The sequence below is a fragment of the Pseudomonas sp. V98_8 genome, from assembly GCF_029967975.1.
In the GTDB taxonomy this organism is placed as follows: Bacteria; Pseudomonadota; Gammaproteobacteria; order Pseudomonadales; family Pseudomonadaceae; genus Aquipseudomonas; species Aquipseudomonas umsongensis.
Map to the genome: position 1 here is coordinate 56,815 of NZ_JASCAE010000047.1, position 57,671 is coordinate 114,485.

Consider the following 57,671-nt stretch of genomic DNA (forward strand, 5'->3'; position numbering starts at 1 on the left):
GGTCATTTACCATTTCATGTTCGCCGACGGATGGGACGAGGGCTGTCCAGGTTGCTCCTTCCTGTCCGACCACATCGACGGGGCCAACCAGCATCTGGCGCACCACGATGTCTCTGTGGTGGCGGTATCCCACGCACCGTTCGCCCAGTTCCAGGCGTTCAAACGGCGCATGGGCTGGAAATTCGACTGGGTGTCGTCCGAAGGCTGTGATTTCAATTATGACTTCGGTGTGACGGCCCACCCCGAAGACGTCGCCGCCGGAAGGGCCACCTACAACTACGAAAAAACCGACGGTTCGGAAGAGGAGCTACCCGGCCTCAGTGTGTTTTATCGCAACGACGTCGGCGAGATTTTCCACACCTACTCCACTTATGCCCGAGGGCTGGACCTGCTGGTAGGGACCTACAACTACCTCGACCTGACGCCCAAGGGACGCAACGAAGATGAAATCATGGATTGGGTGCGACATCATGACCGGTATGAGGATAAGGCGCCCTCAAGCTGCTGCCATGGGGGATGAAGGTGAACTTTTTCCCTGCTGCAAGCCTCAACCGGTTAACCCGCCTTAACCGGAACCGAGGCCCGACAGATGAAAACCCTGCTGAAACTCACCCTCGCCACCACCCTCGCCTGCGCCCTGCCCGCCTGGGCCTGCACCCCGGAGGAGGCCACTCTCAAGCGCGAACAGCTGGCCAAGGAAGTCACCAAGCTCACCGAGCAGAACCCGGCCAAGGCCAAGGAGATCAACGACGAGTTGCAGAAGATGGACCTGGGCACTGCTTCCAAGGATTTACCGGATAAATGCCAATTGATCGATCAGCGGCTAAAGGAATTGGGTACCGCAGAGAAGAAAGCGGAAAGCTAAAGATCAAAAAATCAAAAGATCGCAGCCTGCGGCAGCTCCTACCGGTGATTTGGTGTAGGAGCTGCCGCAGGCTGCGATCTTTTGATGTAAAAAAACCCGGACATTGCCCGGGTTTTATTGAGCTAGCCGAAGCGCTTATTCAGCAGCCGGCGCTTCTGGCTTGCGACGCTTGAGCGGGGCCATGCCGTCTTTGCTGACCAGAGAGTCGCTCTTGGGCCGGTTGACGCTCTTGCGCTTGGTCGGGGTCTTGGCGGCGACTTTTTTCTTGTCGCTCTTGGCGTCGGTCTTTTTCTTCTTCACGCCGACAGCCTTGCCGGAGGCCTTGACCTTTTTCGGTCCGCCGTAAGCGCCTTTGACTTCCTTGATGGTGCGGCGCTCGAAGCTCTGCTTAAGGTAGCGCTCGATGCTCGACATCAGGTTCCAGTCGCCGTGGCAGATCAGCGAAATGGCCAGGCCATCGTTACCGGCACGACCGGTACGGCCAATGCGGTGCACGTATTCGTCACCACTGCGCGGCATGTCGAAGTTGATCACCAGGTCCAGGCCGTCCACATCCAGGCCGCGAGCGGCGACGTCGGTGGCCACCAGGATTTTCACCCCACCTTGCTTCAGACGGTCGATCGCCAGCTTGCGATCCTTTTGGTCCTTGTCGCCGTGCAGCACGAACGCCTTGTATTCCTGGGCCACCAGGCGGCCATAGATGCGATCGGCCATGGCCCGGGTGTTGGTGAAGACGATGGCCTTCTGGTAGGTCTCGTTGGCCAGCAGCCAGTTGACGATCTGTTCTTTGTGCTGGTTGTGGTCAGCGGTGATGATTTGCTGACGGGTGGTTTCGTTCAGCTGGCTGACTGCGTTGAGCTGCAGGTGCTCTGGGTTGTTCAACACCTTGGCGACCATCTCGCGCAGGCCCGAACCACCGGTGGTGGCGGAGAACAGCATGGTCTGCTGGCGGTTGGTGCACTCGTCCACCAAGCGCTGCACGTCTTCGGCGAAACCCATGTCGAGCATGCGGTCGGCCTCGTCGAGCACCAGCACCTCGACTTCCTTGAGATCAAGGTTGCCAGCGTTCAATTGCTCGATCATCCGGCCCGGTGTACCGATCAGGATGTCCGGCACCTTGCGCAGCATGGCGGCCTGGACCTTGAAGTCTTCACCGCCAGTGATCAGGCCGGACTTGATGAAGGTGAACTGCGCGAAGCGTTCTACTTCTTTCAAGGTTTGCTGGGCCAGCTCGCGGGTTGGCAACAGGATCAGGGTCTTGATGCTGACGCGGATCTTGGCCGGGCCGATCAAGCGGTTGAGGATCGGCAAGACAAATGCAGCGGTCTTGCCGCTACCGGTTTGCGCTGTCACCCGCAGGTCACGCCCTTGGAGCGCCAGCGGAATAGCCGCTGCTTGCACAGGCGTTGGCTCGACAAATTTAAGCTCGGCCACGGCTTTGAGCAGGCGTTCGTGCAAGGCGAATTCGGAAAACACGGGTGCTACCTCGAAGAAATACAAAAAAACAGCTGCATAGGTTACCGGTTTCGAGCGCGTAGGCCGAGTTTCTTTGTGCAAAAGGCGGTAAACAGTGGTTTTTTTATTGCCCGATTTGTCACCAACGGTCATACAAAACGTCTTAAGTGCTCTAATCGTCCCCCGTGTCCCATTAAAGAATCGTTTTTGCCCATGGATATAAAACAGCTCTGGCTCGATGCCCAAGACCTCTGGGGTGCCCTTGACCAGCACCCGCTCGTGCATGCCAGCCTGGCACTGGTGGTGTTGCTGGTCATCGCCCTGGTCCTCGGACGAGTGGCGCGCTACCTGATCCTGCACGCCAGCAAAATCCTCGGCCGCCAGCCGGCGCTGCACTGGATCAACGACTTGCGTCACAACAAGGTGTTCCAACGCCTGGCACAGATCACACCGTCGCTGGTCATCCAGTTCGGCCTGCACCTGGTACCGGAGCTGAGTAAAACCGCGATGGTTTTCCTCGGCAACGTGGCACTGGCGTTCACCATTCTGTTCCTGCTGCTGTCGATCACAGCCCTGCTCAATGCCCTGCTGGACATCTACGCCCGCACCGAACACGCCCGCACCCGCTCGATCAAGGGCTATGTGCAACTGGCGAAAATGGTGTTGTACGTGTTTGGCGCGATCATCATCGTCGCCACATTGATCGACCGTTCGCCGCTGTTGCTGTTGTCGGGCCTGGGCGCCATGTCGGCGGTGATCCTGTTGGTCTACAAGGACACCCTGCTGTCGTTCGTCGCCAGCGTGCAGCTGACCAGCAACGACATGCTGCGAGTCGGCGACTGGATCGAGATGCCACAGGTCGGTGCCGATGGCGATGTCGTGGACATCACGCTGCACACGGTCAAGGTGCAGAATTTCGACAAGACCATCGTTTCAATCCCGACCTGGCGCCTGATGTCCGAATCATTCAAGAACTGGCGCGGCATGCAACAGTCCGGCGGCCGGCGGATCAAGCGCAGCCTGTTCATCGACGCCAGTGGCGTGCGGTTCATCCGCGATGACGAGGAACTGAGGCTGTCCCAGGTGCACCTGCTGACCGACTACATCAGCCGTAAACAGGCCGAACTCAAGGCCTGGAACGAAGCCCAGGGCAATGTCGCGGCGATGTCGGCCAATCGCCGGCGCATGACCAATATCGGCACCTTTCGCGCTTATGCGCTGGCGTATCTGAAAAGTCACCCAGAGATTCAGCCGAACATGACCTGCATGGTTCGGCAAATGCAGACCACCGCGCAGGGCATCCCGCTGGAAATCTACTGCTTCACCCGCACCACGGCGTGGGCCGATTACGAGCGGATCCAGGGAGATATTTTCGATTACCTGTTGGCGGTGTTGCCGGAGTTTGGCTTGAACCTTTATCAGCAGCCGAGTGGCGGGGATTTGCGGGCCGGGCTGTTGCCGGCGGTGCTGGGCGCGAGCCAGATGCCGGAGGCCGAAAAACACGTTATGTAGCAAAGTAAACCCTGTTCAGATTGTCTCTTCCAGGTTGACAGTTAAACGCTTTTCACCGGCTTTTTCTGCCTCCTCGCCATCTCTAATCTGTGCTCATGTTGAACGACGCCACTCACCTACCTCGAAAGGATTTCACCATGAGCAACGCTACCTACAACCGCCTGAACAAAGACGACGCCGTAGTTTTGTTGATTGACCACCAGACTGGCCTGATTTCCCTGGTTCAAGACTTTTCGCCCAACGAGTTCAAGAACAACGTACTGGCCCTGGCTGACGTGGCAACGTTCTTCGAGCTGCCAACCATCCTCACCACCAGCTTTGAACAAGGCCCCAATGGCCCACTGGTACCCGAACTCAAGGAAATGTTCCCGGACGCGCCCTATATCGCCCGACCTGGCCAGATCAACGCCTGGGACAACGAAGACTTCGTCAAGGCCATCAAGGCGACCGGTCGCAAGCAATTGATCATCGCCGGTGTGGTGACTGACGTCTGCGTGACCTTCCCAACGTTGTCTGCCCTCGCAGAAGGGTTTGAAGTGTTCGTCGTCACGGATTCTTCCGGCACCTTCAACACCACCGTACAACAGGCAGCCTGGAACCGTATGACCCAGGCCGGGGCGCAAATGATGAACTGGTTCTCGGTCGCTTGCGAATTGCAGGGTGACTGGCGCAACGACATTGAAGGCCTGGGCAACCTGCTGTCCCAGCGCATCCCGAACTACCGCAACCTGATGAACAGCTACTCGGCGATGGCAGCGCGCCAGGCTTGATTGGCCATTGAGTTCAGACAACGCATATGCCAAAAGGGCCCTTGAAGGGCCCTTTTGTGCTCAAGCCTGAGTCACTGGGTCAGCCAGGATCTCGATGTTTCAGCCCGCGACCACCGATGCTGGCGATCAGGTAAACGAGCAAAATACCTCCTGCAATGCCCAGGGTCGCAGGCGCTCCATACCTTGCCGCGACCAACCCTGCCAGCATCCCGCCTACCGCTTCAAAGCCAAAGCGCATGGCGATGTAAAATGCAATGACACGACCGCGCATCGAACTCGGAGCGCCGCTCTGCAACTGCATGTTTGTGCTTACGTTGCTCATCGTGATGCCGAACCCCAGCAGCACCAATGCAAACAATGCCAACGGCAAGTCCGCGGCGATGAACACGCCCAACAACGCAAAGCCGCAGACAAGCGCACCGCCATCGGTGAAGTATCGCAAACGCGAGAGCGATCCACTGAAGGCCAGGATCAAGGTGGCCACGAATGCCCCGGCCCCGGCGGCGCCCCATAGCCAGCCAAGGATCCTTGCATCACCGGCATACACCGTCTTGGCGAGAATCGGCAAAAGCGCTGCATAACAGGACGCCAGCAAGTTCACCATGACCACGCTGATCATCAACTGCCGAACGCTCACTGTGTGCCAGAGATAAGCCACCCCTTCGCGAAACACCTGGGAAGTCGAACCGGTTGCTTTTGGCAATGCCGTCGCCTTGACCTTGAGCAACCCCGCCATAAGGCCCAGATAGGCAAATGCCGTCAGGAGGAAACAGCCCGCCTCGTTGGTTACCGCGATCAATGTTCCTGCCAGGGGTGGTCCGATGAACCGCGCGGCATTGATCAACATTGCGTTGAGCACCAAGGCATTGGGCAAGTCCGCCGGGTCGTCGACAAAGCTGCCGATAAGCGCCTGGCGCAGCGGTGTCTCCACGGCATTGAGCAGCCCTAGCAGGAGCGCCATAGCGGCAATGGACGTCCCATCGATCCAGCCGAATTGAGTGATGACCGCAAGCGTGAGTGACTGCAAAACCAGCACCACTTGCACACCGATCAGCAACCGGCGTTTGTCATGACGATCTATCCAGGCCCCCGCGAGCGGCCCGATGAGAAGCTGTGGAGCCAGGGAGAGAAATGTAATGAGGCCCAGGAGAATGGCTGAGCCGGTCAAGTGATAGGCCAGCCACGCCAAAGCCACCTGTTGAACCCATTTGCCCAGGGTAGAGATGCCTTGGCCGACGAAATAGATCTGGAAGTTTCTATTGGCGAGTGCCCGAACGGGTGCAGGCCAATGCGTAGTGCGTGGATTGGACAAGAATGAGGTTCCTTAAAAGGCTACACCATTGCTGGCCGATCCATTGCCTACCGCGCACCGTAAGCATTTGATGCGCGGTAGCCGGTGGATCAGAGCGACAGCAGGCAGCCTTTCTTCTTCAAAGACTCCAACACCCAGGTACGATCATTGTTGCCTTGGGCTATGAGTTCCATCTGTTTTTGCTCGGCAGCATATTTGGCCGTCGCACGATCATGGACTTCGGCGACATGGTCAAAGGGCACGCACAGAAAGCCATCTTCATCGCCAATGACCAGATCGCCCGGCTCAATAACCATACCATCAATGGCGATCGGCACGTTGATCTCACCAGGCCCGTCCTTGTAAGGGCCGCGGTGCGACACACCGGCGGCAAACAGCGGGAAGTCACCGGTGCCGATGTTAGCGGCATCACGAATGGCGCCATTGATGACGATCCCGGCCACACCGCGCTTCACGGCGTAAGCGACCATCATCTCGCCGATCAGGGCGTTGGTCAGATCACCACCCGCGTCCACGACAATGACGTCACCAGGCTCGGCGATGTCGATAGCGTAGTGCAGCATCAGGTTGTCACCCGGACGAGCCTTGACGGTCACTGCCGGGCCGACGAGCACACCTTCACGGTGCATGGGACGCAGGCGAGCGCCCCCTGCAGTCATGCGGTTCATGGAGTCGCTGACGTTGGCCACCGGCAGCTCTCGATAACGTGCAACCCACTCTGCGCTGACTTTGCGTTCGCGACCCAGCACCTGAAATCCAATGCTCATGTGACATACCTCTGTTTGGTTTTATTCGATCACATCGATCACCCTCGATGTCTATTTTTAGAATTGCATTTCATTTATCGCGACGCAATGGGGATTTTTGAAGCCAGGTTGCAATCCGACGAGCGCAAAAAATCGATCTATTGCAACGCCGTTTCATTATGATAGGGTTAGCCATCGCAACCGCTGCAGCGGCCAGCGTTTATCTCAACGATAAAAACAAGGTATCCAAGATGTCCCCTACCATTGTGCTAACCGGTCCTGAACTTGCCGCAGACGCCATGAAACTCGCCGCCGCAGAAGGCGTGAGAATCATTCCAACGACCCCCTATCTGCCCGCGGAGCAACTGGAAGCCATCATTCGTGCGGAACAACCCGACGCCATCATCGTTCGCCAGGGTCAATTGACCGGGTCAATGATCAAGGCCTCGAAGAAACTCAAGGCAATCGCCAAGCACGGGGTTGGCTACAACACCATTGACATCGAGGCCGCCGCCGCGTGTGGCGTTCCGGTGAGCATTGCAGTGGGTGCAAATGCCCAGTCCGTCGCGGAGCACGCCTTTGCCTTGATGTTCAGTGTTGCGAGACAGACCGCACTGCTGGATGCGCGCATGCGCGACGGGCATTGGGACAAGTCCGAGGCGAACGGCATTGAATTGTTCGGCAAGACGCTTGGCCTGGTGGGCCTGGGCTCGATCGGCAGCATCCTGATGGATCTGGTCGCCCCACTGCGGATGAAAGTGAAGGTCTACGACCCCTATCTCCAGCAGTTACCGGAGCGCGAACATGTAGAGCGTGAAGTTGACTTCAATCGTCTTCTGAGCGAAAGCGATATCATTAGCCTGCATTGCCCGCTGACCGAGGCCAATCACAACCTCATCGGCGCAGCGCAATTGGAATGCATGCGCCCGGGAAGCATCCTGATCAACACGGCTCGTGGAGAGCTTGTCGATACCCAGGCACTGGTAGAGGCACTGAGCGAACGGAAAATTGCCGGCGCGGGACTCGATACGTTCAATCCCGAGCCGCCACCCGCCGAAAGCCCGCTTTGGGGCCTGCCGACGCTCGTGGCGACGCCCCATGTCGGCGCCAACACCTCTGAGGCACGTGATCGCGTAGGGGTCATGGCATTACGCCAAGTCCTGGATGTCCTGGCGAACAGGGCGCTGGATCCGCGCAGCGTGGTTAACCGACACCTGCTCGACTGCTGATTGAATGCGTCCGCGCGCTCCGTTACCCCAGGGAGCGCCCTCTAAACGCGACACTCCAGAAAAAAAACAATTGGAGAGCCTCATGACTTCACCCACTTCCACCATAAGCGAACTTGAACGCGGCACGATGCACCGAGTCGCCTGGCGCTTACTGCCGTTCCTCATCCTGTGCTATCTGATCGCGATCATTGATCGGGGCAACATCGGCATGGCCTCGCTGCAGATGAACGCAGACCTGGGCCTGACCGCGAAGGTCTTTGGCTTTGCCAGCAGCCTGTTTTTCTTTGCTTACTTCCTTGTAGAAGTGCCCAGTAACCTGGCCATGCAAAAATTTGGTGCGCGGATCTGGATCGCCAGGATCATGATCACCTGGGGCATCATTTCGACGGGAACCGCCTTCGTCCAGGGGGCTAACTCCCTGTACGTGATGCGCTTCCTGCTGGGTGCCGCCGAGGCCGGTTTCTTCCCGGGCGTGCTCTTGTATCTCACCTACTGGCTACCCTCGGCCTATCGTGCCCGCATGGTCGCCATCTTCATGGTTGCCATCCCCGCCGCCAACTTCATTGGCTCGCCTTTGTCCGGGCTGCTGCTGAGCCTCGATGGCTGGATGGGCATGCGCGGCTGGCACTGGCTGTTCATCATTGAAGGCATTCCGGCAGTCCTCCTGGGCATTGCCTGCCTGTTTGTACTCACGGATCGTCCCGAGCATGCCAAGTGGCTTAGCGATGAACAGCGCAACTGGCTGACCCAGCGCTTGACCGAGGAAGCTTCGAAGAAAACCGCAATCGGCCATATCTCGTTGTGGAAGCTGCTGCGCCACAAGGATATCTGGGTCCTCGCCCTCATCTATTCCGGAGCATCCGCTGCCGGCAGCACCATGAGCGTCTGGGCCCCTCAGTTGCTCAAGACCTTTGGCCTGACCTCCATGGAGATTGGCCTGGTCAATGCCATTCCCTACGGCGTCGCTTCGGTATTGATGATTCTGTGGGGCCGCAGTTCCGATCGTACCGGTGAACGTCGCTGGCACACGGCAATGACCTTGCTGCTCATTGCTGCCGGTCTGCTCATGACCCTGTTCACCTCATCGTTGTCTGCCACGATCGTGATGCTGACCATGGTTCTGGTCGGGGCGTATTCGATGAAGGGGCCATTCTGGGCGCTGGTGTCTGGCTGGCTGTCTTCTTCCACTGCCGCAGCAGGACTGGCAGCGGTTGGCGCCATGGCCAACCTGATCGGTGGAGGCCTGATGGTGAATGCCTACGGCGCGATTCACGATGCAACCGGCAGCTATGCACTGGCATTGATGCCGCTGGCAGCACTCTGCACCGCTGCCGGGCTAATGGTTCTGGTCATCGGTCGCAAACGCCAGCTTGAACAAGCGGCGCTTGTCGAGACAGTCAGCGCCAAGTAGACACGGCCTCACCCAACGCTCGATGCCCATTTCCCCTTGGGGGAACATGGGCATCGTTGTTTCGATACTACAAAAAGCGAGGGTTCTGTTGCCTGGCGACAACCCGGTATCACTTTACGGTTTCCAGCTCGCTGTTGGCGGGCGTACTGTCCGTTGGCTTGAAACCCAGGCTTCGCATCAGGTCACGCGCGGTATCGAAAAAGATGGCCGAGATGCTGTCGGCAGCTTCTTCAGTCAATCGGCTTGCAGGCCCGGAAATGACCAGCGCGCCCATCAGTTCTTGCTGAGCGCCATAGATAGGCAGGGCCATCGAGGCCGCGTGAGGATCCGTTGCACCGCGCGAGTAATAAGGTTTTGCCAGTGCGATGCCTACCTGGAAAGGTGCACGCAGCGCCTGGGCACCGGCCGCTTCGTCCATGGGACGCATATCGCCTGGCTGCAGGTTGAGCCGCAGGCTGTGGAAGGAATTCACCCGGTACTGGCACATCCGGTACGCGCCATGACGGACGTAGAACGATGCGGTTTCGCCGGACTGTTCGCAAAGGTATTGCAGCCTTGGCATCACATGACGCTCAAGATCCAGGGCCTCCTGGTAAACAGCATTGAGCCTCATGACCTCACTGGCCAATTGGTAACGGCCATCGGCCATCCTATTGATCAGGCCATGATTCTCCAGCGAGACCATCAAGCGCATGACCGTGCTTTTTATCAGCCCGGTACGCTCGACCAGTTCCACCAGGCTCAACGCCGTATCGCCGACTCGAAAAGCCGTGAGCACGGTCAAGACCCGGTCAGCCGAAGCCACACCATTAACCGCTGGACGCGGCCGCGCATTCGCCATCAGAAAAACCTCACCTATTGAGCCCGTTAACAAATCATTGCAAGGGCCGGAACATCGATTATCCGACAAGGATGATATCCTCGCCATCCTCGTGGCCACTCCACTCGCTGGAAGCAGCCTTAAAAGCAAAAAAACCAGTGAGGTGCTATATCGCACCACACTGGCAGGGGTTAAAAACCTGGTTCTAGATCAAATGGCCGCGCTACGCTGGCGCAACTCCATGTTCAGGATGCGGTCGTTTTCGCTGTAATCGACAGGACAGTCGATCACATGCACACCAGGTGTCTTCACACAATGTTCCAGCAACGGCAGGAAACCCTCGGCGCTCTCCACGCGGTGGCCATTGGCGCCATAGGCCTCGGCGTACTTCACGAAATCGGGGTTACCGTAATCCAGGCCGAAATCGGTAAAGCCCATGTTCGCCTGCTTCCAGCGGATCATGCCGTAGCCGTCGTCCCGCAGGATCACCACGGTCAAATTCATGTTCAGGCGAACCGCTGTCTCCAACTCCTGGCTGTTCATCATGAAGCCGCCGTCCCCACACACGGAGATCACCGGACGATCCGGGTACACCAAATGCGCGGCCATGGCTGACGGTAGCCCTGCCCCCATGGTCGCCAGCGCGTTGTCCAGCAGCACGGTGTTGGGTTTGTGCGCCTTGTAGTTGCGGGCAAACCAGATCTTGTAGATGCCATTGTCCAGGGCAACGATGCCCTCGGACGGCAACACGCGACGAATGTCGGCAACCAGGCGCTGTGGGTAGACCGGGAACCTGTTGTCGTCCGCCCCTTCGATGATCTGGGCTTCGTTCGCATCACGAATCGCCATCAGCCGTGTGAAATCCCAATGGCTGGTATCGTTCAGCGCTTCGCCGATCTGCCAGACGGCGTTGGCGATATCGCCAATGACTTCAATCTGCGGGAAATACACGGCATCGACTTCAGCAGAGCGGAAGTTGATGTGGATGACTTCGGTGCCGCCACGCACCATGAAGAATGGCGGCTTCTCGATCACATCGTGCCCGATGTTGACAATCAGGTCGGCAGCCTCGACGGCGCGGTGCACGAAGTCTCCCGACGACAACGCGGCGTTGCCGAGGAAGCGCGGGTGGCGCTCATCAACCACGCCCTTGCCCATCTGGGTGGTGATAAAGGGAATGCCGGTATCGTCGATCAGTTGCTTCAAAACCTTGGCGGTCATTTTGCGGTTGGCACCTGCGCCAATCACCAGGATTGGACTGCGAGCGTTCTGCAACTTCTCGACAGCAGCCTCGACAGCCTTGTGCTCGGCCAATGGACGGCGATGCAAGCTCCGCGGCATCGGCATGCTATCGGTTTGCTCAGCGGCGATATCTTCCGGCAGTTCCAGATGGACGGCTCCGGGCTTTTCCTCTTCAGCGAGGCGAAACGCTTCACGCATCCGCGCCGGGATGTTGTCTGCCGAGGCGAACTGGTGGGTGTACTTGGTAATCGGCGCCATCATGCCGCACACATCAATGATCTGAAAACGGCCTTGCTTGGACTTCTTGATCGGCTTCTGGCCCGTAATCATCATCATGGGCATGCCGCCCAGGTAGGCGTACGCGCTGGCCGTCACCAGATTCGTTGCACCAGGGCCGAGGGTGGAAAGACTGACGCCGGTCTTACCCGTGAGACGGCCGTAGGTAGCGGCCATGAAGCCGGCGGATTGCTCGTGACGCGTGAGCACAAGCTTGATCGTCGACTTGCGTAGGGATTCAAGCAGGTCAAGGTTTTCCTCGCCGGGAATGCCGAATACATACTCGACGCCTTCACTTTCCAGGCATTGCACAACCACATCGGCAGCTTTGGCCATTTTCTTGTCTCACCTACGCTCGGCGGAAATCCGGTAATTTTTGAATAGGTATGCGCTCAACTCCAGGGAGCCGTTTGAATCGGTGTCAGCTCATGAATCAAGGACGGGGCGCGGCACATACAGTGCCTTTACAAAAAACAAAATGCAACGCCGTTCTATTTTTTCCATGTCTAGAACAGAGGCAATGTATAATTGACGATCAGGCGGTTCTGATCACCGTTGCGCGTCGCCTCGCTGCGTGACATTCCATTGCGCCAAGTGAAGCCCATATTCTTGAAGGTGCCACTCTGGATGACGTAATCCAGAGACAGGTCGCGCTCCCATTCCGTCTGCTCGATGCCACTCGATGTCTGGATGTGATCACCCTTCAGGTACATCACGGTAGCCTTGAGCCCAGGTACGCCAAGAGCGGTGAAATCATAGGCGTATTGCGCAAACCCTGTCCGCTCACCCGCACGGGTAAAGTTAAGCAGCATTTTGTCGGTCAATAGATAAAGACTGCTGCCACCGGCCCCCTTATCGATCGAGCCCTGGTTGATCTGCACAAAGTTGCTGTCGTCGGATACCTCTTGATGACCCAGGGTCAGCGCATGCCCGCCCAAGCGATAGGTGAAGGCAGCGCTCCACAGATTATTGTCGATCTCACCGTCGCCGCCCGAGGTGTATCCGCTCGCCACGTACCCCTGACTACGTCCGGAAGTGGTGCCATTGGCGCCATCGGAACGGGTTCTGAAATACCTGAGGTCGGTGGTTAAGGAGCCGTTATCGCCAAGATCCCAGTTGTGGTTGAGCCCCGCGAAATGTTGCGTGTAGTAATCCTCCAGCTGCCCCCCGTAATACTGAAGCAACAAGGAGCGGCTGACGCGGTAGTCGATGCCACCAAAGTAAAACCGGTTACTTTCCTGGGTTCCGCCGTTTACCGCCAAGCCCGTGCGATCGGTCGAGGCTCGCCCCTTCGCACGGTTCAGCGCACCACCTGTGAACGTGAAATTATCCAGATCCCTGGATTGCAGCTGCACGCCTTGGAACGTCTGCGGTAGCAACCGACCATCCGACGCTACCAGCACCGGAATCTTTGGCATTAATTGACCATATCGTAGCTCGGTCTGGCTCAGCTTTGCCTTTGCCGTAGCGCCGAAGCTACTCCACTCACTGGCCGCGCTGTCGCCATCGGAAGGAATCATCGTACTACCGAGGTGCCGGCCTTTTCCGCTGTCCAACGTTACGCCAAGCATACCCATGGCATCGACACCGACGCCGACAGGCCCGGATGTGTAACCAGAGCGGTAATCGAGAATGAAACCCTGGGCCCACTCCTCCGTTTTTGAAGGGTTGGCTGCACCGTCACGGTTGTCGCTGTTGAAGTACAAGTTGCGCATCGACAGATCGGCATGGCTGTCCTTCAGGAAATCAGCCTGGGCAACGGTGGCTGCAAACCCACAACCAGCGAATGTGGCAATGCGGCATATGGAAGGCAGGCGGGGGGTGTGCCATGGAAAGTTCAACATGCAAATCACTCCAATTTTATTGTTTTTTGAAACGACGTTCTTTTTATAGATACTCAAAAAACAATACGCCTCGTCAAGCCTTCGATGAAAATCAATAAAATCCTGCATTACCGGCTAAAAAACAGAGTCGCCTTTTTCCTTGTAATGATTTATTTTGAAACGCAATTGCATTTTACCGCGAGCGAACGCCCACGACCAACGGCGTGCGATCGACTCGCTTAAAGGCGGATGGGAATTGGTTTGTACTGACGGCGGGCCGAGCGGCCTGAAGATTTACCAGGACTGGCGAATCTTCATCAGGGACTACAAGCGGGGGAATCAGGGTGCTCGATAAGGAGAGTGGCGATATTCAGCCGTTTCTGGAATCAGCGGGTTTCAAGGGGGGGTGGGTTCATCCAGTCGCCGCTAGCACTGCCTGATGGTTGACAGTGCCATCGTCGAAATCAATCTCGCGGCCACTAATGCGCAATAGCTGGTTGGCGTACACCCAACCGGCTGATCCACACAGCCATCAAGATCACCGAACCACCGAGCAACAATCGTCCCAATTCTTCATGCTGATTCCAGATCAACAGATTGATCAGCAACCCCACCGGCACATGCAAGTTGTTCATCACCGCCAGGGTCCCGCCATTCACCAGGCACGCGCCCTTGTTCCACCAGTACAACCCCAACGCGGTCGATACCAGGCCGAGGAACAACAGCACCGCCCATTGCAGCGGTGCTTCAGGCAGGAAGTTCTGTTTGCCGAACAGCAGGAACGCCGGCAATGCCACCGCCAATGCGCCCAGGTAGAAATAGCCAAAGCGCCGGTAATGCGGCAAGTCGCTGGGATGACGTGCGACCAGATGTTTGTAGAGCACCTGCCCGGCGGCGTAGGTGAAGTTGGCCAGTTGCAGCAGCAGGAAACCCATGAAGAAATCCGGGTTGATCCGGTCGAAGCGAATCACCGCGGCCCCCGCCACCGCCACCAGTGCCGCGATCAGGGCCCAGGGGTTGAAGCGACGGTTCAACGCGTCTTCGATCAGGGTCACGTGCAGCGGCGTGAGGATGGTGAACAGCAGCACTTCCGGCACCGTCAGCACGCGAAAGCTCAGGTACAGGCAGACATACGTCACACCGAATTGCAGGGCGCCAATCAGCAGCATGCCGCGCATGAAGCCCGGTTCCACCGAGCGCCAGCGGGTCAGCGGGATAAACACCAGCCCCGCCAGCAACACGCGTATCAGCACCGCGAAGTAACTGTCGACATGACCGGCCAGGTACTCGCCGATCAGACTGAAGGAAAACGCCTGGATCAGCGTGACAAAAAGTAGATAGCCCATGCTCGCCTCGTTTTGAATGGCGGCGAAGATAGCGGTTTTTGCCTGTGATCGCACCCTGTAGGAGCCGGCTTGCTGGCGATGGTCATGTATCAGCAGATATCACTGCTGAATGAGACCCCGTCATCGCCAGCAAGCCGGCGCCTACAGAGGTGTGTGCATCCCAGATACCAGGCAAAAAAAAGCCCGATCTCGCTAAAGCGTTCAATCGGGCTAGAGCACTCAGGAGCAACAAGTGCAAAGGGAGGTTCGATGCGCGTGCAGGCTTGAAGGGTTACGCGCCAGGTCACTAGACCATCCAGTGATTATCTGGCGATTAACAACTCAGGCCACCTGGGAAAGCTTGGCGTTCGCCTGGTTCAGGCCTTTCTCCTGGAAGTCGCCGCCCAGGTTCATGCCTTCAGCGTGGATGAACGTCACGTCGTGGATGCCGATGAAGCCCATGACCTGGCGCAGGTAGGGTTCCTGGTGATCCGCGGTGCTGCCGGCGTAGATCCCGCCGCGCGCCGTCAGTACATAAGCGCGCTTGCCACTGAGCAAACCCTGCGGTCCGGTTTCGGTGTACTTGAAGGTGACGCCGGCACGCAGCACATGGTCAAGCCAGGCCTTGAGGGTGCTCGGGATGGCGAAGTTGTACATCGGCGCGGCCATTACCAGCACGTCGGCGGCGAGCAACTCGTCGGTCAGCTGGTTGGAGCGTTCAAGGGAAAGCTGTTCGATGTCGCTGCGTTGCTCGGCGGGCTTCATCCAGCCGCCCAACAAGTTGATGTCCAGATGCGGTACCGGATTGACAGCCAAGTCGCGAACGGTGATCTGGTCGCCGGGGTGCGCGGCTTGCCACTGGCTGATGAAGGTCTGGGTCAGTTGACGGGAAACCGAATCTTGCTGACGGGCACTGCTTTCGATGATCAGAACACGGGACATGGCTTGTAGGCTCCATCTGAGAATGCTGTAAGTCGATGGAGTGAAGGTTAAACAGAGTCATATCGATGAAAAAGCGCAAATAACTGCTATAACCAATCGATAATTTCGTTTATAAGCGGAGCATCAGCAATGGGCGTGCTCCGCTGGAGGTCATTTCGGCTTGCAGGTCATGCTGATGTACAGCTTGATGATCTTGCGATTGAACTTGGCGGAAAGATCCGCGCTTTTACCCGCGTCCAGGTTGACCCTGCGGGTCTTTGGCGATTCAGGACCGTTGCGAAACACCACCGAGCATTCGGCAGCGATGTCGCCGTAGTTGTTCACGGTGATCGAGCCCATGTCGTAATCGGAGGCATAGGTGGTGTAGTCGATCTTCAGTCCATTGAGCTCTTTCTGTACGTCGATCGGATAAGCAAACGCAGTCATTGGCAGCATCGCCAGCAACAAAGAACAGATTTTTTTCATTCAGCAGTCTCCAATAAGAACTGCGCAGCTTAGGACAACAGGAGCCCATCATGAAAGCGCCCCGCGTGACCCTTGATCAATGGCGAACGCTTCAAGCCGTGGTCGACCACGGCGGTTTCGCCCAGGCCGCCGAAGCGCTGCACCGCTCGCAATCGTCGGTCAGTTACACCGTGGCGCGCATGCAAGACCAGCTCGGCGTGCCGTTGTTGCGCATCGACGGGCGCAAGGCGGTACTCACCGAGGCTGGCGGGGTGTTGTTGCGCCGCTCCCGGCAACTGGTGAAACAGGCCAGTCAGCTCGAAGACCTGGCCCATCACATGGAGCAAGGCTGGGAAGCCGAAGTGCGCCTGGTGGTCGATGCCGCCTACCCGAGCGCCCGCCTGGTCCGCGCGCTGACCGCGTTCATGCCGCAAAGCCGCGGCTGTCGCGTGCGCCTGCGCGAAGAGGTGCTATCGGGTGTGGAGGAGGTCCTGCTCGAAGGCGTGGCCGACCTGGCCATCAGCAGTTTCAGCATTCCCGGTTACCTGGGCGCGGAATTGAGCGACGTCGAGTTCGTCGCGGTCGCGCATCCGGAACATCCCCTGCACCGCCTCAATCGCGAACTGAATTTCCAGGACCTGGAAAGCCAGCTGCAAGTGGTCATCCGCGACTCCGGGCGCCAGCAACCACGGGACGTCGGCTGGCTCGGTGCCGAACAACGCTGGACCGTCGGCAGCCTGGCCACCGCCGCCACTTTTGTCGGCAGCGGCCTGGGATTCGCCTGGTTGCCAAGGCACATGATCGAACGGGAACTCAAGGAAGGCACGCTCAAGGTGCTACCGTTGGACCAGGGCGGCAGCCGCAACCCGAGTTTTTACCTGTATTCGAACAAGGAAAAACCGCTCGGCCCGGCGACGCAGATTCTTGTCGAGCTGCTGCGCACGTTCGACACCGCCCCCCTGGACGCACCGTTCGCCGCCCCAGAACAAGCCTGACACGGAGGTAATGCATGGCCTATTTCGAACACGAAGGTTGCAACCTGCACTACGAGGAATATGGCCACGGCGCGCCGTTGCTGCTCGTCCACGGCCTGGGTTCCAGTACCCTCGACTGGGAAGAACAGATCCCCACGCTGGCCGCCCGCTACCGGGTGATCGTTCCGGATGTGCGCGGCCATGGGCGCTCCGACAAGCCCCGCGAGCGCTACAGCATCGCCGGGTTCAGCGCCGACCTGGTGGCGCTGATCGAGCACCTGAACCTGGAGCCCGTGCATTACGTAGGGTTGTCGATGGGGGGCATGATCGGCTTTCAGTTGGGCGTGGACCAGCCGCAATTGCTCAAGAGCCTGTGCATCGTCAATAGCGCACCCGAGGTCAAGTTGCGCAGCCGCGATGATTACTGGCAGTGGTTCAAGCGCTGGAGCCTGATGCGCTTACTCAGCCTTCACAGCATCGGCAAGGCCCTGGGCGGCAAACTGTTCCCCAAGCCAGAACAGGCTGATTTGCGACAAAAGATGGCCGAGCGCTGGGCAAAAAACGACAAACATGCTTATCTCGCCAGCTTCGATGCCATTGTTGGCTGGGGGGTGCAGGAACGACTTTCGAGGATTTCCTGTCCAACCCTCATCGTCAGTGCCGACCGCGACTACACGCCGGTCGCGCTGAAGGAAAACTACGTCAGGCTGCTGCCGAATGCGCGGCTGGCCGTGATCGCCGATTCGCGTCACGCCACCCCGCTGGACCAGCCCGAACGCTTCAACCAGACGCTGCTCGAGTTTCTCACCGCAGTCGACACCTCCACACTCAGGATCACTGACCCATGCTGAAAAAAATCGCCCTCGCCGCTGGCTCCGTACTGTTTGCCGCCAACCTGATGGCGGCAACGCCCGCCAAGGCGCCACACGTTCTTCTGGAAACCACCAACGGCCAGATCGAAATCGAACTGGACCCGGTCAAGGCCCCGATCAGTACCAAGAACTTCCTTGAGTACGTGGACAGCGGCTTCTACAACAACACGATCTTCCACCGTGTGATCCCGGGCTTCATGGTCCAGGGCGGCGGTTTCACCCAGCAAATGCAGCAAAAGGAAACCAAGGCGCCGATCAAGAACGAGCACAAGAACGGCCTGGTCAACGTTCGTGGCACCTTGTCCATGGCCCGTACTTCGGTACCTGACTCAGCCACCAGCCAGTTCTTCATCAACGTCAAGGACAACGATTTCCTCGACCAGGGTGATGGCTACGCGGTGTTCGGCAAAGTGGTCAAGGGCATGGACGTGGTGGACATCATCGTCAATTCGCCCACTACCGTGCGCAATGGCATGAAGGATGTGCCCGCCGACCCGGTGTTCATCAAGTCGGCCAAGCGCATCGACTAAGACTAAGCTGGACAAGGATGTCCGGGCCGTTGCCGGTGTTGCCGGCAACGCTCAAACCGTTGAAGGAGAGCCCGCTCGCGGGTGAATAACCGATGCTTTATCGCCGTTTCGAAAAACTGATCGACGTCTTCCGCGATGCCCCGACTGCCGCACCGCCGGATCGGGTCCTGCCCTTCTATACCTACTACCTCAAGCAGGTCTGGCCCAGTTTTGCCGCCCTGCTGATCGTCGGCCTGATCGGCGCACTGATTGAAGTGGCGCTGTTCAGCTACCTGAGCCGCATCATCGACCTGGCCCAGGGCACGCCCAACGCGGATTTTTTCAAGCAACACAGCCTCGAGTTGACCTGGATGGTGGTGGTAGCGCTGGTACTGCGCCCGGTATTCGTCGGCCTGCATGACCTGCTGGTGCACCAGACCCTCAGCCCCAGCATGACCAGCCTGATCCGCTGGCAGAACCACAGCTACGTGCTCAAGCAGAGCCTGAATTTTTTCCAGAACGACTTCGCCGGGCGCATCGCCCAGCGCATCATGCAAACCGGCAACTCCCTGCGCGATTCAGCGGTGCAGGCGGTGGATGCGCTGTGGCATGTGCTGATCTACGCCATCAGCTCGCTGGTGCTGTTCGCCGAAGCCGACTGGCGCCTGATGATCCCGCTGCTGACCTGGATCATCGCCTTCATCAGTGCGCTCTACTACTTCGTGCCACGGGTCAAGGATCGCTCGGTGGTGGCCTCCGATGCGCGCTCCAAGCTCATGGGGCGGATCGTCGACGGCTACACCAACATCACCACCCTGAAGCTGTTTGCCCACACCAACTTCGAGCAACAGTACGCCCGCGAAGCGATCAAGGAGCAAACCGAAAAAGCCCAACTGGCCGGCCGTGTCGTGACCAGCATGGACGTGGTCATCACCAGCATGAACGGCCTGTTGATCGTCAGCACCACCGGCCTGGCCCTGTGGCTGTGGACGCAGTCGCTGATCACCGTGGGCGCCATTGCACTCGCGACCGGGCTGGTGATCCGCATCGTCAACATGTCCGGCTGGATCATGTGGGTGGTTACCGGCATCTTCGAAAACATCGGCATGGTCCAGGATGGCTTGCAGAGCATTTCGCAACCGGTCAGCGTCACCGACCGCGACCAGGCCAAACCCCTTGCGGTAGCCCGAGGCGAAGTACGTTTCGAAAATGTGGATTTCCACTACGGCAAACAGAGTGGGATCATCGGCGGGCTCAACCTGACGATCAAACCCGGGGAGAAGATCGGCCTGATCGGTCCTTCCGGTGCGGGCAAGTCGACCCTGGTCAATCTGCTGTTGCGCCTGTATGACGTGGAAGGCGGGCGCATCCTCATCGACGGGCAGAACATCGCCGAGGTGAGCCAGGAAAGCCTGCGCGAACGCATTGGCATGATTACCCAGGACACCTCGCTGCTGCATCGCTCGATACGCGACAACCTGCTGTACGGCAAACCCGACGCCACCGATGCCGAACTCTGGGAAGCGGTGCACAAGGCCCGGGCCGACAGCTTCATCCCCACCTTGTCGGACGCCGAAGGCCGCACCGGCTTCGATGCCCATGTCGGGGAACGCGGGGTCAAGCTCTCTGGCGGTCAGCGCCAGCGCATTGCCATCGCCCGCGTCCTGCTCAAGGACGCGCCAATCCTGATCATGGACGAGGCCACGTCGGCATTGGATTCCGAGGTCGAGGCGGCCATCCAGGAAAGCCTGGAAACCCTGATGCAGGGCAAGACCGTCATCGCCATCGCCCACCGACTCTCGACCATCGCGCGGATGGACCGGCTGGTGGTGCTGGAGAATGGCAAGATCGCCGAAACCGGTAGCCATGCCGAATTACTGGCCCACGGCGGTTTGTATGCGCGGTTGTGGCAACACCAGACCGGGGGGTTTGTGGGGATCGACTAGGCGTTGTAACCGCCGCAAAAACAACTGCCACGCCCGCACCAAGGGTGTTGGCGGTTTTTTTATGCCCATTGGAACTTTATGAAAACGGTGCTGTACTGACACAGGGTTCTGGAGGTGGTTCTGCAGTCCATCAACTGGATGAAAGGCAGTAAAATCTCGAAAGGACATTCCCTCATGTCTCTGTTCAAACGTTCCGCTACGGAGTTGGTAGGTACCTTCTGGCTGGTGTTGGGTGGTTGCGGCAGCGCTGTACTGGCCGCTGCGTTCCCGGATGTCGGCATCGGTTTGCTGGGGGTATCCCTGGCGTTTGGCCTGACGGTACTGACCATGGCATTCGCCATTGGCCATATTTCCGGTTGTCATCTCAATCCGGCGGTATCGCTGGGACTGGTGGTCGGCGGGCGTTTCCCGGCCAAGGAACTGCCGGCCTATGTCATTGCCCAGGTGATTGGCGCGGTGATTGCGGCCGCCCTGTTGTACTTCATTGCCAGTGGCAAGCCCGGTTTCGAACTGGCGGGAGGCCTGGCGTCCAACGGCTTCGGCGAACATTCCCCTGGCGGCTACTCGATGGCGGCGGGGTTTGTCTGTGAGTTGGTGATGACGGCCATGTTCATCCTGATCATCCTCGGCGCCACCGATAACCGCGCGCCGGCGGGGCTTGCGCCGATTGCCATCGGCCTGGCCTTGACCCTCATCCACCTGATCTCGATCCCGGTCACCAACACCTCGGTCAATCCGGCACGCAGTACCGGCCCGGCACTGATCGTTGGTGGCTGGGCGATCCAGCAATTGTGGATGTTCTGGGTCGCGCCGCTGCTCGGCGCGGTGGTCGGCGGCGTACTGTATCGCTGGCTGGGCAAGGAAAAGCTCTGAGCGCCAGCACGGCGAAGATCAGCCTTGCCGGTAAGGCAAGGCGGTCTTTGCCTCATCCGCGTACGCCAACACACCGATCCGCTCCTGCTGCAAAAAGTCCTTCACGGCCGCTTTCAGGCCGGGATGACGCAAGTAATGCCAGGAGTGCGTAATGACCGGTTCAAAACCGCGAATCAGCTTGTGCTCACCCTGGGCACCGGCATCGAAACGCGCCAATCCATTGGCAATCGCGTAGTCCATGCCCTGGTAGAAACAGGTCTCGAAATGCAGGCGGTCGAACTCCGCCAGGCAGCCCCAGTAACGACCGTAGAAACTGTCGCCACCGACCAGGCTGAAGGCCATCGCCACCGGGCGTGAGCCCTGTTTGGCCAACACCACTCGTATCGCCTGCGGCATGCGCTCGGCCAACTGGCTGAAAAATTCCCGCGTCAGGTAAGGTCGTTGCCGGCGAACCGCGTAGGTGTTGGCGTAGCAGGCATAGACAAAATCCCATTGTGCCTCGGTCAGTTGCCGACCCTCGAGCCATTCGAATTCGATCCCCTGCCCGGCCACTTGCTCGCGTTCCTTGCGCATCTGCTTGCGTTTGCGCGAACTCAGGGCGTCGAGAAAATCCTGGAAATCCCGATAGCCACGGTTCTGCCAGTGGTACTGGCAACCGATGCGTTGCAGCCAGCCAGGTTGTTCGGCCAGTGCGGCGTCGGTGAACGGGTCGGTGAAGTTGATATGGGCACTGGAGAGCTGTTCGATCTCCAGGTAGCCCGGCAGGCTCTTGAGCAATTCGAAACCATCTTCGACCCTGGTCGCCAGCAAGCGTGGCCCGCTGACCGGGCTGAACGGTACGGCAGTCAAAAGCTTGGGGTAGTAATCGATGCCGGCGCGTTCGCAGGCATCGGCCCAGGCGTGATCGAACACGTACTCGCCGTAGGAATGCCATTTGCGGTAACTGGGCAACGCGGCGATCAGTCGATCGCCTTCGACGTGCAGCAAATGCTCGGGTTGCCAGCCGGAATGGGGTCCCACACTACCACTGTCTTCCAACGCGCCGAGAAACCCGTGGCGCAGAAATGGCTGGTTCTCGGGTACCAGTGCATCCCACGTTTGCGGGTCGATTTCCGACAGACTTTGCAGACGTTGCAACGGCATCACCGTCCTCACTCTTCATGGCGTGAAAGCTTGGCGAGTATCGCTTATCGCAGTGCATTGCACACGGGCAATTCGACGACAGCGCTCTGGATCAGTCGTTTGCAACGCTTGGGCACCGTCACAGACATGCCATCACTCTGCCACTGCACTGTCATAAAGCATCGCGATACTGGCGCCTGTTTTTAGAGCGCCGGGTTATATCCGGCCACTGTTTTCCGTCCACCCCATGGTCGGTTGTGCCCAGGATGGTCCAGCCATCCACTCTCATCTTCGGAGATTGATATGCGTCTTGCTTCCACGAAAACTGCGGCGGCCTTGTGTGGCGGCCTGCTGCTGGCCATGAGTGTGCCTGCCAGCGCCGCAGTCGACGCCAAACTGCTCGACATGCTCAAGGCTAACGGCTCGATTACCAACGCCCAGTACAGCGAACTGCAAGCCGAGCTGGCAAGGGATCAGAAAGACCAGCAAATCGCTCGCCAGGCCCAGCAAGAGACCAACGAGCAGATCGCGGCCACCGCGAAGAAAACCAATGAGCTGAGTACCTTCGACCAGAAGCTGGCGTGGGCTGCCAAGACCCAATTCAAGGGCGACGTGCGTTTCCGTCAGGAAAACGTGCACAACGATGGCGTTCCCAACAACAAAGACCAGGATCGCCAGCGCATTCGTGCCCGCCTGGGTGCGTTCAGCGAAATCAACCCGCAAGTGGACACCGGCATTCGTATTGCCACCGGCAGCAGCGACGACGCTCGCTCCACCAACCAGGACCTCAACAACTACTTCGACAAGAAGCAGATCTGGCTGGACCTGGGTTATGTCGACTACCACCCCGACGCCATCAAGAACCTGCACGTGATCGGCGGCAAGATGCTGCAGCCGTGGGTGAGCATGGGCGACATCATCTGGGACAGCGACATCAACCCCGAAGGCCTGGCCCTGACCTACAAATACCCGCTGGGCAACACCGAACTGTTCGGCAGCGCCGGTCACTACACTCTCAAGGACAACGTCGACGGCGAAGGGGTGCAGTTCAAGCACGACCTGCGCCTGTACGCTGGTCAATTGGGTGCGCGTTTCGCCATCACCGACAACCTGAAAATGACCGTGGGCGGCAGCCTCTACAACTACGACAACGACGAAGACAGCGCCTGCACCGCCAGCACCTCGCCATGCGCACTGGCCGTCAACGGTAACACCCCGGGCGAGCAGTTCCGTCTGTGGGAAGGGTTCAGCCAGATCGACATCGGCGGCCTGCCAATGCCGCTGTCGCTGTACGGCCAGTACGTGCACAACGCCGAAGCCAGCAACGACAAGGACACCGGCTGGCTGGCCGGCGTCAAGACCAAGATCTACGGCTTTGGCCTGGACTACAACTATCGCGACGTGCAACAGAACGCGGTGGTGGGTGCCTTCACCGATTCCGACTTCGCCAACGGCTTCACCGGTTCGCGTGGCAGCAAGCTGAAAGTCAGCTACGAGCTCGACAAGAACTTCACCCTGGGTGCGACGTATTTCATGGCGAACTCCGACTACACCAACGCCAGCGTCAACCTGAAAGACTCCGACATCAACACCCTGCAACTGGATGCCGAAGCGAAGTTCTGATTTCCCGCTACACGACTCCGGCACGGATGCCTGAGCCACTCTTGCAGCCTGGCGTTGATCTATCGGTCCCCATCATCCTCCGATAGGTCGACGCCGGGCTGTTTCTATGGCGTAAAAAAAGATCGCAGCCTGCGGCAGCTCCTACACGATCGGGTTCAACGCGATATCGCGATTGAACAGCGATCCATGTAGGAGCTGCCGCAGGCTGCGATCTTTTCAGCTACGGCGAAAAACTCAGCGTTTGCGCAGCAACACGCTACCGATCGAGTAACCGGCGCCGAACGAGCTGAGCACCGCCAGCGAGCCCGCGGCCAGATCGTCCTGGTGCTTGTGGAACGCAATCACCGAACCTGCCGAACTGGTGTTGGCATAGGTATCGAGAATCACCGGCGCTTCCTGCTCGGTAGCTTCACGGCCCAGCAGCTTCCTGACGATCAGGTGATTCATGCTGAGGTTGGCCTGGTGCAGCCAGAAACGCTTCACGTCATTGACGTTGAGCTGATTCTCTTCCAGGTGCGCAGCGATCAGCTCGGCGACCATCGGGCAGACTTCCTTGAACACCTTGCGCCCTTCCTGCACGAACAGTTTGTCCTTGGCGCCGATGCCCTCTTCCGCGGCGCGGTTGAGGAAGCCGAAGTTGTTGCGGATGTTGTTGGAAAACTTGGTCAGCAGCTTGGTGCTGACAATGTCGAACTGGTGACCAGAGGTGGCCAGGTCCGCACGCTCGATGATCACCGCGGTAGCGGCATCGCCGAAAATGAAGTGGCTGTCGCGGTCCCGGAAGTTCAGGTGGCCGGTGCAGACTTCCGGGTTGACCATCAGGATCGCCCGGGCCTGGCCCAGCTGGACGCTGTTGGCCGCGGCCTGGATGCCGAAAGTAGCCGAGGAGCACGCCACGTTCATGTCGAAACCGAAACCCTCGATACCCAGCGCTTCCTGGACTTCGATGGCGATGGCCGGGTAAGCGCGTTGCAGGTTGGAGCAGGCGACGATCACGCCGTCGATGTCCGCGGCGGTCTTGCCGGCACGTTGCAGGGCTTGTTCAGCTGCGCCGATGGCCATCTGGCAAAGCACCGACCATTCGTCGTTGGAGCGCTCCGGCAAGCGTGGCGCCATGCGCTGCGGGTCGAGAATGCCTTCCTTGTCCATGACAAAACGGCTTTTGATGCCGGAGGCTTTCTCGATGAACGCTGCGCTGGATTCGGTCAACGCCTCGACTTCGCCGCGGGCGATGGCTTCGGCGTTGTCGGTGTTGAATTGAGCGACATAAGCATTGAAAGACTGCACCAGCTCTTCGTTGGAGATGCTGTTGGCCGGGGTGTACAGGCCGGTGCCGCTGATGACGACGTTATGCATGGTCGTGTCTCTAATCTGTTCAGGCAGAAAGTATTGGTACAGTCGTACCAATACGCAAAGGGTCTATTCCCATCCCGGGGACGCAAACCTGGCATCGCTTGATCCGTCGCGCGAGCTGGCCGAAGGCTCTAGCCCGTGAAACTGGCGCTTATGGTCGCGAAGTTTGCCATAAACCTTGGATTTTCGCCCCTTTTGCAAGTAAGGCGGTACAACTCGATATCTGTAGGAGCGAGCATGCTCCGGGCGGCGTTCCGACGATGGGCTTGAGGACGCCGCGGGGTATCAGGCACCCAGCGTCATCGTTGAAGTCCATCGTCGGAACGCCGCCCGGAGCCTGCTCGCTCCTACAGGGGGGCCATGTCAGGGCTCGACCTGGCTCCATTGCTTGTTCAGGCGCTTGTCCGAGATCGGCACCTTGGTCCCCAGCTGTTGGGCGAACAGCGAAACCCGGTACTCCTCCAGCCACCAGCGATACAGCTCCAGCTGTGGATCGCGTTTGCCTTCCTGGGCGTGTTTGTTGGCGCGGGTCTGATATTGCGTCCAGAGGCCGGACAACTCGCCGCTCCAGACCCGATCCCGTTGCACCTGGGCGCCGATTTTTTCGAAACGCTGTTCGATGGCCTTGAGGTAGCGCGGCAATTCCTTGAGCCACTGCATCGGCGTTTCCCGGACAAACCCCGGATACACCAGATGGCTGAGCTGCTGCTTGATATCGTTCAGGGCCACGGCTTGCGCCAGGTCGATCTTGCCCTTGAAGCGCTTTTGCAGGCCGTGCCAGAGCTTGAGGATTTCCAGGGTCAGTTTCGCCACGCGTTCGGCATGTTCGGTCCAGGCACCGCGCTTGCGCTCAGCCAACGATGCCAACCCGGCGCCATCACGGGGCAAGGGGTCTTCACCGTCGAGGATGCAGCTGTCGAGGCTGGCCAACAGTATGTCTTCGACCAGTGCATCGACACGGCCCATGTCGCGATACAGCAGGCCCAGTTCGGTCAGGCCCGGCAACTTGCCGCGCAGGAACTTCGCCGGCTCGGCCAGCTGTTGCAGGAGCAAGCGCTGCAGGGCACGGCGATGCTGGAACTCGGCTTCGGCCGGGGTCGAGAATCGTCCTTCCTTGACCGTCCCCGCCTCTTCCACCAGCGCCGGATAGACCGTCATCGACAGGCCGGCGATCTTCTGCTGGGTTTTTTCGGCGACGGCGGCGAACACTTTCGGTTCGACCGGCTGCTGGCTTTTCGCGGTTTGTCGTACCGCCAGGGCAGCCTGGCTGGCTTCGGCGAAACGCGCCGTCAGTTCGGCCAGGTCGCGTCCTTCGCCGAGGAACTTGCCCTGGGCGTCGACGATTTCCAGGTTCATCCGCAGATGGCTTTCGACCTGCTGCGCCGCCTCGCTCCAGGCCTCATCGCTGACCCGGGCACCGGTCATGCGCAACAACTCGCGACCCAGGGCCTGGGGCAACGAGCCTTCAGTGAAGGTCATGCGCTGCAATGCGGCTTTGACGAAATCCGGCACCGGCACGAAATTCTTGCGCAAGGCCTTGGGCAAGTTACGCACCAGCGCAATGCACTTGGCTTCGATCACGCCCGGCACCAGCCACTCCAGGCGCTCCGGCGGCAGCATCGGCAACAGCGGTGCCGGTACCCGCAGGGTCACGCCGTCACGCGGGTGGTTCGGTTCGAAGTGGTAGCTCAGGGCCAGTTCCAGGTCGCCGATGTGCAGCGTGTCCGGATAGTGCTGGGCGGTGACTTCACTGGCTTCGCGGGCCAGCACGTCTTCCTCGCGCATGATCAGCAGTTGCGGGTCTTTCTGGCTGTTGATCCGATACCAGCTGTCGAAGGTCGCGGTCTGGTGGATCTCGGCCGGCAGGCGCGCATCGTAGAAGGCGTAGAGGGTTTCTTCGTCAGCCAGGATATCGCGGCGACGGGCCTTGGCTTCCAGTTCGTCGAGTTGTTCGAGCAATTGCTTGTTGGCGGTCAGGCATTTGGCTTTCGACTGGATCTCGCCGCGCACCAACGCTTCACGGATGAACAGTTCACGGGACACCACAGGATCGACCGGACCGTAATGCACCGGCCGGCGGCCGACCACGATCAGCCCGAACAGGGTGATCTGCTCGAAGGCCACGACCTGGCCACGCTTCTTCTCCCAATGGGGTTCGAAGTGGTTTTTCTTGATCAGGTGCCCGGCCAGCGGCTCGATCCAGTCAGCATCGATCTTGGCCACCATGCGTGCATACAGCTTGGTGGTTTCCACCAGTTCGGCGGTCATCAACCATTGCGGGCGCTTCTTGCCGATACCCGACGAGGGGTGAATCCAGAATCGTCGCTGACGCGCGCCGAGGTAATCGCCGTCTTCGGTTTTCTGGCCGATCTGGCTGAGCAACCCCACCAGTACCGCCTTGTGCAGTTTCGGGTAGTCCGCCGGCTCTTTATTGAGGCTCAACTGCATGTCGCGGCAGATCAGGCTCAATTGGCGATGGGAGTCGCGCCATTCACGCAGACGCAGGTAGTTCAGGAAATTCTTGCGACACCAGTTACGCAGCGGGCTCGCCGTCAGCGCCTGGCGCTGCTCTTCGAAACCGCGCCACAGGTTGACCAGCCCGGCGAAGTCCGAGTCGCTGTCTTTCCATTGCGCATGGGCCTGATCCGCCGCTTGCTGGCGTTCCGGCGGACGTTCGCGCGGGTCCTGGATCGACATGGCGCTGGCGACGATCAGCACTTCCTGCAGGCTGCCGAGCTTCGCCGCTTCCAGCAGCATGCGGCCCATGCGCGGGTCCACCGGCAGCCGCGCCAACTGGCGCCCGAGGGGGGTCAACTGGCTGTTGCGGTCTACTGCCGAGAGTTCTTGCAGCAGGTTGAAACCGTCGCTGATCGCCTTGCCATCTGGCGGTTCGATGAACGGGAACGCGGTGATCTCGCCGAGGCGCAGGTGCAGCATCTGCAAAATAACCGCGGCCAGGTTGGTGCGCAGAATCTCCGGATCGGTGAATTCCGGACGCCCGAGGAAATCCTCTTCGCTGTACAGGCGCACACAGATGCCCGGCTCGACCCGTCCGCATCGGCCCTTACGCTGGTTGGCGCTGGCCTGGGAAATGGCTTCGATCGGCAGGCGCTGGACCTTGGCGCGGTAGCTGTAGCGACTGATGCGCGCGGTGCCGCTGTCGATCACGTATCGGATGCCCGGCACGGTCAGCGAGGTTTCCGCAACGTTGGTCGCCAGCACCACGCGCCGGCCCGGGTGCGACTGGAAAATCCGCTGCTGCTCGGCCGGCGACAGGCGCGCGTACAACGGCAGGATCTCGGTGTGCTTGAGCTGGGCTTTGCGCAGCATGTCGGCGGCGTCGCGAATCTCGCGCTCGCCGGGCAGGAACACCAGCACGTCACCGGGGCTGCGGCGTTCGCTGCGCTCATAGGCGGCAATTTCATCGAGGGTGGCGAGGATCGCCTGATCCACTGTCAGGTCGTCTTCGACGCGGTTGCCCTCCTCGTCCTGTTCCAGGGTGAGCGGGCGATACCAGGTGTCCACCGGGAAGGTGCGACCGGAGACTTCGACAATCGGCGCATCGTCGAAATGCTTGGAGAAGCGCTCCAGGTCGATGGTCGCCGAAGTGATGATGACTTTCAGGTCCGGACGACGCGGCAGCAGGGTTTTCAGGTAACCGAGCAGGAAGTCGATGTTGAGGCTGCGTTCGTGGGCTTCGTCGACGATGATCGTGTCGTAGCGTTCCAGATAACGGTCGTTCTGGGTTTCCGCCAGCAGGATGCCGTCGGTCATCAGCTTGATCAACGTATTGGAATCGCTCTGGTCCTCGAACCGCACCTGATAGCCGACCAGGGCGCCCAACGGCGTGCCGAGTTCTTCGGCCACCCGGGCGGCCACGCTGCGCGCGGCGATCCGACGCGGTTGGGTGTGGCCGATCAGGCCATGTTGGCCGCGCCCTATTTCCAGGCAGATCTTCGGCAACTGGGTGGTTTTACCCGACCCCGTTTCGCCGGCAATGATCAGCACCTGATGCTGTTGCAGGGCCTTCTTGATTTCGTCGCGCTTGGCGGCGATCGGCAGGCTGTCGTCGTAACGAATCACCGGCAGGCTGGCACGGCGGGCCAGCACCTGGTCACAGGACGCCTGCATCCGCGCTACCCACTGGGCCAGTTTGGCCTCGTCGGGTTTCTTGCGCAGCTCAAGCAACTGCCGCCGCAGCCGGTGGCGGTCGGCGAGCATGGCGTGATCGAGGTTTTTCAGCAGTTTGTCGATGGAGGGCGATTCGTCGGTCATCAGGTACGCAATTCAGTCGTCTAGTGGCGCAGGGGGGCGATTGTCGCAGATTTGCGCTGCCATGTGATCGCTGGTTCCCTGATCGCTCCCACGCAGAGCGTGGGAACGATCTGTGTGGGGGGGTTACTCGTTATCGAGGCCCTTGCGGCGATACGGGAACACGTCGATTACCTTGCCGGCGCGGATGGCCTCTTGCAGGCTCTTCCAGTAATCGGCGTTGTACAACTCGCCGTGCAGTTGATCGAACAACTTGCGCTGGCCCGAATCGGCAAACAGGAACGGCGGGAATTCCTCTGGAAACACGTCCAGCGGCCCGATCGAATACCAAGGCTCGGACGCCATCTCATCTTCCGGCGTACGCGGTTGCGGAATGTGGCGGAAGTTGGCTTCGGTCAGGAAGCAAATCTCGTCATAGTCATAAAACACCACGCGCCCATGCCGCGTGACGCCGAAGTTCTTGAGCAACATGTCCCCGGGAAAGATGTTCGCCGCCGCCAGTTGCTTGATCGCCAGGCCATAATCCTCCAGGGCCTCGCGAACCTGCGCCGGGTTGGCGTTTTCCAGGTACAGGTTCAGCGGCGTCATGCGTCGCTCGGTCCAGCAGTGGCGGATCAACACCGTGTCGCCTTCCACCGACACCGTGGACGGCGCGACTTCCAGCAGTTCTTCGAGGCACGCAGGGTCGAACTTGCTCAGCGGGAAGCGGAAGTCGGCGAACTCCTGGGTATCGGCCATGCGCCCGACACGGTCGACGCTTTTCACCAGCCGGTACTTCTCGATCACCGTGGCGCGGTCGACGTTTTTCGACGGCGAGAAACGGTCCTTGATGATTTTGAACACCGTGTTGAAACCCGGCAGGGTGAACACGCTCATGACCATGCCGCGCACGCCCGGCGCCATGATGAACTGGTCGTCGGTGTTGGCCAGGTGGTTGATCAGCGCGCGGTAGAACTCGGACTTGCCATGCTTATAGAAGCCGATCGAGGTGTACAACTCGGCGACGTGCTTGCCCGGCAGGATGCGCTTGAGGAAGCCGATGAACTCCGCCGGCACCGGCACATCCACCATGAAATACGAACGGGTGAAGGAAAAGATGATCGACACGTCCGCCTCGTCGGTGATCAGTGCATCGATCTGGATGCCCCGCCCCTCGAGGTGCAGCAGCGGGATCGCCAATGGCCATTGCTCATCGGCGGTGTAGATGCGCCCCACCAGGTAGGCACCCTTGTTGCGGTAGAGCACCGAGGAAAACAGCTCGACGCTAAGCTCAGGGTCCTTGCACACCCAATCGGGCAGGTTCTCGCGCAGTTGCGCTTCAAGGCGGCGCAGGTCGCCGGGCAGGTCGGCGTAGTCCTCGCTGAAGCGATAATCGGCGAAGATGCTCGCCAGCATGCCCGCCAGCTGGCCCTGGGGCTTGTAGGTGCGGGTTTGCGCGGCGCGGGCCCGGCGCAGGCTCGGGCGTGTGGTGTGGATGAACATGCAGCCGTCGCTGATCAGGTCATGGCTGAACAGGCCGCAGAAAATCGAGTTGTACCAGGTCTCGGACAATTCATCGTCGAAGCGCAGGTCGATCAAGGTGATGTACGCGCTCTTGACCAGCGGCCAGCAACTGACGTCCAGCGTGTCGGTGTCGAAGGCGGTGTGCAGTCGGGCCACCGTTTCACTGACTTTTTCTTCGTAGAGATTGATCCGCGCCGCCGACGCCGACTGCGTCTCCTGCCACCTGGCTTGCTCGAAGCGGGCCCGGGCGCCGTCGGTGATCTGGCGAAAATGCTCGCGGTAATCGTCAAAGCCATCGAGGATCAGGCGGGCGATGTCGGCGGCTGGCCATTGCTGCGGCATGGTGAGACCTCTGCGGGAATTCGTGAGCCCTGAGCTTAGCCAGTGAAGCGGGTGCAGGAGAAGTGTAATTTTGCGCGCGGGTTATTTGCCCGTTTTCCGGTTGCCATGGATCAGCCGCTCGGCAACACTCTCGTCCCGATCAAGGAAGGAGAGCAGCGTGAACCCCGTCGATATAGTCCGTTTACTGTCACTGGCGGCCATCTGGGGTGCGAGCTTTCTATTCATGCGCATCATCGCCCCGGTGATTGGCACGATCCCTACGGCCTTTTTCCGCGTGTCGATTGCCGCTACCGGCTTGTTGCTGATCCTCGGGCTGATGCGCATCAGCTGGGATTTCAAAGGTAAGCTCAAGACTGTGATGCTGCTTGGGGTGATCAACTCCGGGATTCCGGCAACCCTGTATTCAGTGGCCGCCCAGGTGCTGCCGGCCGGGTACTCGGCGATTTTCAACGCCACCACACCACTGATGGGCGTGTTGATCGGTGGTCTGTTCTTTCATGAGAGACTCACCGCCGCCAAGCTCGGCGGGGTATTGCTTGGATTGCTTGGCGTTGGTGTGCTGACCCGCGCGGGCCCGGTCGCATTCGACCTGCAGTTGCTGATGGGCGCCCTCGCCTGCCTGCTCGCCACCACCTGTTATGGATTCGCCGGATTCCTCGCCCGCCGCTGGCTGGACCAGGCCGGCGGCCTCGACAGCCGTTTGTCTGCATTGGGCAGCATGCTCGGCGCCACGCTGTTCCTGTTGCCGTTGTTCGGCTACAGCGTGATCAGCCAACCGCCGGCAAGCTGGGGCGGCTGGAGTGTCTGGTTGTCGTTGCTGGGATTGGGGCTGGTGTGTACCGCGCTTGCGTACATCGTTTACTTCCGCTTGCTCAGTTCGGTCGGGCCGGTGAGGTCGATGACCACGACCTTCCTGATCCCGCCGTTCGGCGTGTTGTGGGGGGCGCTGTTACTGGATGAGCCATTGTCGATGGCGCATGTCTACGGCGGGGTGTTGATTGCGGCGGCATTGTGGCTGGTGTTGAAGCCTGCTGTGGTGAAGGTGGCAGGCCAGTAGGTTTGTGGTGCGGTTGATTAAGCCTTCGCGAGCAAGCCCGCTCCCACATTCGATCTGCGTCACGACGACGATCAACTGTGGGAGCGAGCCTGCTCGCGAAGGCGGTTGCCCAGACACTACAACGCCGACTGACTCACCTCCCCATCCACCAACCGCCGAATCCCCAGCGGATTAGCGTTCTGCAACGCCTCGGGCAGCAACGCGTCCGGGTAATTCTGGAAGCACACCGGGCGCAGGAAGCGGTCGATGGCCAGGCTGCCGACCGAGGTCCCACGCGAATCGGACGTCGCCGGATACGGCCCGCCATGTACCATCGCTTCGCACACCTCGACGCCGGTCGGATAGCCATTGAGCAGAATCCGCCCGACCTTTTCCTGCAACATCTCCGCCAGCCAGCGATACGCCAGCAACTCGCCAGGCTCGCCGATCAAGGTCGCCGTCAACTGCCCGCGCAGGCCCTGTAGCGCCGCCGCCAACTGCGCGCGGTCTTCGACTTCGATGACGATGGTGGCCGGCCCGAACACTTCCTCCTGAAGCAACTCATCGCCCTTGAGCAACAGGCTGACATCGGCCTTGAACACTTGCGGCTGCGCCTGCTTGCCCTGTTGCGGCTTGCCCGCCAGATGAGTCAGCCCCGGATGTTCGTGCAGCTCACCCAAACCTCGGCTGTAGCTGTCCAGCCCTGCGGCATTGAGCATGGTTTGCGCAGGTTGCTGGTTCATGCTCGCGCAAAAGGTTTCGAGAAAGCTGGTGAACTGTGGCGAACGCAGGCCGATGACCAGGCCCGGATTGGTACAGAACTGACCACAGCCCAGGGTTACAGAGCCTGCAAGTTGCGCCGCGATCTGCTCGCCGCGCACTGCCAGCGCCTCGGGCAGCAGGAACACCGGGTTGATGCTCGACATCTCGGCGAACACCGGAATCGGCTGTGGTCGGGTCGCGGCCATGTGGCTCAAGGCATTGCCACCTTTGAGCGAACCGGTGAAACCGACGGCCTGGATCGCCGGATGCTTGACCAGCCACTCACCGACACCACCGCCATAAATCATGTTGAAAACCCCGGCCGGCATTTGCGTGCGCTCGGCGGCGCGGATGATCGCGTCCGCCACCCATTCGGCGGTTGCCATGTGCCCGCTGTGGGCCTTGAACACCACCGGGCAACCGGCGGCCAGGGCCGAGGCGGTATCGCCACCGGCCGTGGAGAATGCCAACGGAAAGTTACTCGCGCCGAACACGGCCACCGGCCCCAGGGCGATGCGGTACTGACGCAGATCCGGGCGCGGCAATGGCTGGCGCTCCGGCAGCGCCCGATCGATGCGTGCGCCGTAGAAATCACCGCGACGCAACACCTTGGCGAACAAGCGCAACTGGCCGCTGGTGCGACCGCGTTCGCCCTGGATACGCCCGGCCGGCAACGCGGTTTCGCGGCAAACGGTGGCAACGAAATCCTCGCCCAGCGCATCGATTTCATCGGCGATGGCGTCGAGGAAGGTCGCGCGTTTTTCCGCGCTCAGGTTTCGGTAGATCGGGTACGCCGCCGCGGCGGCTTTGGCGGCGGCATCCACTTCGGCTTCGGACGCCTGAAAGAAGGTGCCGGACAATGGCTCGCCGGTGCTCGCATCGAGACTTTGCAGTTGCAAGGTGCCGTTGGCGCTGCGGCGGCCGCCGATGTAGTTGTGGCCAAGAAATTGAGTCATGTGAGTTCCTTGATCAATGGCAGACCTGTAGGAGCCGGCTTGCTGGCTCCTACAGGGGGTCAGAGCGTGCGCACCTGACCGATAGGCAACGGCTGGGCACTTTCGCCGATGCCGTTCACCAGTGGCGCACCGAACTCATCGAGGCTGATCTGGAAGCGATCGCCCGGCTGGGTCTTGATGCCGTCGGCAAACGACAGTGTGGCGGTGCCAAAGTAGTGCACATGAACGTCACCGGGCCGCAAGAACTGTGCGTACTTGAAGTGGTGGAACTCGAGGTTGGCCAGGCTGTGGCACATGTTGTCTTCGCCGCTGAGAAACTCCTTTTCCCAAATCGTTTCGCCATTGCGCTTGATGCGGCTGGTGCCGACCAGGTGCCTGGGCAATTCACCGACGCGCAACTCGGGTCCGTAGGAGCAGCAGCGCAATTTCGAATGGGCGAGGTACAGGTAGTTACGCCGTTCCATGACATGGTCGGAGAACTCATTGCCCAAGGCATAACCGACGCGATATGGCTGGCCGTCGTCGCCAATCACATAGAGCCCGGTCAGTTCCGGTTCTTCACCGGCGTCTTCGGCGAAGGGCGGCACCGGGAAATCCGCGCCGGGACGCACGACGATGCTGCCGTCGCCCTTGTAGAACCATTCCGGCTGCGCACCGACCTGTCCGGCCGCTGGCTTACCGCCCTCCAGCCCCCATTTGAACATGCGCATCGTGTCGGTCATGCCGGCTTCGACGGCGCCCTCCTGCTGGTGCATCTTGTCCCGCGTCGAGGCGCTGCCCAGATGGGTCAGGCCGGTGCCGCTGATCAGGCAATGGGCCGGGTCTTCGTGGTCCAGCGGTGGCAGGACCTGGCCCTGGCGCAACAGCTGTGCGTAGTCCGGGCCCGGCTCGGTGCCGCGCAGGCTGACTTCTTCTTGCAGGCTGCGCTGGGCGCGGATCGCCGCCAGTGCCAGTTCGCGGGTGTTGCGTGTGCCTTTGAGCACCAGGACCTGGGCCCCGTCGACCAGCCCGACCTGGCGTTCACCGGCCGTGTTTTCGAATTGAATCAGGCGCATGTCGGCCCTCCGCAAAGTCTTGGATGTGTAGTGAGGATCACTCGATGATGTTGAAGTCGCTCAGGTACTCATCGGAGATTTCCAGGCCAAGACCCGGCTTGTTGTCGTCGAGCTGGATATAGCCGTTGACCGGTTGCGGCTCGCCCTTGAACACGTAGTAGAAGAGCTCGTTGCCGACCTCGACGTCGAACACCGGGAAGAACTCGGCCATCGGCGAGGCGGTGGTGGACATGGTCAGGTGGTAGTTGTGCATCTGCCCGGCGTGCGGGATGACCGGTACTGACCAGGCTTCGGCCATGGCGTTGATCTTGCGCGCTGCAGTGATGCCGCCGACGCGGTTGGTGTCGTACTGGATCACGTCGACGGCGCGACGTTCGAGCAGGTCCTTGAAGCCGTAGGACGTGAATTCGTGCTCACCGCCGGAGATCGGCATGATCCCCATTTTTTTCAGCTCGATGTAGCCTTCGATGTCATCGGCGATCACCGGTTCTTCCAGCCAGCGCGGCTCGAACTCGGCCAGTTTCGGCAACATGCGGCGGGCATATTCCAGCGTCCAGCCCATGTAGCATTCGAGCATGATGTCGACATCGGGACCGGCCAAATTACGCAGGGCGCGCACTTGTTCGATGTTCTTGCGCATGCCCGCCGGGCCATCTTTCGGGCCGTAGCCGAAGCGCATTTTCAGCGCGGTGAAGCCTTGGTTCAGATAGCCTTGGGCTTCTTCGAGGAACAGGTCGAGGTTGTCGTTGGCGTAGAGCTTGGAGGCGTAGGTCCAGATCTTTTCCTTGGTGCGGCCGCCGAGCAGCTTGAACACCGGCTTGTTGACCGCCTTGCCCATGATGTCCCAGATGGCGATGTCGATCGCCGAGATCGCCGCCATGCCGATGCCTTTGCGCCCCCAGGCGTGGCTCTGGCGGTACATTTTCTGCCAGATGTATTCGTTGTCGAACGGGTCTTCGCCCACCGCGATGGGTGCCAGGTAGGTGTCGATGATTTCCTTGGCCACCCGTGGCGCCAGGGCGCAGTTGCCGATGCCGACAAGACCGGTGTCGGTCTCGACTTCCACCACCAGCCAGCCGTGGAAACGGAACGAGCCCATGGCGTCGCCGCGTTCGAACAGGATGTCGCTGGCGTTGGTGCAGAAGTGCGCTTGAGGCGGGACGACTTTGCCTTTCCACTCGAAAACGCGGGTACGGATCGCTTTGATTTTCATGAATACAGATTCCTTGCGCTGCCGGCTTCTTGTCATTGTTGTGTCGCTGCCCGGGTGCCAGGCATTCGATGGAGCGACTGTAGCCAGCGCCCGGGGGCTGCGGATAATCACTTATGCGTATCCGGCGATAACCTGGGGTGATAGGAAAAAGCAGTTATCAGGTAGATCGAGTTATCAGACCAAAAACAAAAAGATCGCAGCCTTCGGCAGCTCCTACAGGATGTATGCCATCCCCTGTAGGAGCTGCCGAAGGCTGCGATCTTTTGATCTTGCCCTTTTAGTAGCTGTTGCCACCCATCCGGCAAGCAATCTCGAACGCCTGGCGAGTCGCGCCGACATTCGCCCTGCCCTGCCCGGCGATATCGAACGCAGTGCCGTGGGCCGGTGTGGTGATGGGAATGGGCAGGCCGCCCTGAACCGTGACGCCACGGGAGAAGCCCATCAACTTGATCGCGATCTGCCCCTGGTCGTGATACATCGTGACGACCGCGTCAAAGGCGCTGGCGTCGCCCTGGACCTTCAGGAAAATCGTGTCGCCCGGGTACGGTCCTTCCGCCGCGATTCCCAGCGCCTGGGCCTTGCGCACCGCCGGGCCGATGATGTCCAGTTCCTCACGGCCGAACGAACCGTTATCACCGTTGTGCGGGTTCAATCCGCAGACGCCGATGCGCGGTTTTTCCAGGCCGTTGCGCTTGAGGGCGGTGTCGATCAACTGAATCGCTTCCACCACCCGCTCCTGGCTGAGCAGCCCCGGCACCTCGGCCAGCGCCACGTGAGAGGTCACCCGTGACGTCCAGAGATTGTCGAGCACGTTGAACTCGCAGAACGGCCCGTTGAAATCCAGCAGCTCGGCGAACCAGTGCAGTTCATCGTTGTGGGCCATGCCGGCCATGTGCAGCGAGGTCTTGTTCAACGGCCCGAACAATATCGCATCGGTGGTCCCGGCCTCGGTCAAGCGCAGCGCTTTTTCCAACGTGTCGAGGCTGTAGCGACCGCCAATGACGCTGGCCTCGCTGCGCGGGAATTCACCGAGGGTGTCGCCGCGAAAATCGTAGAACAACGGCGTGTCATCAACAAAAGACAGCTGCTCCAGAGACTCCACCCGACGATAGGGAAACTCCACGCCGGCGATGCGCATGCCGCGACGCATTTCCGCTTCGTCGGCAATCAGGATCACGTTGGCCTGGCCGCGCACATCGGGCTCAGCGAGCAAGCGTGCGATCAGTTCCGGGCCAATGCCCGCCGGGTCACCCAGGACCATCGCGATGGTTGTCTTGTTCATGCTTCACTCCTCAAGGATTCAGGCCACGCCCGGTCAATGGCGCAAGGTTCGCAGCGGTAGATGCGCTGCGCGTTGCTGTAGAACAGTCGCTCCTGATCGGCCACTGGCAGATCGGCGACGATGGATTTGAAACCGCTGTAGATGTCGTCGAACGAGCCGCACAGTCTGTCCACCGGAAAATTGCTGGCGAACATCGCTCGTCGGGTGCCGAACATCGCGATGATTTCGCGCACGATCCAGGCGTTGTCGATGGTGCGCCACGCCCGGCCCGCCTGGCCCAGGCCGGAGATCTTGACCTGCACGTTCGGCCACTGCGCCAACCGCGCCATCGCTGCTCGCCATCCCGCCAAGCCTTCGGCGCTGCGATCGTTGGGCAACCCGGCGTGATTGAGAATCAGGGTGATGCCGGGGAAGTCCCGGGCCAGCCGCTCGGCCTCGGGCAGGTTCCACCAGGGCGTCTGCAAATCAAAGTGCAGACCCAGTCCCTCCAACGCGGCGTAACTGCGCCGCCAATGCTCGTCACTCATCAGACTGCGCACCCGCCCGAACTGTTCGGGTGACGTCGGCCCGCCCGGTTTGTGCCGCACGCTGCGCACGCACTTGTAGGTGGCCTGCTCGGCCAGCACCGCAATGGCGTCCGGATGGTCGAGCCAGGCTTGCGCGACGATCGCATTCGGCACGCCGTAACGGGCGGCCAGTTGCTCGATGAACCGGGTTTCGCCAATCGGGTCCCGGGGGTTCCATTCGGTTTCCACATACACCGTTTGCACCACCCGGTGTTCACCGGCATCGGCGAAGTAATCCTCGGGAAAATAGCGGCGCTTGATCGCGCTGTAGTCACCGTAGCGAAACGCAATGTTGGCTTCGGGCGCCAGCCACGGATGGTCGTTGATTGTTGGGTCCCAGAAGTGATGATGGGCATCGATGATCGGTCCATTCCAACGCTCAGCCATAACGCACCTCGTCGAGACTGATGAACAACGTCGCCAGCACAAACACTGCCGAGCACGCGGCGAAGAACCCGAGCACGGGGGCGAAGCCACCGCTCATTTGCAGGAGCACCCCCACCAGGATCGGCACCGCGATACCGCCGGTGCTGCCGGCCATGTTCATCACGCCACCGATCAACCCAACCCGCGCCGGCGCTGCCAGCAATGCCGGGAAGCTCCAGTAGAGGCTGCCCCACATCAGGAAAAACGCGGTCATGGCCAACAGCGCGACGGCCGCAAAAGGATTGCTGAGCGTCGGCAACAGCAGGAACGCGCCGAGGGCCACCAGGCCGGAAAACGCCAGCAGGCTCTTGACCGCGACACCACGGCTGACACCTTTTCGGATCAAGCCGTCGCAGAGGAAACCACCGGTCAACGATCCCAATGCACCGCAGACGAAAATCACGAAGGTCGCCGCGCCAATGCCCTTGATATCAAATCCCCGGGCTTGCGCCAGATAACTCGGTCCCCAGGTCAGCAGGCCGAAATACACCATCGCCCAACTGGCACGACCGATCAGCAATCCGCTGAGTGAACGGCCGGCAATGCCCAGGCCCTTGACCGGGGCACGGGCGGCTTCGGCGGCGGGGGTGGCGCGTCCGGCGTTGATTTTCGCAAGCTCCAGGGCATTGATCTGCGGGTGGCTGTTCGGGTCATCACGCAGATAACGCCGCGCCAGCCAGGCCAGCAACAGGGTCGCCACACCGGCGATCACGAAGGCCAGGCGCCAGGAGTCCAGCGAAGCAATCAGATAGGCAATGATCAACCCGCCGAGCGCCACGCCCAACGGACTGCCGCTGTCCATCAACACCGCACCGCGGCTGCGTTCGCTGGGCGCCAGCCACAGGGAGATCAATTTGCCGCCGGACGGGAACAATGGAGCTTCCGAGGCCCCCAGCGCCACGCGGGCAAACAGCAACGACAAGCCGCCAGTGGCGAACGCCGCCAGCACCTGGAACGTGCCCCACAACCCGGTGGACCAACTGATGACCCGATGCGGCCCGAAGCGATCGATCAACCAGCCACCGGGAATCTGCAACAGTGCGTAGGCCCAGAAGAAGCTGCTGAGGATCAAGCCCTGCATGCTCGGAGAAAGGGAAAATTCATGGGCGATGGTCGGCATGGCGATGGACAGCGACACCCGGTCGATCAGGTTGACCATGGTCAGCGCGAAGACGATCGCGAAGATCCGCCAACGCACATTGCTGGCTTTCGCGGTGCCGGCCTGCGGGATCGCATCTGCCGTGGGCAGATGCAGGGAAGCACTGGGACGAGCCATGGTGCGTACCTCGATTTATTATTTTTGTGAAGTTGCAAACATCGACCTGTAGGAGTCGGCTTGCTGCGGGCGGCGTTCCGACGATAGCGGAGTGTCAGGCGCCATCAATGTCAATTGAGGCGCCGCTATCGTCGGAACGCCGCCCGCAGCAAGCCGGCTCCTACAGGTTTGACGTGCCGCGTTTGTAGCGGTGTTGGTGAGCACTATCGAAGGACCAGTGATAACCGTCTAATCAAAACTTGAAATCAGGTGATAGCTTTGGGTTATGGCATGCCAAGCTTTCAATGGGCTTTCAACGTAGGCATACATTGTTCTGGAGGAGCTATAACCCCAGGCTATCGGTGTATGTATTGTTTTGACTAGACGCGGCGACGGCGTCTTCCCACACTCTGGCCAGGCTTGCAGCTTTCGAACGCCAACAAGTCACTCATAACAACTACAAAAACGAGGCTCTTCCATCATGCGAAATGCATTCGTCCGTCGCACATCCCGTCTGTTTCTTGGCTGCACGTTGGTCGCCGCGGGTGCCCTCCCCGCCCTGGCCCACGCCTGGCAACCGGACAAGAACGTCGAAATCGTTGTCGCCGGTGGCCCCGGTGGCGGTACCGATCAACTCGGTCGCCTGATCCAGTCGATCATCACCACGCATAAACTGCTCGACGTTAATACCATCGTCCTCAACAAGGGCGGCGGCAATGGCGCCGAAGCCTTCCTCGACATGAAAATGAACAAGGGCGATGCCGAGAAACTGGTGATCGGCACCAACAACATCTACTTGTTGCCGCTGGTGTCCAAGCTCGGTTACCAATGGCAGGAGCTGACGCCGATTGCCGCCGTGGCCGAGGATGACTTCATTCTCTGGAGCTACAAAGGCGCGCCGTGGAAGGATGCAAAAAGCTTCTATGAAGCGGTCAAGGCCGACCCATCGAACCTGCGCATGGGTGGCAGCCAGTCCAAGGATGTCGACCAGACCCTGACCTTGCTGCTGAACCAGACCACCAACAGCAAACTGGTGTACATCCCGTTCAAGAGCGGCAGCGAAGCCGCCACCCAACTGGCTGGCAAGCACATCGCCGCCAACGTCAACAACCCCAGCGAAAGCATCAGCCAATGGCGCGGCGACCAGGTCGAACCGCTCTGCGTCTTCAGTAAAGAGCGCATGGCCTACACTGAAAAAGTCGCCGGCGACAAGTCCTGGGCCGATGTGCCGACCTGCCACGAGCAAGGCCTGGGCATCGATCAATACCGCTTCCCGCGCACCGTGTTCATGCCCGGCGACGTTTCCGCCGAGCAACGCGCGTTCTATGTCGAGCTGATGCGTAAAGTCACCGAAACGCCGGAGTTCAAGGCCTACGTCAAGCAGAACGCCCTGGTGCCGACCTTCCTCGAGGGCGAGCCGCTGACTGCCTACATCGAAAAAGACACCGCCCGCGTCACCCCGGTATTCAAAGAAGCCGGTTGGTTGAAAAACTGACGTTGTCGCGGCCGCTCGCTTGCGGGCGGCCGTCATCTGCTGGAGGTGTCTGCATGTCCCATTCTTCGGATTCACCCGCGCTGGTCGGCACCCGTTGGGTCGAACTCGGCCTGACACTCTTCACCGCGCTGATCGGCGTAGTGGTGATGTTCGGCAGCGTCGAACAAGGTATCGGCTGGGGTGATGCCGGCCCCGAGCCGGGTTACTTCCCCTTCTACATCGGCCTGATGCTGAGCGCCGCAAGCGTGGCCAACGGCGTGTTGACCGTGGTGCGCTGGCAAGCGCTGAGCATTGCATTTGTCAGTCGCAGTGCATTCAGGCAAGTGCTGTCGGTATTCATCCCGATTGCGCTGTTCGTCGCAGCCATGCCACTGACCGGCATCTACGTCGCCTCGGCATGCTTCATCGCCTGGTTCATGTGGCGTGACAGGGTCCGCGCCAAGCCTTACGGCAAATGGATGATCGCCACGGTATCCCTCGGCGCGGTCCTGGCCAGCTACCTGATTTTCGCGCTGTGGTTCAAGGTTCCGCTGGATGCAGGCCCGTTGGGCGACTGGATTGCCCTGGCCGGGAGAAATTTCAAATGAGCGAATTCGATTCCCTGTTGCAAGGCATGAACCTGATCCTGACCCCGGGCCACATCGGCCTGATGGTGATCGGCGTGCTGCTGGGCATCCTGGTCGGTGTGTTGCCTGGCCTCGGCGCCCCCAACGGCGTGGCACTGTTGTTACCGTTGACGTTCACCATGTCGCCCGTGTCGGCGATCATCCTGCTGTCGTGCATGTATTGGGGCGCGCTGTTTGGCGGCTCGATCACCTCGATCCTGTTCAACATCCCCGGTGAGCCCTCATCGGTGGCGACGACGTTCGACGGCTACCCGATGGCCCGCGAAGGCCGCGCCGCCGAAGCCCTCACCGCCGCGTTCAGCTCGGCACTGATCGGTGCGCTGGCCGGGGTGTTGTTGCTGACGTTCCTGTCGACCAAAATCGCCGCCTTCGCCATGTCGTTCAGTTCGCCGGAGTTCTTTGCGGTGTACCTGTTGGCGTTCTGCACCTTCATCGGCATGAGCAAGAACCCGCCACTGAAAACCGTGGTGGCGATGATGATCGGTTTCGCCATGGCGGCGGTCGGCATGGATACTGTGTCCGGCAACCTGCGGTTGACCTTTGACCAACCGATCCTGATGACCGGCATCAGCTTCGAAGTGGCGGTGATCGGCCTGTTCGGCATCGGCGAAATCCTTTGCACAGTGGAAGAAGGCCTGGTGTTCCGCGGCGAACATGCGCGCATTACCCCGATGGTGATCCTGCGCACCTGGGCCAAGCTGCCGCGCTACTGGTGGACCATTGTGCGCAGCACCCTGGTCGGTTGCTGGATGGGCATTACGCCGGGCGGGCCGACCGCCGCATCGTTCATGAGCTATAGCCTGGCGCGGCGTTTTTCGAAGAACCGCGACAACTTTGGCAAGGGTGAACTCGAAGGCGTGATCGCCCCGGAAACCGCCGACCACGCGGCCGGCACCAGTGCCTTGCTGCCGATGCTGACCCTGGGCATTCCCGGTTCAGCCACCGCGGCGGTGATGCTCGGCGGTTTGATGATCTGGGGCCTGCACCCGGGGCCAACGCTGTTTGTCGAGCAACATGACTTCGTCTGGGGCCTGATCGCCAGCATGTACCTGGGCAACGTGGTGAGCCTGTTCGTGGTGTTGGCCACCGTGCCGCTGTTCGCCTCGATCCTGCGCATTCCGTTCTCGATCATCGCGCCGATCATCATCATGGTCTGCGCCATCGGTGCCTATTCGGTGCACAACTCGTTCTTCGACGTGGTGCTGATGCTCGGGTTCGGCGCGCTGGGATATCTGTTCAAGAAACTTGGCTACCCGATCGCGCCGCTGGTATTGGCGGCCGTGCTCGGCGACAAGGCTGAAGATGCTTTCCGTCAGTCGATGCTGTTCTCTGACGGGCACCTGGGAATTTTCTGGTCCAACCCATTGGTTGGCAGCCTGACCACGGCGGCGTTGTTGATGCTGTTCTGGCCGTTGATTTCCAAGGCGCTGCAAACCCTGATGGGCCTGCGCAAACCCCAGGTCGCCAAGGCAAAATCGGTGCTGTGACACAGCAATGCTGGCAACGCCTGGCATTTGTTGTCAGGCTTGCCACAGTTTTGTTTGCGAGTACGGCCCATGTCCCGAATTCCCGATGCCAATGTAATCCACAGTCGACTGCGTCTGCGCCAGCTGCGGCTGATGCTGGCGCTGGAGGAATTCGGCTCGTTGCGCCGCGCCGCCGACCACATCGGCATGACTCAACCGGCAGCGACCAAGATGCTGCACGAGGCTGAGGATTTGCTCGGCGTCGAACTCTTTGAACGCCTGCCTCGGGGCATGCGCTCGACCCCATTCGGGGAAACTGTCATCTACTACGCTCGCATGGTCTTCGCCGAGCTCAGCGGCATGCGCGAAGAACTGGTGGCCCTGCAATCAGGCAACCTGGGGCGAGTCGCCGTTGGCGCGATTCCGGCGCTGGCCTCGGGGCTGTTGACCCGCACCATCGCGACCTTGAAGCAAAGTCATCCACGCTTGTCCATGAGCATTCAGGTCGATACCAGCGACGTGCTGGTGCAGGCGCTGCTGCAGGATCAACTGGACATTGTCCTGGGCAGGATTCCGCCCGGAGCACGGGCCGAAGAACTGCTGTTCGACAGCCTTGGCGAAGAAGCCCTGTGTGTGATCGCCGGTGCACAGAATCCGCTGGCGAAGGAGAAGCAACTGGGTTGGGCAGAGCTGCAGAACATGACCTGGGTGCTGCAACAGCAACCCAGCCCGATGCGCGCGATCATCAATCAGGTGTTCCATAATGCGCGGGTCGATATCCCCAGCAGCATCGTCGAAACCACCTCGATCATGACCTTGCTCTCATTGATTCAGCAGACCGATATGCTCGGCGTCACGCCGGTGTCGGTGGTCGAGGATTATCCTGGTCGTGACCTGCTGGCGGTATTGCCGATCACGTTCGAAGCACGCTTGCCACCGTACGGGCTGATTACCCGTCGCCATCGCATTCAGTCGTCGGCGATGCAGGCGTTCATGAACTCGGTGCGTGCCGAGCAGGCGTTGAGCAAACTGTAGGAGCTGCCGAGTGCAACGAGGCTGCGATCTTTTGATCTTTTAAAGCAAGATCAACAGATCGTCCGAACGCGGCCCGAGCTTCCGGCAGCTCCTACAGGGAAATGCGTTTACGCGTGTTTACGGAACACGAACACCAGGCCGACGATAATCAGCAACATGCCGAGGATGCTCAACGTCGCCAGCCGATTGCCGAATATCAGGTAATCCATCACGGCCGTCACGGCGGGTACCAGATAGAACAGGCTGGTGACATTCACCAGATTGCCCCGGGCGATCAGGCGGTACAGCAACAAGGTCGCCAGCACCGACACCACCAGGCCCATCCACAACACGGGCACGATGAAACCGCTACCGTATTCGAAATGAAAGGGCTGGAACGGCACGAAAATCCCGCAAAGCAACAGCCCCGCCAGGTACTGCACCGGCAGCGTGCCGAGGGGATTGTCGGTGATGCGTTTCTGCATGATCGAACCGAAGGTCATGCTCACCAGCGCCAGCAAGCCAAAGAGCATCCCGGCCAGCGACATACCGGCCAGGCCGATGCCCTGGTAGACCACCATGATCAGACCGGTCAAGCCCAGCGACAGGCCGAACATTCGGCTGGCTGAGCGCTGACGCTCCATGAGCACCACGGTGAGAATCGGTTGCACGCCCATGATGGTCGCCATCACACCGGGCGTGACCTTGAGGTCGAGCGCCAGCAGATAAAAAATCTGGTACGCCCCCAGCAACACCATACCGGTGGCCATCGCATACCGCATCGCCTTGCCGCCCTTGGGCAACTTCAACTTGAGCAACGGCATCAACAACACCAGGCCGCACAAGGCGATGACGAAGCGAATCAACAGAAAGGCAAAGGGTGAGGCATGGGCCAACCCCCATTTGGAGAAGATCGCCCCGCTGCTCCACAGCAGAACGAACAGGCTCGTGGAAGCCGCCGCGAGCGCGGATTTTTTCGAAAGGACAAACATGAATACCACCTGTAGTCAGGCAAGAAGCCAACTCAGCCGAAGCTGAAATCCAGTAGTTTTTTGCGGGCGTATTTGCAGGCAGGGAAACAGCCGAAAACGCTGATCAGCCCGAAATGCCAACACCCGGCGGCGCTACGACTGCGCACACCGACGTGCTACTGACAGGTGGAGGGTAATGACTGATCTGCACAGGCTGCTGGTTCCCGCACGGCACGACGCCAGCGTTGACCGCTGAATCGACTACCGCGTTGATGAGGGATGCAGGCATTGGGCTGATCTTTTTCGAGGATTAAGAAAGCAGGTCATGAGGACCTGCTTGTGTTGACTATACCCAGAGCGCGACACCCTTGGCAATGCATTGGAAGGCGTGACAGGCATCAACCCGCTTGCAAAAGACGGTTGAGGTACTGGCCATAACCATTTTTTGCCAGGGGCGCCGCCAGTTTTTGCAACTGATCGGCATCGATCCATTTCTGCCGGAAGGCAATCTCTTCAGGGCACGCGACTTTCAGGCCCTGGCGACGTTCGAGCGTGGCAATGAACAGACTGGCATCGAGCAGCGAGTCGTGAGTCCCGGTATCCAGCCAGGCATAACCGCGCCCCATGATTTCGACCGACAGATTGCCCTGGTCCAGGTAAAGGCTGTTGATATCGGTGATTTCCAGCTCGCCACGCGCCGATGGCTTGATGCTCTTGGCCATCTCGACCACGTCCTGGTCATAGAAATACAAGCCGGTGACCGCAAAGTTCGACTTGGGCTTGAGTGGCTTTTCTTCCAGGCTGATCGCCTTGCCCTGGCCGTCGAACTCGACCACGCCGTAACGCTCCGGGTCATTGACGTGATAGGCAAAGACACTCGCCCCGGACTGGCGCGCCATGGCGCTTTGCAGGATGTTGATGAAGTCGTGGCCATGATAGATGTTGTCACCCAGGACCAGGGCGCTGGGGTCGTTGCCGATAAAGTCTTCGCCGATGATGAAGGCTTGCGCCAGGCCGTCAGGCGAAGGCTGCACGGCATAGGTAATGTTCAGGCCCCAACGGGCGCCATCCCCCAGCAGTTGCTCGAAACGCGGGGTGTCCTGGGGTGTGGAAATGATCAGGATATCGCGGATACCCGCCAGCATCAGGGTGCTCAGTGGGTAGTAGATCATCGGCTTGTCGTAAACCGGCAGCAGCTGCTTGGAGATGGACAATGTCGCCGGATGCAGACGTGTACCGGAGCCGCCGGCAAGGATGATGCCTTTACGATTGAGCATATTCATTTCTCCAGTATTTCTGTGAGCATCCGTGTCACGCCGACTTTCCAGTCAGGCAAGCTCAGCGCAAAGGCCTTTTGCAGTTTTCGCGTATCGAGTCGGGAGTTGCCTGGGCGTCGTGCCGGCGTCGGGTACGCCTCGGTGCCGATCGCCTCGACCATTGCCGGGGTTACCTTGAGGTTCATGCCTGCGCGCTCGGCTTGTTCGAGTACAAATCGAGCATAGCGACACCAGGTGGTTTCGCCAGTGGCGGCAAGGTGATAGATCCCGGCCAATTGCGGGTCGGCCAGTACGCTGCGGATGACATGGGCGGTCACATCCGCCAGCAATTCGGCACCGGTTGGCGCGCCGAACTGGTCATCGATCACGGCCAGGCTTTCCCGTTCACGGGCCAGGCGCAGCATGGTCGTGGCAAAGTTGTTGCCCCGCGCGGAATACACCCAGCTGGTTCGCAAGATCAGATGCGCACAGCCGCTGGCGGCAATCGCCTGTTCGCCGGCCAGCTTGCTGGCGCCATAGACACTCAATGGCGCCACCGGATCGGATTCCTGCCAGGGTTGGTCGCCAAGCCCTGCGAACACATAATCGGTGGAGTAATGCACCAGCAGAGCCTTGAGCCGTAGCGCCTCTCGAGCCAGCACTGCCGGCGCATCGGCATTGATCCGATAGGCCAGCTGCGATTCGCTTTCGGCCTTGTCGACCGCAGTGTAGGCCGCGGCGTTAACGATAACGTCTGGCGCGAAGCGTTGCACGGTAGCGGCCAGCCCCGGCAGATCATTCAGGTCCCCGCAGTACGCCTGGCTTGCGGAGTCCAGCGCCAGCACTTCTCCAAGGGGCGCAAGGCTGCGTTGCAGCTCCCACCCCACCTGGCCATTCTTGCCAAGCAAGAGCAGCTTCATGCGCGGCGCCCGGCATAATTTTTCTCGACCCATTCGCGGTAGGCACCGGACTGGATATTGCGCACCCACTCCTGGTTGTCCAGGTACCACTGGACGGTTTTGCGAATGCCCGTCTCGAAGGTTTCTGCCGGCTTCCAGCCCAGTTCACGTTCGAGTTTGCGGGCATCGATGGCATAACGACGGTCGTGCCCTGGCCGATCGGTCACGTAGCTGATTTGTGCATGGTAGGGTTGGCCGTCGGCGCGCGGACGTAGCTCATCAAGCAACGCGCAGACGGTGTGCACGATTTCCAGGTTGGTTTTTTCGTTCCAGCCACCGACGTTGTAGACCTCACCCACGCTGCCGGCCTCCAACACACGGCGGATGGCGCTGCAGTGGTCCTTGACATACAACCAGTCGCGGATTTGCTGGCCATCCCCATAGACCGGCAATGCCTCACCGGCCAGCGCGTTGACGATCATCAGTGGAATCAACTTTTCCGGGAAATGATATGGCCCATAGTTGTTCGAGCAGTTGGTGGTCAGCACGGGCAGGCCATAGGTGTGATGATAGGCGCGCACCAGGTGATCGCTGGCGGCTTTGCTCGCCGAGTAGGGGCTGTTGGGTTCATACGCGTGACGTTCGGTGAACGCCGCCTCGTCCTTGGCCAGCGAACCATAGACTTCATCGGTAGACACATGCAGGAAGCGAAAGGCCTGCAACGAATCGCTCGCCAGCCCTTTGACGTAGGCGCGTACGGCTTCCAGCAAACGAAATGTGCCAACGATGTTGGTGTCGATGAATGCCTGTGGCCCGTGGATGGAGCGGTCGACATGGGACTCGGCGGCAAAATTGAGAATGGCACGGGGCCGGTGCTCTTCGAGCAAGCGTTCGACCAAGGCGCTGTCGCCGATATCGCCTTGCACGAATACATGCTGCGTATTGCCCGTCAGGCTGCTGAGGTTATCCAGGTTGCCGGCATAGGTCAGCTTGTCCAGATTGACTACGGTTTCGTCGGAGTGAGCGAGCCAGTCCAGTACGAAATTTGCCCCAATGAAGCCTGCACCGCCAGTTACCAGGATGGTCATTGATTCAGACCTTTTTCAGTAAGGTTGCGAGGATCGGGCCCAGGTTCTCAAAGACGCATTGCCCCTTCAAAACCGGCAGGCTTGAAAACCGTGCAGCCCGGTTAAAACCCAATGGCGTTACGGCCAAGGCAATTGTGCTGTCGCAAGGGTTTAATTAGGTTTTGAACATTCAGCGCACGCCAGTTCTGCGACCGGCTCCATATACTCTCTGGGCGCCCTGACGGCATTTACGGGCGACATTTGTAATATAGCAAAGCTCCAAAGAATAAAAAAAAAGATCGCCTGGTGGCGATCTTTTTTCCTGTCATTGTGGCCAGCAGTTTGTTCAGCCCAGCAGCCAATGAGCCAGCAAAGCCAGCACGCCGATCGCCAATACCGGCCGCATGACCCGGTACGCCTTGGGATATCGACGTTTCCACTGCTTGATCGCCCCACTGAACCTGTCGCTGAATCGCTTGCTCCAGGCATAGGCCTGGTTGATTCCGCCTACGCGTTCATCCGCAAGGTTCTGCGGCGCGGTGGCGCGTCCCAGCAGGCCGCTGATCCAGCGGTTGATTCCCGTGATCAGGCGATTGCTGAGCGGTCGCTCGATGTCGCAGAACAGGATGACCCGGGTCTTGTCGGTTTCGTTCTTGACCCAGTGCACATAGGTTTCGTCGAACATCACGTCTTCACCGTCACGCCAGGCGTAGGCCTGACCGTCGACGTAGATGCGGCAAGCGTCGCTATTGGGCGTCGCCAACCCCAGGTGATAGCGCAGGGAGCCGGCGAATGGATCGCGGTGCGGATTAAGATGGCTGCCCCCCGGCAGCAGGGCGAACATGGCCCCCTTGACGTTGGGAATCGCACTGACCAGCGCCACGGTTTTCGGGCACAGCAGTTCGGCCGAAGGCAAGGGTTTGTCGTACCACTTCAGGTAAAAACGCTTCCAGCCCTTCTTGAAAAACGAACCGAACCCGGCGTCGTTGTTTCTTTCCGCAGCGCGAATGTAACCCTCATCAAACAGGTGCATCGCTTCGTCGCGGATAATTTCCCAGTTGTCCTTGAGCACATCCAGTTCGGGAAACTTGCTGCGGTCCAGGTAGGGTTTTGAAGGCACGCCGGAGAACAGGTACATCAGGGCGTTGTAGGGGGCAAACAGGGCCGAGTGGTTGACAAATTGACGCAAGACCGGCAACCGCGCCTTGCCGCGCATATGCACATAGTAGGTACTGCCCAGAAACAGCAGCAACAACGACGCTTTCGCGGCAATCGAAACGCTCATCAACAACTCCTTGATCGATAGACATCTGCGCAACGCCATTCCCCGACGCGGCCATTGGCATGATAACCACTACCAATCACGGGGAAAACCCGCGGAACCCGAGATACAGTGTCAAGCAATGCGTAACAAAGCATTTCTTAACACAGCGTGCCTGAACGCTTGCTGATCCACGTCATCCACACTCGATGAAGAAGGGAAGGCCCCTCTCCATCGTTTGAAGCTTTGCTGCCCGTTACTGCTGATTCTCCTGCTCGGTGAAGAGATCGCTGAACAGCATGCTCGACAAGTAACGTTCACCGGAATCCGGAAGGATCACGACGATGGTCTTGCCCTGCATTTCCGGGGTCTCCGCCAGGCGCACCGCCACTGCCATCGCGGCGCCGCAGGAAATGCCGCACAGAATGCCTTCTTCCTGCATCAAGCGCAGGGCCATGGCCTTGGACTCCTCGTCGGTGACCAGCTCAACCCGGTCGACGATCGACAGGTCGAGGTTTTTCGGCACAAAACCGGCACCGATGCCCTGGATCTTGTGCGGGCTCGGTTTGATTTCTTCACCGGCCAACGCTTGGGAAATCACCGGTGATACAGCGGGCTCCACCGCCACCGAGACGATAGGTTTGCCCTGGGTATTCTTGATATACCGCGAAACGCCGGTAATGGTTCCGCCTGTTCCGACACCTGCAACCAATACATCCACCGCACCGTCGGTATCGTTCCAGATTTCGGGCCCGGTGGTCTTTTCGTGGATGGCGGGGTTGGCCGGGTTGTCGAATTGCGCCGGCATGAAGTATTGGGCCGGATCACTGGCAACTATTTCCCCAGCCTTTTCGATCGCACCTTTCATGCCCTTGGCCGGCTCGGTCAGTACCAGCTCTGCCCCCAGCGCCTTGAGTACCTTGCGACGCTCGATGCTCATGGAGGCCGGCATGGTCAGTATCAATTTATAGCCTCGCGCGGCGGCCACGAAGGCCAGGCCGATGCCGGTGTTGCCGGAAGTCGGCTCGACAATGGTCATGCCCGGCTTGAGCCTGCCTGTGCTTTCGGCATCCCAGATCATGTTGGCACCGATCCGGCACTTGACCGAGTAACCGGGGTTGCGTCCCTCTATCTTGGCCAGGATGGTGACGCCGCGCGGCGCGATACGGTTGATCTGCACCAACGGCGTATTACCGATGGAGTGGGCATTGTCAGCGTAGATACGGCTCATGGCTGGGTCCTTAACGACAGCATTGAAATAGGGCACCAAGGTAAGCCTCTTGCCCGTAGGCGTCCAGTCAGGTCGAACGTCCGGATGTGACTGTAGTCAATGCTTTAGAACGCCAGAGAATTACCACCATGAAACGTCGATACCGCTGGCCGTTGTGGAGCTTCACCGGCCTCGTTGTGCTGCTGGTTGCCCTGCACTTCGCCCTGCCCTACCTGGTGCGCGACTACCTCAATGACAGGTTGGCGAACATGGGCGCCTACCGCGGCCAGATCGCCGACGTGGACCTGGCCCTGTGGCGCGGAGCCTACAAGATCAACGGTTTGAAAATCGTCAAGGTCGAGGGCAAGGTGCCGGTGCCCTTCGTCAACGCGCCATTGATCGACCTTTCGGTCAGCTGGCATTCCCTGTGGTATGACCACGCGGTGGTCGCCGAAGTGAAGTTCGTCAAGCCTGAGGTCAACTTCGTCGATGGCGGACCCAACAAGCAAAACTCGCAAACCGGTGAAGGCACCGACTGGCGCGCCCAACTGGGTAAATTGCTGCCAATAACCCTCAACGAAGTAAAAATCGATGATGGCAAGATCAGCTTTCGCAATTTCAACTCCAAACCACCGGTGAACCTGAATGCCACCAAGGTCGACCTGAACATCTACAACCTGACCAACGTGGCCGATTCCAAAGGCAAGCGCGACGCCCGCTTCGAAGGCAAGGCCCTGCTGCTGGGGCATGCGCCCCTGGAAACCACGGCCACTTTCGATCCACTGAGTAACTTCGAGGACTTCGAGTTTCGCATGCGAGCCCGGGACATTCAGCTCAAACGCATGAACGACTTCGCTTCGGCCTATGGCAAGTTCGATTTCAATGCCGGCCATGGCGACGTCGTGATCGAAGCACAAGCCAAAAAAGCCAAGTTGACGGGTTATATCAAACCGCTGCTCAGGGATGTCGACGTGTTTAACTGGCAACAGGACGTGGAAAACAAGGACAAGGGGATTTTTCGTTCCATCTGGGAGGCGCTCGTCGGCGGCACCGAAACCGTGCTGAAAAACCAGGGCAAGAACCAGTTTGCGACCCGTGTCGAGCTAAGCGGGAATGTGCATCAGAAAGATATCAACGCGTTCGAGGCGTTTTTGCAGATTTTACGCAATGGTTTCATTCAGGCGTTCAATGCTCGCTATGAACGACCCAAGCCGGACGCCGGTTAACGTTGCCGCCAATACTGAGTCAAGATGTGACGCTCCATTCAGAGACTGAATAAGCCGTCTGCGTTCACAGTCGACCGGACGTCGCGTTATAGTCGAGGTTGACCATTTTATATTACCGCCCTGCCTCGCTCAGGCCGGCGTTACCGTTCGAGGATTAGCAGATGAAGTTCGAAGGCACCCAGGCCTACGTCGCCACCGATGACCTTAAGCTGGCGATCAACGCCGCCATCACCCTGGAGCGGCCGCTGCTGGTCAAGGGCGAACCAGGCACCGGCAAGACCATGCTCGCCGAGCAACTGGCCGACTCCTTTGGCGCCAAGCTGATCACCTGGCACATCAAATCGACCACCAAGGCGCACCAGGGCCTGTACGAGTATGACGCGGTCAGCCGCCTGCGCGATTCGCAGCTGGGCACGGAAAAGGTCCACGACGTTCGCAACTACCTGAAGAAAGGCAAGCTCTGGGAAGCCTTCGAGTCCGAAGAGCGGGTGATCCTGCTGATCGACGAAATCGACAAGGCCGACATCGAGTTCCCCAACGACCTGTTGCAAGAACTCGACAAGATGGAGTTCTACGTCTACGAGATCGACGAGACCATCAAGGCCAAGAAGCGCCCGATCATCATCATCACCTCCAACAACGAGAAAGAGCTGCCGGACGCCTTCCTGCGCCGCTGCTTCTTCCACTACATCGCGTTCCCGGATCGCACCACGATGCAGCGGATCGTCGATGTGCATTACCCGGACATCAAGAAAGACCTGGTCAGCGAAGCACTGGACGTGTTCTTCGACGTGCGCAAGGTGCCAGGCTTGAAGAAGAAGCCCTCGACCTCCGAGCTGGTGGATTGGCTGAAGCTGCTGATGGCCGACAACATCGGCGAAGCGGTGCTGCGCGAACGCGATCCAACCAAGGCCATCCCGCCGCTGGCAGGTGCGCTGGTGAAGAACGAACAGGACGTGCAATTGCTTGAGCGCCTGGCGTTCATGAGTCGTCGCGGTAGTCGTTGATCATCTGGGGCAAATGCCATGCTGCTCAATCTGTTCAATGAAATGCGTGCAGCCAAGGTGCCGGTCTCGGTGCGCGAGCTGCTGGACCTGATCAACGCGCTGAAGCAGCGCGTAACCTTCGCCGACATGGACGAGTTCTATTACCTGTCCCGGGCGATTCTGGTGAAGGACGAAAAGCATTTCGACAAGTTCGACCGGGCCTTCGGGGCCTACTTCAATGGTCTGGAAAAGCTCGATGATCATCTTCAGGCGTTGATCCCGGAAGACTGGCTACGCAAGGAATTCGAGCGCTCCCTGACCGACGAAGAGCGGGCGGCGATCCAGTCCCTCGGTGGCCTCGACAAGCTGATCGAAGAATTCAAGAAACGCCTGGAAGAACAGAAGGAACGCCATGCCGGTGGCAACAAGTGGATCGGCACCGGTGGTACCAGCCCGTTCGGTTCCGGCGGCTTCAATCCGGAAGGCATTCGGGTCGGCGATGCCGGCAAGCGCCAGGGCAAGGCCGTGAAAGTCTGGGATCAGCGCGAGTACAAGAACCTCGACGATTCGGTCGAGCTGGGCACGCGCAACATCAAGGTCGCCTTGCGCCGCTTGCGCAAATTTGCCCGCCAGGGTGCAGCGGAAGAACTCGATATCGATGGCACCATCGACCACACCGCGAAAGATGCCGGGTTGCTGAACATCCAGATGCGCCCGGAACGACGCAACACCGTCAAGCTCTTGCTGCTGTTCGATATTGGCGGTTCGATGGACGCCCACGTGAAGATCTGCGAAGAGCTGTTCTCGGCGTGCAAGACCGAGTTCAAGCACCTGGAGTACTTCTACTTCCACAACTTCATTTATGAATCGGTGTGGAAGAACAACATGCGTCGCACCTCCGAACGCACCTCGACCATGGACTTGCTGCATAAATACGGCGCAGATTACAAAGTGATCTTCATCGGTGACGCCGCCATGGCGCCCTACGAAATCACCCAGGCCGGTGGCAGCGTCGAGCACTGGAACGAAGAAGCCGGCTACGTGTGGATGCAGCGGTTCAAGGAGAAGTACAAGAAGCTCATCTGGATCAATCCTTACCCGAAGGATACCTGGGGCTATACCTCGTCGACCAATATCGTCAGGGATTTGATTGAGGACCAGATGTATCCGTTGACCCTTCGCGGTTTGGAGGAAGGGATGCGGTTTTTGTCCAAATAAAAATGCATCGCCTGCAAGGGCCTCTTCGCGAGCAAGCGCGCTCCCACATTCGATCGCATTTCTATTGGAAGAACGCGGTCGAATGTGGGAGCGGGCTTGCTCCGGGCGGCGTTCCGACGAAGCTTTTAGCGGTATATGAATCGCTGCAGATATTCGACCTGTTCGCGATGCGCCACCTCCTGCACTACCGGTCGCAACCGCACCTGCGCCCCCGGCAAACACTGCGCCAATCGCGCCAACGCCAACGGCGTCAATGCCCCCAACCGCGGATAACCGCCAATGGTCTGCCGATCATTGAGCAGCACGATCGGCTGACCATCCGGCGGCACTTGCACAGCGCCCAATGGAATGCCTTCGGAAATCATCGGCTTTCCCTGGTATTGCAAGGATGTGCCCAACAGCCGAATACCCATCCGGTCGGCACGGCTGTCGAGGGTCCACACGCTGTTGAACGCATCGAACAGACTCTGCCCGCTGAACTCACCGATCTGCGCACCGAGCACCAGGTCCAACGGCGCATCAAGCTTCAGGTCCGGCCGCTGATCGGCGGTCAATTCGCGCAGCAACATCACCGAATTGCCCGAATAGCTCAAGCTCGCGCCTTTGCTCAGCGCATGGCCCATGCCATCCAGTCCGCCGAGTTCCTCACGGACCACCGTCGCGCAGCTGCCCAAGACCTTCGGCGCATCAAAACCACCTGGCGCGGCCAGATAGGCCCGGGCGCCGAGCAAGGGCTGGCTGAACTGCAAACGTTGACCTTTGTTCAGCCGGAAACTGCGCCAGGGTGCCAGCGGCTCGTCGTCCACCCGCGCACCAAGATCCGCCCCGGCCAGCGCGAGCACGCAATCGTCCTCGGCCACTGCGGTGAACCCGCCGAGGGTGATTTCGATCACCGGCGCATCCAGCCCGTTACCCAGCAACCCATTGGCCCACGACATCGAACGCCAATCTGCCGCGCCGCCCTGGGTCACGCCCAGATGGCGCACGCCGAAACGGCCGGCGTCCTGCAACAGGCACAGCGGTGTACTCGCTTCAATCGTCAGACGGCTCATGCCTGGGCCTCCAGTGGCGTGTCGTCACCGCCCAGGTTAATGAATTCGGCATGGCCGACCGCTTCGAAACGCACGGTGTCGCCCGGCTGCATCAAGCTGTAGCCGTCACGGTTGCGGTCGAACAATCTGGCCGGTGTGCGGCCGATCAGGTTCCAGCCGCCGGGCGATACCACTGGATAGGCGGCCGTCTGTCTTTCGGCGATGCCGACACTGCCGGCGGCAACCTTCTTGCGTGGCGTGTTCAGGCGCGGTGCGGCGAGTGCCTCGTCCACCAGGCCCATGAACGCGAACCCCGGTGCGAAACCCAGCGCGAACACCTGATACTCATGTTCGCTATGACGACGGATCACCTCTTCCACCGCCAGCCCACTGCGTTGCGCCAACAAGCTCAGCTCCGGACCGACGCTCAAGTCGTACCACACCGGCAACACGTGACATTTGCCACGAGTGCGCGCATTGGGCGACAGGTCGATAAGCGCTTCGCCAATCAATTCCCGGGCCTGGCTCGGGCTCAACGCGGTCAGGTCGTAATGCACCATCAAAGTCGTATAGGACGGCACCAGGTCGATCAGATCCTTGCCGAACGCCGCCCGCAGGCTTTCGCTCGCCGCCAGCATCCATGGCATGTTGGCTTCAGCGATTTCATCGAACAGACGCACCATCAGGCAATCGAGCGCGACCACTTCTACCCGCAGTTTCATGACGCGCCCTGCTGGTTCAAGGCTTCACGAATGCGCTGCACGGCCGCCACCGAACTGGCATTGTCGCCGTGCACGCACAGGGTGTTGGCCTGCAAGTGCAAGGCGCTGCCGTCGCTGGCGGTGAGGTGATCGCCACGGGCGATGATCAACGCCTGCTCGATGATTTTCTCCGGTTCGTGATGCACCGCTCCCGGCAGTTGCCGCGAAACCAGCCTGCCGGCGCTGTCGTAGGCGCGGTCGGCGAAGGCTTCGAACCACAGGGTCACGCCATATTCCTCGCCCAATTGCTGCGCGGCGCTGTTGTCGCGGGTGGCCATCAGCATCAACGGCAGGCTGCGATCGTAGAACGCCACCGCTTGCAGCACGGCGCGCAATTGCGCGGGGTTGGCCATCATGTCGTTGTACATCGCACCGTGGGGTTTGACGTAGCTGACCCGACCGCCCTGGGCCCGGCAGATGCCGTCGAGGGCGCCGATCTGGTAATGCAGGATGTCCTGCAGTTCCTGGGCTCCATAGGCCATGGAACGACGGCCAAAACCGACCAGATCCTGGTAAGCCGGATGCGCGCCGATCTGTACACCATGGCTGAGGGCCAGGCTGACGGTCTTGCGCATGATGCTCGGGTCGCCGGCATGGAAACCACAGGCGATGTTGGCGCAATCGATGAAGGGCATGACTTCCGCGTCCAGACCCATGGTCCAGTTACCGAAACTCTCGCCGATGTCGCAGTTCAATAGCAGGCGGCTCACGCTGAACACTCCTGTAGGCTTTATTCTTTTTAACTGTGGGACATATCCGTATGACACGCCCGCAGATTATCAGTTACTGGGCGTCGAGTTGCTTGCCACGGGTTTCCGGCAAGCTCAGGGCCGCCAGAATCACCACGCCGTAGGACACCGCCGCAAAGGCACCGATGCCAACGCTCAATGGCACCGTCTGGCTGAGCAGGCCGATCAGCAGTGGGAACAACGCCGCCAGCGCGCGGCCGATGTTGTAGCAAAACCCCTGGCCTGAACCGCGAATGCGGGTCGGGAACAATTCGGTCAGGAACGCGCCCATGCCGCTGAAAATCCCCGAGGCAAAGAATCCCAGCGGAAAGCCCAGCCACAGC

49 protein-coding genes (2 of these 49 only partly in view) are annotated in these 57,671 nt (G+C 59.8%); 20 read left to right on the forward strand and 29 right to left on the reverse strand.

Annotated elements, in window-relative coordinates; genetic code table 11:
• On the forward strand, window positions 1-520 hold the 3' portion of the coding sequence (locus tag QLG10_RS15375; protein WP_110752623.1) for a thioredoxin family protein. The gene continues 215 nt to the left of window position 1, outside the view; the window shows 520 of its 735 coding nt (coding positions 216-735); its start codon lies beyond the left edge, outside the window; the stop codon is at window positions 518-520.
• A 69-nt stretch (window positions 521-589) separates the two neighbouring features.
• Window positions 590-865, forward strand: coding sequence for a hypothetical protein (locus QLG10_RS15380; protein WP_110752621.1), 276 nt, complete (start codon window positions 590-592; stop codon window positions 863-865).
• A 135-nt stretch (window positions 866-1,000) separates the two neighbouring features.
• Here QLG10_RS15380 and QLG10_RS15385 read toward each other — a convergent pair whose 3' ends face one another.
• Entirely contained in the window at window positions 1,001-2,341 is a 1,341-nt protein-coding gene (locus QLG10_RS15385; protein ID WP_110752707.1) for a DEAD/DEAH box helicase, read from the reverse strand.
• 192 nt (window positions 2,342-2,533) lie between these two features.
• Between QLG10_RS15385 and QLG10_RS15390 the strand changes: the two genes are divergently transcribed.
• Window positions 2,534-3,832, forward strand: a complete 1,299-nt coding sequence (locus tag QLG10_RS15390) for a mechanosensitive ion channel family protein (RefSeq protein ID WP_110752619.1) — start codon at window positions 2,534-2,536, stop codon at window positions 3,830-3,832.
• 137 nt (window positions 3,833-3,969) lie between these two features.
• Window positions 3,970-4,602 (forward strand): isochorismate family cysteine hydrolase YcaC, encoded by a 633-nt coding sequence (ycaC, locus tag QLG10_RS15395; protein WP_008060104.1) that lies wholly within the window; start codon window positions 3,970-3,972, stop codon window positions 4,600-4,602.
• 79 nt (window positions 4,603-4,681) lie between these two features.
• Here ycaC and QLG10_RS15400 read toward each other — a convergent pair whose 3' ends face one another.
• Entirely contained in the window at window positions 4,682-5,914 is a 1,233-nt protein-coding gene (locus QLG10_RS15400) for an MFS transporter (RefSeq protein ID WP_110752617.1), read from the reverse strand.
• A gap of 89 nt (window positions 5,915-6,003) precedes the next feature.
• Window positions 6,004-6,681 carry an RraA family protein gene (locus QLG10_RS15405; protein WP_110752615.1) on the reverse strand — a complete coding sequence of 226 codons (678 nt, stop codon included), beginning with the start codon at window positions 6,679-6,681 and terminating at the stop codon, window positions 6,004-6,006.
• 230 nt (window positions 6,682-6,911) lie between these two features.
• Between QLG10_RS15405 and QLG10_RS15410 the strand changes: the two genes are divergently transcribed.
• Both QLG10_RS15410 and QLG10_RS15415 read left to right on the forward strand, forming a co-directional pair.
• Entirely contained in the window at window positions 6,912-7,889 is a 978-nt protein-coding gene (locus QLG10_RS15410; RefSeq protein WP_110752613.1) for a hydroxyacid dehydrogenase, read from the forward strand.
• Window positions 7,890-7,971: 82 nt separating this feature from the next.
• Entirely contained in the window at window positions 7,972-9,300 is a 1,329-nt protein-coding gene (locus QLG10_RS15415; RefSeq protein WP_110752611.1) for an MFS transporter, read from the forward strand.
• A gap of 109 nt (window positions 9,301-9,409) precedes the next feature.
• Here the strand turns inward: QLG10_RS15415 and QLG10_RS15420 are convergent, their stop codons facing one another.
• The 6 genes from QLG10_RS15420 to QLG10_RS15445 all read right to left on the reverse strand — a co-directional run bounded on the left by QLG10_RS15420 (window position 9,410) and on the right by QLG10_RS15445 (window position 16,193).
• On the reverse strand, window positions 9,410-10,141 hold the full coding sequence (locus QLG10_RS15420) for a helix-turn-helix domain-containing protein (RefSeq protein ID WP_110752609.1): 732 nt from the start codon (window positions 10,139-10,141) through the stop codon (window positions 9,410-9,412).
• Window positions 10,142-10,330: 189 nt separating this feature from the next.
• On the reverse strand, window positions 10,331-11,974 hold the full coding sequence (locus QLG10_RS15425) for an acetolactate synthase large subunit (protein ID WP_020795415.1): 1,644 nt from the start codon (window positions 11,972-11,974) through the stop codon (window positions 10,331-10,333).
• 170 nt (window positions 11,975-12,144) lie between these two features.
• Complete coding sequence (locus QLG10_RS15430; RefSeq protein ID WP_282487648.1) at window positions 12,145-13,539, reverse strand: OprD family porin; 1,395 nt, start codon at window positions 13,537-13,539, stop codon at window positions 12,145-12,147.
• A 401-nt stretch (window positions 13,540-13,940) separates the two neighbouring features.
• Window positions 13,941-14,807 carry a carboxylate/amino acid/amine transporter gene (locus tag QLG10_RS15435; RefSeq protein ID WP_110752607.1) on the reverse strand — a complete coding sequence of 289 codons (867 nt, stop codon included), beginning with the start codon at window positions 14,805-14,807 and terminating at the stop codon, window positions 13,941-13,943.
• A 321-nt stretch (window positions 14,808-15,128) separates the two neighbouring features.
• A complete protein-coding gene (locus QLG10_RS15440; RefSeq protein ID WP_033044030.1) occupies window positions 15,129-15,728 on the reverse strand; it encodes an FMN-dependent NADH-azoreductase in 600 nt (199 codons plus the stop codon).
• A gap of 150 nt (window positions 15,729-15,878) precedes the next feature.
• Window positions 15,879-16,193: a 3-phosphoglycerate kinase gene (locus QLG10_RS15445; protein WP_248677071.1), complete on the reverse strand. Its 315-nt coding sequence runs from the start codon at window positions 16,191-16,193 to the stop codon at window positions 15,879-15,881.
• A gap of 50 nt (window positions 16,194-16,243) precedes the next feature.
• Here QLG10_RS15445 and QLG10_RS15450 point away from each other — a divergent pair, with 50 nt between their 5' ends.
• The 5 genes from QLG10_RS15450 (at window position 16,244) to aqpZ (ending at window position 21,346) form a co-directional block, all read left to right on the forward strand.
• Entirely contained in the window at window positions 16,244-17,167 is a 924-nt protein-coding gene (locus QLG10_RS15450; protein WP_020801289.1) for a LysR family transcriptional regulator, read from the forward strand.
• A gap of 14 nt (window positions 17,168-17,181) precedes the next feature.
• On the forward strand, window positions 17,182-17,997 hold the full coding sequence (locus QLG10_RS15455) for an alpha/beta hydrolase (protein ID WP_282487649.1): 816 nt from the start codon (window positions 17,182-17,184) through the stop codon (window positions 17,995-17,997).
• Window positions 17,991-18,548: a peptidylprolyl isomerase A gene (locus QLG10_RS15460; RefSeq protein WP_020801287.1), complete on the forward strand. Its 558-nt coding sequence runs from the start codon at window positions 17,991-17,993 to the stop codon at window positions 18,546-18,548. The genes QLG10_RS15455 and QLG10_RS15460 overlap by 7 nt, the downstream gene beginning before the upstream one ends.
• A 92-nt stretch (window positions 18,549-18,640) precedes the next feature.
• The gene (locus QLG10_RS15465) at window positions 18,641-20,473 is read left to right on the forward strand and encodes an ABC transporter ATP-binding protein (RefSeq protein ID WP_110752601.1); all 1,833 of its coding nucleotides are present in this window, start codon (window positions 18,641-18,643) and stop codon (window positions 20,471-20,473) included.
• A 174-nt stretch (window positions 20,474-20,647) separates the two neighbouring features.
• Window positions 20,648-21,346 (forward strand): aquaporin Z, encoded by a 699-nt coding sequence (gene aqpZ, locus QLG10_RS15470; RefSeq protein ID WP_110752599.1) that lies wholly within the window; start codon window positions 20,648-20,650, stop codon window positions 21,344-21,346.
• An 18-nt stretch (window positions 21,347-21,364) separates the two neighbouring features.
• Here aqpZ and QLG10_RS15475 read toward each other — a convergent pair whose 3' ends face one another.
• Window positions 21,365-22,489 carry a GNAT family N-acetyltransferase gene (locus tag QLG10_RS15475; protein ID WP_188264198.1) on the reverse strand — a complete coding sequence of 375 codons (1,125 nt, stop codon included), beginning with the start codon at window positions 22,487-22,489 and terminating at the stop codon, window positions 21,365-21,367.
• A gap of 282 nt (window positions 22,490-22,771) precedes the next feature.
• Here QLG10_RS15475 and QLG10_RS15480 point away from each other — a divergent pair, with 282 nt between their 5' ends.
• Window positions 22,772-24,091 carry a putative porin gene (locus tag QLG10_RS15480; RefSeq protein WP_110752595.1) on the forward strand — a complete coding sequence of 440 codons (1,320 nt, stop codon included), beginning with the start codon at window positions 22,772-22,774 and terminating at the stop codon, window positions 24,089-24,091.
• 234 nt (window positions 24,092-24,325) lie between these two features.
• Here the strand turns inward: QLG10_RS15480 and QLG10_RS15485 are convergent, their stop codons facing one another.
• From QLG10_RS15485 to aceK, 3 genes are all read right to left on the reverse strand, one after another.
• On the reverse strand, window positions 24,326-25,447 hold the full coding sequence (locus QLG10_RS15485) for a beta-ketoacyl-ACP synthase III (protein WP_110752593.1): 1,122 nt from the start codon (window positions 25,445-25,447) through the stop codon (window positions 24,326-24,328).
• 360 nt (window positions 25,448-25,807) lie between these two features.
• A complete protein-coding gene (gene hrpA / locus QLG10_RS15490) occupies window positions 25,808-29,719 on the reverse strand; it encodes an ATP-dependent RNA helicase HrpA (protein WP_282487650.1) in 3,912 nt (1,303 codons plus the stop codon).
• A 123-nt stretch (window positions 29,720-29,842) separates the two neighbouring features.
• Window positions 29,843-31,561 (reverse strand): bifunctional isocitrate dehydrogenase kinase/phosphatase, encoded by a 1,719-nt coding sequence (aceK, locus tag QLG10_RS15495; protein ID WP_110752589.1) that lies wholly within the window; start codon window positions 31,559-31,561, stop codon window positions 29,843-29,845.
• Between the two features lie 157 nt (window positions 31,562-31,718).
• Here aceK and QLG10_RS15500 point away from each other — a divergent pair, with 157 nt between their 5' ends.
• On the forward strand, window positions 31,719-32,618 hold the full coding sequence (locus QLG10_RS15500; protein ID WP_110752587.1) for a DMT family transporter: 900 nt from the start codon (window positions 31,719-31,721) through the stop codon (window positions 32,616-32,618).
• Between the two features lie 116 nt (window positions 32,619-32,734).
• Here QLG10_RS15500 and QLG10_RS15505 read toward each other — a convergent pair whose 3' ends face one another.
• The 6 genes from QLG10_RS15505 to QLG10_RS15530 all read right to left on the reverse strand — a co-directional run bounded on the left by QLG10_RS15505 (window position 32,735) and on the right by QLG10_RS15530 (window position 40,133).
• Entirely contained in the window at window positions 32,735-34,315 is a 1,581-nt protein-coding gene (locus QLG10_RS15505) for an aldehyde dehydrogenase (NADP(+)) (RefSeq protein ID WP_110752586.1), read from the reverse strand.
• 59 nt (window positions 34,316-34,374) lie between these two features.
• On the reverse strand, window positions 34,375-35,370 hold the full coding sequence (gene araD1 / locus QLG10_RS15510) for an AraD1 family protein (protein WP_110752584.1): 996 nt from the start codon (window positions 35,368-35,370) through the stop codon (window positions 34,375-34,377).
• A 37-nt stretch (window positions 35,371-35,407) separates the two neighbouring features.
• A complete protein-coding gene (locus tag QLG10_RS15515) occupies window positions 35,408-36,583 on the reverse strand; it encodes an L-rhamnonate dehydratase (RefSeq protein ID WP_188264199.1) in 1,176 nt (391 codons plus the stop codon).
• Window positions 36,584-36,860: 277 nt separating this feature from the next.
• Window positions 36,861-37,865 (reverse strand): 4-hydroxythreonine-4-phosphate dehydrogenase PdxA, encoded by a 1,005-nt coding sequence (locus QLG10_RS15520; RefSeq protein ID WP_110752581.1) that lies wholly within the window; start codon window positions 37,863-37,865, stop codon window positions 36,861-36,863.
• The gene (locus tag QLG10_RS15525) at window positions 37,862-38,818 is read right to left on the reverse strand and encodes an amidohydrolase (protein WP_282487651.1); all 957 of its coding nucleotides are present in this window, start codon (window positions 38,816-38,818) and stop codon (window positions 37,862-37,864) included. The genes QLG10_RS15520 and QLG10_RS15525 overlap by 4 nt, the downstream gene beginning before the upstream one ends.
• On the reverse strand, window positions 38,811-40,133 hold the full coding sequence (locus tag QLG10_RS15530; protein ID WP_282487652.1) for an MFS transporter: 1,323 nt from the start codon (window positions 40,131-40,133) through the stop codon (window positions 38,811-38,813). The genes QLG10_RS15525 and QLG10_RS15530 overlap by 8 nt, the downstream gene beginning before the upstream one ends.
• Window positions 40,134-40,593: 460 nt before the next feature.
• Between QLG10_RS15530 and QLG10_RS15535 the strand changes: the two genes are divergently transcribed.
• The 4 genes from QLG10_RS15535 (at window position 40,594) to QLG10_RS15550 (ending at window position 44,734) form a co-directional block, all read left to right on the forward strand.
• Window positions 40,594-41,607 carry a tripartite tricarboxylate transporter substrate binding protein gene (locus QLG10_RS15535; RefSeq protein WP_110752575.1) on the forward strand — a complete coding sequence of 338 codons (1,014 nt, stop codon included), beginning with the start codon at window positions 40,594-40,596 and terminating at the stop codon, window positions 41,605-41,607.
• A gap of 53 nt (window positions 41,608-41,660) precedes the next feature.
• Entirely contained in the window at window positions 41,661-42,194 is a 534-nt protein-coding gene (locus tag QLG10_RS15540) for a tripartite tricarboxylate transporter TctB family protein (RefSeq protein ID WP_020797846.1), read from the forward strand.
• Window positions 42,191-43,720 carry a tripartite tricarboxylate transporter permease gene (locus tag QLG10_RS15545; RefSeq protein WP_282487653.1) on the forward strand — a complete coding sequence of 510 codons (1,530 nt, stop codon included), beginning with the start codon at window positions 42,191-42,193 and terminating at the stop codon, window positions 43,718-43,720. Before QLG10_RS15540 ends, QLG10_RS15545 begins: the two co-directional genes overlap by 4 nt.
• Before the next feature lie 69 nt (window positions 43,721-43,789).
• Window positions 43,790-44,734: a LysR family transcriptional regulator gene (locus tag QLG10_RS15550; protein WP_282487654.1), complete on the forward strand. Its 945-nt coding sequence runs from the start codon at window positions 43,790-43,792 to the stop codon at window positions 44,732-44,734.
• Window positions 44,735-44,841: 107 nt separating this feature from the next.
• Here QLG10_RS15550 and QLG10_RS15555 read toward each other — a convergent pair whose 3' ends face one another.
• The 6 genes from QLG10_RS15555 to cysK all read right to left on the reverse strand — a co-directional run bounded on the left by QLG10_RS15555 (window position 44,842) and on the right by cysK (window position 51,398).
• A complete protein-coding gene (locus QLG10_RS15555; RefSeq protein WP_248677079.1) occupies window positions 44,842-45,705 on the reverse strand; it encodes a DMT family transporter in 864 nt (287 codons plus the stop codon).
• Window positions 45,706-46,082: 377 nt separating this feature from the next.
• Window positions 46,083-46,961 carry a glucose-1-phosphate thymidylyltransferase RfbA gene (gene rfbA, locus QLG10_RS15560; protein ID WP_110752569.1) on the reverse strand — a complete coding sequence of 293 codons (879 nt, stop codon included), beginning with the start codon at window positions 46,959-46,961 and terminating at the stop codon, window positions 46,083-46,085.
• Between the two features lie 2 nt (window positions 46,962-46,963).
• Window positions 46,964-47,860 (reverse strand): dTDP-4-dehydrorhamnose reductase, encoded by an 897-nt coding sequence (gene rfbD / locus QLG10_RS15565; RefSeq protein ID WP_110752567.1) that lies wholly within the window; start codon window positions 47,858-47,860, stop codon window positions 46,964-46,966.
• Window positions 47,857-48,927, reverse strand: a complete 1,071-nt coding sequence (gene rfbB / locus QLG10_RS15570) for a dTDP-glucose 4,6-dehydratase (RefSeq protein ID WP_110752565.1) — start codon at window positions 48,925-48,927, stop codon at window positions 47,857-47,859. Before rfbB ends, rfbD begins: the two co-directional genes overlap by 4 nt.
• A gap of 325 nt (window positions 48,928-49,252) precedes the next feature.
• Window positions 49,253-50,191: an aspartyl/asparaginyl beta-hydroxylase domain-containing protein gene (locus QLG10_RS15575; RefSeq protein WP_110752563.1), complete on the reverse strand. Its 939-nt coding sequence runs from the start codon at window positions 50,189-50,191 to the stop codon at window positions 49,253-49,255.
• A gap of 232 nt (window positions 50,192-50,423) precedes the next feature.
• Window positions 50,424-51,398, reverse strand: coding sequence for a cysteine synthase A (gene cysK, locus QLG10_RS15580; RefSeq protein WP_033043476.1), 975 nt, complete (start codon window positions 51,396-51,398; stop codon window positions 50,424-50,426).
• Window positions 51,399-51,526: 128 nt separating this feature from the next.
• Here cysK and QLG10_RS15585 point away from each other — a divergent pair, with 128 nt between their 5' ends.
• The 3 genes from QLG10_RS15585 (at window position 51,527) to QLG10_RS15595 (ending at window position 54,807) form a co-directional block, all read left to right on the forward strand.
• Window positions 51,527-52,603 carry a DUF748 domain-containing protein gene (locus tag QLG10_RS15585; RefSeq protein WP_110752561.1) on the forward strand — a complete coding sequence of 359 codons (1,077 nt, stop codon included), beginning with the start codon at window positions 51,527-51,529 and terminating at the stop codon, window positions 52,601-52,603.
• A gap of 161 nt (window positions 52,604-52,764) precedes the next feature.
• Window positions 52,765-53,610, forward strand: coding sequence for a MoxR family ATPase (locus QLG10_RS15590; protein WP_282487655.1), 846 nt, complete (start codon window positions 52,765-52,767; stop codon window positions 53,608-53,610).
• Window positions 53,611-53,628: 18 nt separating this feature from the next.
• Complete coding sequence (locus QLG10_RS15595; protein WP_008055445.1) at window positions 53,629-54,807, forward strand: VWA domain-containing protein; 1,179 nt, start codon at window positions 53,629-53,631, stop codon at window positions 54,805-54,807.
• Between the two features lie 125 nt (window positions 54,808-54,932).
• On the opposite strand, the gene QLG10_RS15600 is transcribed toward QLG10_RS15595, so the two are convergent.
• The 4 genes from QLG10_RS15600 to QLG10_RS15615 form a co-directional block, all read right to left on the reverse strand.
• Window positions 54,933-55,859, reverse strand: a complete 927-nt coding sequence (locus tag QLG10_RS15600) for a biotin-dependent carboxyltransferase family protein (protein ID WP_110752559.1) — start codon at window positions 55,857-55,859, stop codon at window positions 54,933-54,935.
• Window positions 55,856-56,560, reverse strand: a complete 705-nt coding sequence (pxpB, locus tag QLG10_RS15605; protein ID WP_110752557.1) for a 5-oxoprolinase subunit PxpB — start codon at window positions 56,558-56,560, stop codon at window positions 55,856-55,858. Before pxpB ends, QLG10_RS15600 begins: the two co-directional genes overlap by 4 nt.
• Complete coding sequence (locus tag QLG10_RS15610) at window positions 56,557-57,309, reverse strand: 5-oxoprolinase subunit PxpA (protein WP_188264204.1); 753 nt, start codon at window positions 57,307-57,309, stop codon at window positions 56,557-56,559. Before QLG10_RS15610 ends, pxpB begins: the two co-directional genes overlap by 4 nt.
• A 73-nt stretch (window positions 57,310-57,382) precedes the next feature.
• Window positions 57,383-57,671, reverse strand: partial view of an MFS transporter gene (locus QLG10_RS15615; RefSeq protein WP_110752553.1) — the 3' end only. 998 nt of this gene lie beyond the right edge of the window; 289 of the gene's 1,287 nt are visible here — the last part of the coding sequence; the start codon falls outside the window, past its right edge; the stop codon is at window positions 57,383-57,385.

Bases quoted from the DNA above. Each gene is read 5' to 3' on its own strand.
- QLG10_RS15600 (WP_110752559.1), bottom strand. From the start codon at position 55,859: ATGAGCCGTCTGACGATTGAAGCGAGTACACCGCTGTGCCTGTTGCAG.
- rfbD (WP_110752567.1), bottom strand. From the start codon at position 47,860: ATGAAGCTGCTCTTGCTTGGCAAGAATGGCCAGGTGGGGTGGGAGCTG.
- QLG10_RS15590 (WP_282487655.1), top strand. From the start codon at position 52,765: ATGAAGTTCGAAGGCACCCAGGCCTACGTCGCCACCGATGACCTTAAG.
- QLG10_RS15455 (WP_282487649.1), top strand. From the start codon at position 17,182: ATGGCCTATTTCGAACACGAAGGTTGCAACCTGCACTACGAGGAATAT.
- aqpZ (WP_110752599.1), top strand. From the start codon at position 20,648: ATGTCTCTGTTCAAACGTTCCGCTACGGAGTTGGTAGGTACCTTCTGG.
- QLG10_RS15585 (WP_110752561.1), top strand. From the start codon at position 51,527: ATGAAACGTCGATACCGCTGGCCGTTGTGGAGCTTCACCGGCCTCGTT.
- rfbA (WP_110752569.1), bottom strand. From the start codon at position 46,961: ATGCTCAATCGTAAAGGCATCATCCTTGCCGGCGGCTCCGGTACACGT.
- QLG10_RS15415 (WP_110752611.1), top strand. From the start codon at position 7,972: ATGACTTCACCCACTTCCACCATAAGCGAACTTGAACGCGGCACGATG.
- QLG10_RS15405 (WP_110752615.1), bottom strand. From the start codon at position 6,681: ATGAGCATTGGATTTCAGGTGCTGGGTCGCGAACGCAAAGTCAGCGCA.
- QLG10_RS15520 (WP_110752581.1), bottom strand. From the start codon at position 37,865: ATGAACAAGACAACCATCGCGATGGTCCTGGGTGACCCGGCGGGCATT.
- QLG10_RS15545 (WP_282487653.1), top strand. From the start codon at position 42,191: ATGAGCGAATTCGATTCCCTGTTGCAAGGCATGAACCTGATCCTGACC.
- QLG10_RS15390 (WP_110752619.1), top strand. From the start codon at position 2,534: ATGGATATAAAACAGCTCTGGCTCGATGCCCAAGACCTCTGGGGTGCC.
- QLG10_RS15420 (WP_110752609.1), bottom strand. From the start codon at position 10,141: ATGGCGAATGCGCGGCCGCGTCCAGCGGTTAATGGTGTGGCTTCGGCT.
- QLG10_RS15525 (WP_282487651.1), bottom strand. From the start codon at position 38,818: ATGGCTGAGCGTTGGAATGGACCGATCATCGATGCCCATCATCACTTC.
- QLG10_RS15445 (WP_248677071.1), bottom strand. From the start codon at position 16,193: ATGAAAAAAATCTGTTCTTTGTTGCTGGCGATGCTGCCAATGACTGCG.
- QLG10_RS15465 (WP_110752601.1), top strand. From the start codon at position 18,641: ATGCTTTATCGCCGTTTCGAAAAACTGATCGACGTCTTCCGCGATGCC.
- QLG10_RS15425 (WP_020795415.1), bottom strand. From the start codon at position 11,974: ATGGCCAAAGCTGCCGATGTGGTTGTGCAATGCCTGGAAAGTGAAGGC.
- QLG10_RS15555 (WP_248677079.1), bottom strand. From the start codon at position 45,705: ATGTTTGTCCTTTCGAAAAAATCCGCGCTCGCGGCGGCTTCCACGAGC.
- QLG10_RS15505 (WP_110752586.1), bottom strand. From the start codon at position 34,315: ATGACTCAATTTCTTGGCCACAACTACATCGGCGGCCGCCGCAGCGCC.
- QLG10_RS15410 (WP_110752613.1), top strand. From the start codon at position 6,912: ATGTCCCCTACCATTGTGCTAACCGGTCCTGAACTTGCCGCAGACGCC.
- QLG10_RS15540 (WP_020797846.1), top strand. From the start codon at position 41,661: ATGTCCCATTCTTCGGATTCACCCGCGCTGGTCGGCACCCGTTGGGTC.
- QLG10_RS15485 (WP_110752593.1), bottom strand. From the start codon at position 25,447: ATGCATAACGTCGTCATCAGCGGCACCGGCCTGTACACCCCGGCCAAC.
- araD1 (WP_110752584.1), bottom strand. From the start codon at position 35,370: ATGCGCCTGATTCAATTCGAAAACACGGCCGGTGAACGCCAGGTCGGG.
- pxpB (WP_110752557.1), bottom strand. From the start codon at position 56,560: ATGAAACTGCGGGTAGAAGTGGTCGCGCTCGATTGCCTGATGGTGCGT.
- ycaC (WP_008060104.1), top strand. From the start codon at position 3,970: ATGAGCAACGCTACCTACAACCGCCTGAACAAAGACGACGCCGTAGTT.
- QLG10_RS15530 (WP_282487652.1), bottom strand. From the start codon at position 40,133: ATGGCTCGTCCCAGTGCTTCCCTGCATCTGCCCACGGCAGATGCGATC.
- QLG10_RS15440 (WP_033044030.1), bottom strand. From the start codon at position 15,728: ATGTCCCGTGTTCTGATCATCGAAAGCAGTGCCCGTCAGCAAGATTCG.
- QLG10_RS15475 (WP_188264198.1), bottom strand. From the start codon at position 22,489: ATGCCGTTGCAACGTCTGCAAAGTCTGTCGGAAATCGACCCGCAAACG.
- QLG10_RS15460 (WP_020801287.1), top strand. From the start codon at position 17,991: ATGCTGAAAAAAATCGCCCTCGCCGCTGGCTCCGTACTGTTTGCCGCC.
- cysK (WP_033043476.1), bottom strand. From the start codon at position 51,398: ATGAGCCGTATCTACGCTGACAATGCCCACTCCATCGGTAATACGCCG.
- QLG10_RS15535 (WP_110752575.1), top strand. From the start codon at position 40,594: ATGCGAAATGCATTCGTCCGTCGCACATCCCGTCTGTTTCTTGGCTGC.
- QLG10_RS15575 (WP_110752563.1), bottom strand. From the start codon at position 50,191: ATGAGCGTTTCGATTGCCGCGAAAGCGTCGTTGTTGCTGCTGTTTCTG.
- rfbB (WP_110752565.1), bottom strand. From the start codon at position 48,927: ATGACCATCCTGGTAACTGGCGGTGCAGGCTTCATTGGGGCAAATTTC.
- aceK (WP_110752589.1), bottom strand. From the start codon at position 31,561: ATGCCGCAGCAATGGCCAGCCGCCGACATCGCCCGCCTGATCCTCGAT.
- hrpA (WP_282487650.1), bottom strand. From the start codon at position 29,719: ATGACCGACGAATCGCCCTCCATCGACAAACTGCTGAAAAACCTCGAT.
- QLG10_RS15595 (WP_008055445.1), top strand. From the start codon at position 53,629: ATGCTGCTCAATCTGTTCAATGAAATGCGTGCAGCCAAGGTGCCGGTC.
- QLG10_RS15435 (WP_110752607.1), bottom strand. From the start codon at position 14,807: ATGGGCTATCTACTTTTTGTCACGCTGATCCAGGCGTTTTCCTTCAGT.
- QLG10_RS15515 (WP_188264199.1), bottom strand. From the start codon at position 36,583: ATGAAAATCAAAGCGATCCGTACCCGCGTTTTCGAGTGGAAAGGCAAA.
- QLG10_RS15380 (WP_110752621.1), top strand. From the start codon at position 590: ATGAAAACCCTGCTGAAACTCACCCTCGCCACCACCCTCGCCTGCGCC.
- QLG10_RS15550 (WP_282487654.1), top strand. From the start codon at position 43,790: ATGTCCCGAATTCCCGATGCCAATGTAATCCACAGTCGACTGCGTCTG.
- QLG10_RS15450 (WP_020801289.1), top strand. From the start codon at position 16,244: ATGAAAGCGCCCCGCGTGACCCTTGATCAATGGCGAACGCTTCAAGCC.
- QLG10_RS15480 (WP_110752595.1), top strand. From the start codon at position 22,772: ATGCGTCTTGCTTCCACGAAAACTGCGGCGGCCTTGTGTGGCGGCCTG.